The sequence below is a fragment of the Actinokineospora sp. UV203 genome, assembly GCF_056323665.1.
In genome coordinates this window covers 2555026-2612696 of the sequence record NZ_CM150484.1, presented here as the reverse complement: position 1 = coordinate 2612696, position 57671 = coordinate 2555026, and the positions used below count along the sequence as shown (strand labels likewise).

Annotated in this window: 51 protein-coding genes, 3 tRNA genes and 1 pseudogene (2 of these 55 only partly in view); 31 read left to right on the top strand and 24 right to left on the bottom strand. The window is 69.7% G+C overall.

The window, feature by feature from the left end:
* On the top strand, window positions 1-174 hold the 3' portion of the coding sequence (locus ACUZ2Y_RS12165; protein ID WP_476331753.1) for an RNA polymerase sigma factor. It extends 972 nt beyond the left edge of the window; only the last 174 of its 1146 coding nucleotides appear in the window; its start codon lies beyond the left edge, outside the window; the stop codon is at window positions 172-174.
* Window positions 175-225: 51 nt separating this feature from the next.
* Here ACUZ2Y_RS12165 and ACUZ2Y_RS12160 read toward each other — a convergent pair whose 3' ends face one another.
* Window positions 226-675, bottom strand: a complete 450-nt coding sequence (locus tag ACUZ2Y_RS12160; RefSeq protein ID WP_476331750.1) for a poly(ethylene terephthalate) hydrolase family protein — start codon at window positions 673-675, stop codon at window positions 226-228.
* A 76-nt stretch (window positions 676-751) separates the two neighbouring features.
* Here ACUZ2Y_RS12160 and ACUZ2Y_RS12155 point away from each other — a divergent pair, with 76 nt between their 5' ends.
* Window positions 752-1411, top strand: coding sequence for a LysR substrate-binding domain-containing protein (locus tag ACUZ2Y_RS12155; protein WP_476330021.1), 660 nt, complete (start codon window positions 752-754; stop codon window positions 1409-1411).
* A gap of 29 nt (window positions 1412-1440) precedes the next feature.
* Here ACUZ2Y_RS12155 and ACUZ2Y_RS12150 read toward each other — a convergent pair whose 3' ends face one another.
* Together ACUZ2Y_RS12150 and ACUZ2Y_RS12145 are read right to left on the bottom strand one after the other, a co-directional pair.
* A complete protein-coding gene (locus ACUZ2Y_RS12150) occupies window positions 1441-2385 on the bottom strand; it encodes a hypothetical protein (protein WP_476330018.1) in 945 nt (314 codons plus the stop codon).
* A 173-nt stretch (window positions 2386-2558) separates the two neighbouring features.
* Window positions 2559-2726 carry a hypothetical protein gene (locus ACUZ2Y_RS12145; RefSeq protein ID WP_476330015.1) on the bottom strand — a complete coding sequence of 56 codons (168 nt, stop codon included), beginning with the start codon at window positions 2724-2726 and terminating at the stop codon, window positions 2559-2561.
* 189 nt (window positions 2727-2915) lie between these two features.
* Here ACUZ2Y_RS12145 and ACUZ2Y_RS12140 point away from each other — a divergent pair.
* A pseudogene (locus ACUZ2Y_RS12140) lies at window positions 2916-3036 on the top strand (IS5/IS1182 family transposase); the annotation flags it as partial.
* A gap of 1565 nt (window positions 3037-4601) precedes the next feature.
* Here ACUZ2Y_RS12140 and ACUZ2Y_RS12135 read toward each other — a convergent pair.
* Window positions 4602-4677, bottom strand: a tRNA-Arg gene (locus ACUZ2Y_RS12135).
* Between the two features lie 113 nt (window positions 4678-4790).
* Window positions 4791-5846: a LacI family DNA-binding transcriptional regulator gene (locus ACUZ2Y_RS12130; protein ID WP_476330012.1), complete on the bottom strand. Its 1056-nt coding sequence runs from the start codon at window positions 5844-5846 to the stop codon at window positions 4791-4793.
* A 95-nt stretch (window positions 5847-5941) separates the two neighbouring features.
* On the opposite strand from ACUZ2Y_RS12130, the gene ACUZ2Y_RS12125 reads away from it, so the two are divergent.
* The 10 genes from ACUZ2Y_RS12125 to ACUZ2Y_RS12080 all read left to right on the top strand — a co-directional run bounded on the left by ACUZ2Y_RS12125 (window position 5942) and on the right by ACUZ2Y_RS12080 (window position 24448).
* Complete coding sequence (locus ACUZ2Y_RS12125; protein WP_476330009.1) at window positions 5942-7132, top strand: MFS transporter; 1191 nt, start codon at window positions 5942-5944, stop codon at window positions 7130-7132.
* Between the two features lie 73 nt (window positions 7133-7205).
* The gene (locus tag ACUZ2Y_RS12120; RefSeq protein ID WP_476330007.1) at window positions 7206-9215 is read left to right on the top strand and encodes a bifunctional copper resistance protein CopD/cytochrome c oxidase assembly protein; all 2010 of its coding nucleotides are present in this window, start codon (window positions 7206-7208) and stop codon (window positions 9213-9215) included.
* A 209-nt stretch (window positions 9216-9424) separates the two neighbouring features.
* On the top strand, window positions 9425-9682 hold the full coding sequence (locus ACUZ2Y_RS12115; protein ID WP_476330004.1) for an Ish1 domain-containing protein: 258 nt from the start codon (window positions 9425-9427) through the stop codon (window positions 9680-9682).
* A 94-nt stretch (window positions 9683-9776) separates the two neighbouring features.
* Complete coding sequence (ettA, locus tag ACUZ2Y_RS12110; RefSeq protein ID WP_476330001.1) at window positions 9777-11453, top strand: energy-dependent translational throttle protein EttA; 1677 nt, start codon at window positions 9777-9779, stop codon at window positions 11451-11453.
* A gap of 16 nt (window positions 11454-11469) precedes the next feature.
* Window positions 11470-16593: a hypothetical protein gene (locus tag ACUZ2Y_RS12105; protein ID WP_476329999.1), complete on the top strand. Its 5124-nt coding sequence runs from the start codon at window positions 11470-11472 to the stop codon at window positions 16591-16593.
* A 517-nt stretch (window positions 16594-17110) separates the two neighbouring features.
* On the top strand, window positions 17111-22054 hold the full coding sequence (locus ACUZ2Y_RS12100; RefSeq protein WP_476329996.1) for an NAD-glutamate dehydrogenase: 4944 nt from the start codon (window positions 17111-17113) through the stop codon (window positions 22052-22054).
* A gap of 217 nt (window positions 22055-22271) precedes the next feature.
* A complete protein-coding gene (locus ACUZ2Y_RS12095) occupies window positions 22272-22715 on the top strand; it encodes an acyl-CoA thioesterase (protein WP_476329993.1) in 444 nt (147 codons plus the stop codon).
* The gene (locus tag ACUZ2Y_RS12090) at window positions 22708-23340 is read left to right on the top strand and encodes a DUF8010 domain-containing protein (protein ID WP_476329990.1); all 633 of its coding nucleotides are present in this window, start codon (window positions 22708-22710) and stop codon (window positions 23338-23340) included. Before ACUZ2Y_RS12095 ends, ACUZ2Y_RS12090 begins: the two co-directional genes overlap by 8 nt.
* Before the next feature lie 76 nt (window positions 23341-23416).
* A complete protein-coding gene (locus tag ACUZ2Y_RS12085) occupies window positions 23417-24262 on the top strand; it encodes a helix-turn-helix domain-containing protein (RefSeq protein WP_476329988.1) in 846 nt (281 codons plus the stop codon).
* Window positions 24263-24268: 6 nt separating this feature from the next.
* Entirely contained in the window at window positions 24269-24448 is a 180-nt protein-coding gene (locus ACUZ2Y_RS12080; protein ID WP_476329985.1) for a DUF397 domain-containing protein, read from the top strand.
* Here ACUZ2Y_RS12080 and ACUZ2Y_RS12075 read toward each other — a convergent pair.
* The 3 genes from ACUZ2Y_RS12075 to ACUZ2Y_RS12065 form a co-directional block, all read right to left on the bottom strand.
* The gene (locus ACUZ2Y_RS12075; protein WP_476329982.1) at window positions 24445-26043 is read right to left on the bottom strand and encodes a glycoside hydrolase family 13 protein; all 1599 of its coding nucleotides are present in this window, start codon (window positions 26041-26043) and stop codon (window positions 24445-24447) included. The two genes, ACUZ2Y_RS12080 and ACUZ2Y_RS12075, sit on opposite strands and share 4 nt — an antisense overlap.
* A gap of 78 nt (window positions 26044-26121) precedes the next feature.
* The gene (locus ACUZ2Y_RS12070) at window positions 26122-26505 is read right to left on the bottom strand and encodes a globin (protein ID WP_091372732.1); all 384 of its coding nucleotides are present in this window, start codon (window positions 26503-26505) and stop codon (window positions 26122-26124) included.
* A 24-nt stretch (window positions 26506-26529) separates the two neighbouring features.
* The gene (locus tag ACUZ2Y_RS12065) at window positions 26530-27492 is read right to left on the bottom strand and encodes a mechanosensitive ion channel family protein (RefSeq protein WP_476329978.1); all 963 of its coding nucleotides are present in this window, start codon (window positions 27490-27492) and stop codon (window positions 26530-26532) included.
* A gap of 159 nt (window positions 27493-27651) precedes the next feature.
* Between ACUZ2Y_RS12065 and ACUZ2Y_RS12060 the strand changes: the two genes are divergently transcribed.
* Window positions 27652-28290 carry an HNH endonuclease gene (locus ACUZ2Y_RS12060; RefSeq protein WP_476329976.1) on the top strand — a complete coding sequence of 213 codons (639 nt, stop codon included), beginning with the start codon at window positions 27652-27654 and terminating at the stop codon, window positions 28288-28290.
* 16 nt (window positions 28291-28306) lie between these two features.
* On the opposite strand, the gene ACUZ2Y_RS12055 is transcribed toward ACUZ2Y_RS12060, so the two are convergent.
* Window positions 28307-28573, bottom strand: coding sequence for a hypothetical protein (locus ACUZ2Y_RS12055; protein ID WP_476329973.1), 267 nt, complete (start codon window positions 28571-28573; stop codon window positions 28307-28309).
* A gap of 651 nt (window positions 28574-29224) precedes the next feature.
* On the opposite strand from ACUZ2Y_RS12055, the gene ctaJ reads away from it, so the two are divergent.
* Both ctaJ and ACUZ2Y_RS12045 read left to right on the top strand, forming a co-directional pair.
* Window positions 29225-29494, top strand: coding sequence for an aa3-type cytochrome oxidase subunit CtaJ (ctaJ, locus tag ACUZ2Y_RS12050; RefSeq protein ID WP_476329970.1), 270 nt, complete (start codon window positions 29225-29227; stop codon window positions 29492-29494).
* Window positions 29481-29987, top strand: coding sequence for a DUF5130 family protein (locus ACUZ2Y_RS12045; protein ID WP_476329967.1), 507 nt, complete (start codon window positions 29481-29483; stop codon window positions 29985-29987). Before ctaJ ends, ACUZ2Y_RS12045 begins: the two co-directional genes overlap by 14 nt.
* A 49-nt stretch (window positions 29988-30036) precedes the next feature.
* Here the strand turns inward: ACUZ2Y_RS12045 and ACUZ2Y_RS12040 are convergent, their stop codons facing one another.
* From ACUZ2Y_RS12040 to pepN, 3 genes are all read right to left on the bottom strand, one after another.
* A complete protein-coding gene (locus ACUZ2Y_RS12040; RefSeq protein ID WP_476329964.1) occupies window positions 30037-30960 on the bottom strand; it encodes a hypothetical protein in 924 nt (307 codons plus the stop codon).
* Between the two features lie 53 nt (window positions 30961-31013).
* The gene (locus ACUZ2Y_RS12035; RefSeq protein ID WP_476329961.1) at window positions 31014-31802 is read right to left on the bottom strand and encodes a TSUP family transporter; all 789 of its coding nucleotides are present in this window, start codon (window positions 31800-31802) and stop codon (window positions 31014-31016) included.
* Between the two features lie 67 nt (window positions 31803-31869).
* Entirely contained in the window at window positions 31870-34422 is a 2553-nt protein-coding gene (gene pepN, locus ACUZ2Y_RS12030; protein ID WP_476329958.1) for an aminopeptidase N, read from the bottom strand.
* Between the two features lie 187 nt (window positions 34423-34609).
* On the opposite strand from pepN, the gene ACUZ2Y_RS12025 reads away from it, so the two are divergent.
* Genes ACUZ2Y_RS12025 through ACUZ2Y_RS12015 form a run of 3 tightly spaced genes read left to right on the top strand, consistent with a single transcriptional unit; the run spans window position 34610 to window position 37732 of the window.
* Window positions 34610-35215, top strand: coding sequence for a DsbA family oxidoreductase (locus ACUZ2Y_RS12025; RefSeq protein ID WP_476329955.1), 606 nt, complete (start codon window positions 34610-34612; stop codon window positions 35213-35215).
* Window positions 35216-35273: 58 nt separating this feature from the next.
* On the top strand, window positions 35274-36287 hold the full coding sequence (locus ACUZ2Y_RS12020; protein WP_476329952.1) for an ADP-ribosylglycohydrolase family protein: 1014 nt from the start codon (window positions 35274-35276) through the stop codon (window positions 36285-36287).
* 23 nt (window positions 36288-36310) lie between these two features.
* A complete protein-coding gene (locus tag ACUZ2Y_RS12015; protein WP_476329949.1) occupies window positions 36311-37732 on the top strand; it encodes an aldehyde dehydrogenase family protein in 1422 nt (473 codons plus the stop codon).
* On the opposite strand, the gene ACUZ2Y_RS12010 is transcribed toward ACUZ2Y_RS12015, so the two are convergent.
* Both ACUZ2Y_RS12010 and ACUZ2Y_RS12005 read right to left on the bottom strand, forming a co-directional pair.
* The gene (locus tag ACUZ2Y_RS12010; protein ID WP_476329947.1) at window positions 37704-38402 is read right to left on the bottom strand and encodes an MBL fold metallo-hydrolase; all 699 of its coding nucleotides are present in this window, start codon (window positions 38400-38402) and stop codon (window positions 37704-37706) included. The genes ACUZ2Y_RS12015 and ACUZ2Y_RS12010 overlap by 29 nt on opposite strands.
* A complete protein-coding gene (locus ACUZ2Y_RS12005; protein WP_476329945.1) occupies window positions 38399-39109 on the bottom strand; it encodes a 2-phosphosulfolactate phosphatase in 711 nt (236 codons plus the stop codon). Before ACUZ2Y_RS12005 ends, ACUZ2Y_RS12010 begins: the two co-directional genes overlap by 4 nt.
* Window positions 39110-39173: 64 nt before the next feature.
* Here ACUZ2Y_RS12005 and ACUZ2Y_RS12000 point away from each other — a divergent pair, with 64 nt between their 5' ends.
* Both ACUZ2Y_RS12000 and ACUZ2Y_RS11995 read left to right on the top strand, forming a co-directional pair.
* Window positions 39174-39641 (top strand): ribose-5-phosphate isomerase, encoded by a 468-nt coding sequence (locus ACUZ2Y_RS12000; protein WP_476329942.1) that lies wholly within the window; start codon window positions 39174-39176, stop codon window positions 39639-39641.
* Window positions 39641-40450, top strand: a complete 810-nt coding sequence (locus ACUZ2Y_RS11995) for an Fpg/Nei family DNA glycosylase (protein ID WP_476329939.1) — start codon at window positions 39641-39643, stop codon at window positions 40448-40450. The genes ACUZ2Y_RS12000 and ACUZ2Y_RS11995 overlap by 1 nt, the downstream gene beginning before the upstream one ends.
* A gap of 215 nt (window positions 40451-40665) precedes the next feature.
* Here the strand turns inward: ACUZ2Y_RS11995 and ACUZ2Y_RS11990 are convergent, their stop codons facing one another.
* From ACUZ2Y_RS11990 to ACUZ2Y_RS11975, 4 genes are all read right to left on the bottom strand, one after another.
* Complete coding sequence (locus tag ACUZ2Y_RS11990; protein ID WP_476329937.1) at window positions 40666-41439, bottom strand: hypothetical protein; 774 nt, start codon at window positions 41437-41439, stop codon at window positions 40666-40668.
* Between the two features lie 90 nt (window positions 41440-41529).
* Complete coding sequence (locus tag ACUZ2Y_RS11985) at window positions 41530-42753, bottom strand: GNAT family N-acetyltransferase (protein ID WP_476329934.1); 1224 nt, start codon at window positions 42751-42753, stop codon at window positions 41530-41532.
* 52 nt (window positions 42754-42805) lie between these two features.
* Window positions 42806-43240: an NUDIX hydrolase gene (locus tag ACUZ2Y_RS11980; RefSeq protein WP_476329932.1), complete on the bottom strand. Its 435-nt coding sequence runs from the start codon at window positions 43238-43240 to the stop codon at window positions 42806-42808.
* Window positions 43241-43422: 182 nt separating this feature from the next.
* Window positions 43423-43493 (bottom strand) — tRNA-Gly (locus ACUZ2Y_RS11975).
* A gap of 47 nt (window positions 43494-43540) precedes the next feature.
* Here ACUZ2Y_RS11975 and ACUZ2Y_RS11970 point away from each other — a divergent pair.
* Window positions 43541-43614: transfer RNA gene (locus ACUZ2Y_RS11970), tRNA-Pro, on the top strand.
* A 255-nt stretch (window positions 43615-43869) separates the two neighbouring features.
* On the opposite strand, the gene ACUZ2Y_RS11965 is transcribed toward ACUZ2Y_RS11970, so the two are convergent.
* Window positions 43870-44262 (bottom strand): SCO5389 family protein, encoded by a 393-nt coding sequence (locus tag ACUZ2Y_RS11965; protein WP_476329929.1) that lies wholly within the window; start codon window positions 44260-44262, stop codon window positions 43870-43872.
* 148 nt (window positions 44263-44410) lie between these two features.
* Between ACUZ2Y_RS11965 and ACUZ2Y_RS11960 the strand changes: the two genes are divergently transcribed.
* From ACUZ2Y_RS11960 to ACUZ2Y_RS11935, 6 genes are all read left to right on the top strand, one after another.
* Window positions 44411-45433, top strand: coding sequence for an LLM class flavin-dependent oxidoreductase (locus ACUZ2Y_RS11960; RefSeq protein WP_476329926.1), 1023 nt, complete (start codon window positions 44411-44413; stop codon window positions 45431-45433).
* A gap of 73 nt (window positions 45434-45506) precedes the next feature.
* The gene (gene tig, locus ACUZ2Y_RS11955) at window positions 45507-46865 is read left to right on the top strand and encodes a trigger factor (RefSeq protein WP_476329923.1); all 1359 of its coding nucleotides are present in this window, start codon (window positions 45507-45509) and stop codon (window positions 46863-46865) included.
* 126 nt (window positions 46866-46991) lie between these two features.
* A complete protein-coding gene (locus ACUZ2Y_RS11950; protein ID WP_091372671.1) occupies window positions 46992-47600 on the top strand; it encodes an ATP-dependent Clp protease proteolytic subunit in 609 nt (202 codons plus the stop codon).
* 57 nt (window positions 47601-47657) lie between these two features.
* Window positions 47658-48278 (top strand): ATP-dependent Clp protease proteolytic subunit, encoded by a 621-nt coding sequence (locus tag ACUZ2Y_RS11945; RefSeq protein WP_091372667.1) that lies wholly within the window; start codon window positions 47658-47660, stop codon window positions 48276-48278.
* A gap of 278 nt (window positions 48279-48556) precedes the next feature.
* Window positions 48557-49858, top strand: a complete 1302-nt coding sequence (gene clpX, locus ACUZ2Y_RS11940) for an ATP-dependent Clp protease ATP-binding subunit ClpX (protein WP_187222779.1) — start codon at window positions 48557-48559, stop codon at window positions 49856-49858.
* A 1-nt stretch (window position 49859) separates the two neighbouring features.
* Entirely contained in the window at window positions 49860-50468 is a 609-nt protein-coding gene (locus ACUZ2Y_RS11935) for an RBBP9/YdeN family alpha/beta hydrolase (protein ID WP_476329920.1), read from the top strand.
* 249 nt (window positions 50469-50717) lie between these two features.
* Here the strand turns inward: ACUZ2Y_RS11935 and ACUZ2Y_RS11930 are convergent, their stop codons facing one another.
* The 4 genes from ACUZ2Y_RS11930 to ACUZ2Y_RS11915 form a co-directional block, all read right to left on the bottom strand.
* Window positions 50718-51596 carry an alpha/beta hydrolase gene (locus ACUZ2Y_RS11930; protein WP_476329917.1) on the bottom strand — a complete coding sequence of 293 codons (879 nt, stop codon included), beginning with the start codon at window positions 51594-51596 and terminating at the stop codon, window positions 50718-50720.
* 177 nt (window positions 51597-51773) lie between these two features.
* Entirely contained in the window at window positions 51774-52955 is a 1182-nt protein-coding gene (locus ACUZ2Y_RS11925; RefSeq protein WP_476329914.1) for a CaiB/BaiF CoA transferase family protein, read from the bottom strand.
* A complete protein-coding gene (fdhD, locus tag ACUZ2Y_RS11920; protein WP_476329911.1) occupies window positions 52952-53773 on the bottom strand; it encodes a formate dehydrogenase accessory sulfurtransferase FdhD in 822 nt (273 codons plus the stop codon). Before fdhD ends, ACUZ2Y_RS11925 begins: the two co-directional genes overlap by 4 nt.
* A gap of 75 nt (window positions 53774-53848) precedes the next feature.
* Window positions 53849-55156, bottom strand: coding sequence for an alpha-lytic protease prodomain-containing protein (locus ACUZ2Y_RS11915; RefSeq protein WP_476329908.1), 1308 nt, complete (start codon window positions 55154-55156; stop codon window positions 53849-53851).
* 99 nt (window positions 55157-55255) lie between these two features.
* Between ACUZ2Y_RS11915 and ACUZ2Y_RS11910 the strand changes: the two genes are divergently transcribed.
* From ACUZ2Y_RS11910 to ACUZ2Y_RS11900, 3 genes are all read left to right on the top strand, one after another.
* Entirely contained in the window at window positions 55256-56797 is a 1542-nt protein-coding gene (locus ACUZ2Y_RS11910; protein ID WP_476329906.1) for a phytoene desaturase family protein, read from the top strand.
* 114 nt (window positions 56798-56911) lie between these two features.
* Window positions 56912-57190 carry an SCO4225 family membrane protein gene (locus ACUZ2Y_RS11905; protein WP_476329903.1) on the top strand — a complete coding sequence of 93 codons (279 nt, stop codon included), beginning with the start codon at window positions 56912-56914 and terminating at the stop codon, window positions 57188-57190.
* A gap of 130 nt (window positions 57191-57320) precedes the next feature.
* On the top strand, window positions 57321-57569 hold the full coding sequence (locus ACUZ2Y_RS11900; protein WP_476329900.1) for a mycoredoxin: 249 nt from the start codon (window positions 57321-57323) through the stop codon (window positions 57567-57569).
* Here ACUZ2Y_RS11900 and ACUZ2Y_RS11895 read toward each other — a convergent pair.
* A protein-coding gene (locus tag ACUZ2Y_RS11895) for an FdhF/YdeP family oxidoreductase (RefSeq protein WP_476329897.1) crosses the window boundary here: on the bottom strand, window positions 57547-57671 show its end. Its footprint extends 2182 nt past the window's final position; only the last 125 of its 2307 coding nucleotides appear in the window; its start codon lies off the right edge, out of view — the gene reads right to left on this strand; it ends in the stop codon at window positions 57547-57549. The genes ACUZ2Y_RS11900 and ACUZ2Y_RS11895 overlap by 23 nt on opposite strands.

Here is a 57671-nt window from a genome sequence, read left to right as displayed (position 1 = left end):
GACCCCGCCCTGCCCCGCCACACCGCCGTCGCGGCGTACCTGCACGAGCGTGACGGTGACCCGGCCACCGCGGCACGGCTCTACGCCGAAGCCGCCCGGTCGGCGCCCAGCCGCCCCGAACGCGACCACCTCACCCGGCAGGCCGCACGGCTCAACGCGCGGCTGCGCGGTTGAACGGCCACGGGCGTCGGCGGCGCTGATGCCACGAAACGGGGGCGCCCAGCTTCACCGACCCAGGCGAGCACGAACGGTCAGCGGGCCAGTGCGTTCCGCTCGAAGCGCGACCAGATCCGGGAGGCGCAGTATCCGCAGTTCGTGCCGGAGAACGCGGCCCGAGCCCGGTCGTCGCCGAGCAGCTGAGCCCGGAGCCACGCCGTGATGGGTCCGCGGAAACCACCGCCGTCGCGGGCCGCGGTGAAGTTGGCCCGCGCCCGCCAGTTCGCCGTAGACCGCCGGGATGTGGGTGGCCTTCTGGTAGCGCGGGTAGACGAGCAGCCGTGGGGAGACGATCCAGTCGAACTGGCCCGCGAGGAAGAACGTGGGCCCGTGCAACGCCGCGACGTCGCCCTGGGGGCCGGGTTCGATGGGCACCGTGGTGTCCACCCGAGGATCGGCGGCCGCCGCGATGGCCCCGCCACCGCCCTGGGAATGTCCCGTCGCACCGACCCTGGTCAGGTCGATCTTGCCCGCGTAGACGTCGCCGGGGGTGTTGTTCCGCGTCGCTCATGTCAGAACCCGTTTCATGATCCACATGAGACGCGGTCTCAGCCCGTTGTCTGGTGGTGGAATTCGGCGCGAGCGTGCGAGGTGTGAGTCCGGCGATGGGCGGTTGCGCGTCGGCTGCGCCTGGTCGGCCGTGGGCAGGCACACCGTGGAGTTCCAGCGCCGCCGGCCCGCGCTGCGCCCGGACGTCGAACTGCGGTTGGTGCGCACCAACTCGGCCACCGGCGGCCTCGCCGAGGGCGCTTGCGACGTCGCCCTGCTGCGCGGCGAACCCGACGACCGGCCCGTCAACGGGGTCATCGTCGGACTGGAGCGGCGCTACTGCGCCATGGCCAAGGACGATCCATGGGCCCGCCGCCGCTCACTCCGACTCGCCGAGATCAGCGAGCGCGGTCTCGTCATCGACCGCCGGCCCGGCACCACCAGCACCGACCTGTGGCCACCGGAGAGTCGATCCGCCGTCGAACACACCCAGGACGTCGACGACTGGCTCGCCGTGATCGCCACCGGGCGCTGCGTCGGTGTCACCGCCGAGAGCACCGTCGACCAGTACCCACGACCCGGTGTCGTCTTCCGTCCCCTGCGCGACGCCCCGCCCATCGCCGTCCGCCTGATCTGGTGGCGCAACGATCAGCACCCGGCGACGCGAACCGCCGTTTCCCTGCTCACTGAGCTTTGCCAGTCGTAGGCCCGCCGACTTCTTATGCGAACTCATCGTCAGCCGACCACGGCACGGAACGCGTGGACGCACCAGGGGCCGTTGTAGCTGGTCGCCCAGAGATTGGTGGCGTAGCCGTCCAGGCGTTGGCCCTTCGCGGTCCCGGACAGGTAGAGCTGGACGGACTCCTTGCCGCTGCTGACGCCGTCCATCCCCGTATCGATCTTCAGATTCGGCTGGTAGCCGACCAGTTCGTCGACCTTCTGTGGCGTGGCGATGGCATCGGAGCAGAGCAGGCTCTTCGCGGTGGCCGCGTCGCCTGCGTTGACGCTGTCGAGGAACTTCCGCATGGCGGCCAGTGCGTCAGGTGGGACCGGCTTTCCGCCCGCCGTAGGGGAATCCGGGGTGGTCGTCGTCGTCGGTGTCGGGCGGCTGGAGGGCGGTCGGGTGCGCTCGGCGGGCCTGGCGTCGCTCCAGCACCAGGTGCCGTCTTTGTGGGTGATCGTCACCTCGATCTTCGTCCGCCGCACGTCGGTGGTGATCGAGACGATCCCGGTGGCCTTGCGGGCGGTGACCTTCTTGGTGTCCAGCAGGGTGGCTTCACTGATCGCTGAGGCGTTGTCGATGACGCTGTCCACCGCGGGGCGCTTCAGCTCGCACGTCAGGCCCGTCAGGGCGGTGGCGTCACGGGTGTCCAGTGCGCTCGCCAGGGTCTCCAGGAAGTCCTTCGGGTCGGTGTCGCCGGGTTTGGTGGAGGTTGTGGTGACCGTGGTCGGCGGCGGCGCGGTAGGGGTCTGTTCGCTCACCAGGAAGCCGGGCGCGATGAATCCGGTGACCCCGAGACCGAGCACGGTCACACCCGCCGCGACTGCCACGATCAGCGGGCCGGACTTCTTCGGCGGCACCTCGGTGTACCCACCGCCGTATTGGCCGGTCGGCCCGTAGGGCGGTTCGGGCCGGTCATGGGGGTGCTGCCCGCCGGGCGGTTGCTGTGGGTGGGTCACGTCGCCTCCTCGCTCGTCGTCGCCGTTACGACGGAAGGCGCGCGCCACCAGTTCCTTACCGAGGTATTACGGCGAGAGCATGGGGCCGGATGCCACCAGCACGGTCCTTTTCGGACTGATCCAAGCGGCCGGGCGACGAGAACGCGTGCACATCAGCACGGGCCGTCGTTGCGTCAGTCGGTGAAGCGCTCGTGTGTTCGGGGGCCGCTTCGGTGCAGCATCCGGGTGATCCAGGCGGGTGCGGTGCGCTTGACCTCGTGCAGGTGCAGCCTGCTGGTGTGGTCCCGCGTGCCGTTGACCCGGTAGTCGATCTCGGCCTTGAGTGCTTCGGTGGTCCACATTGTCCTGTCTCCTCATCGCTTCGAACTCCGGTGATGAGAACAGTGCCGCTGAGGTCGGGGGTGCGGCATGGGGTGATCACGCAGTCCTGGCAACCCGACCCCTTACCTAGCGCCGCCCAGGGCCTCACCGGCGGTGGGTAAGGGTGCCGAATATGTTGCGTAGTGGCCCATTTCGGTAGGTGGCGTCGCTCCCTGCTCAAGACCACCTTCAAAGCCCTACGCAACGTCAGCCTCTGCCCCTGGCGGAATCGGCGCAATCACCGCCGCCGCCCTCGTCATCCTCCACACCGACCATCACCGAACAACATGATCACCCAACGCGACCGGCCGTTACGTGGAAAGGCTCATTATGGGAACGGCACTCCTCACGGGTACGATCATATTATTAGAGGCACTGGAATTGGTGTCGAGTACTACTTCACGCCGGAGGCATTCCGGAAATTCAGACTCTAAGGTTGCTACAAAATGAGTCAAGAGTACGTTTTCAAGCGAATGCGAAACAAAGTGATTCGATACGCTAAGTCGTCCGTCGCTGTTATTGAGCGAGGGCAATGGGGTGTGCTTTGGAACGCGGAAAGATGCACGGTTCTCTCTGACTACTCACATTTCGCGTGTTTCGGCGCGGCCCGCGCGCTCCATGCCCACATGAAATCGGGTGGCGACCCCGCCGTTGTGTGTATAGAAATGCTTGATGGTGTGGAAGTGGATTTCACGCAGGACGCGATCGAATGTTCGGTTGGGATGGCGACTTGGCGTGCATTGGGGCACGCTCAGGACGGTGCAGTGATCTCGTGGGACGTAGACCGTTGGGTGATCAACTACTCTTGACGGGGACTTAAGTAGCAATTCGTGCAGCCCTCTGACGACGACTTGTGACGGATTGCCTGGCGAGCGGCTGATGGCCGCAGCAGGCCGAGGAGCAATCACGACCGATTCGACTGCCCACTGTGCGAGGTGGTGAGGGTGTGGCCGAGCGGGCGACAGCTTCGGGCGTCGAGAAGGTTCGGGCGGCGGGGTGGAGTGCTCGACGGTTGGCGGATGCGATAGCAAGCCCGACGCACTGGGGAACCTTCTGATGGACCGTGAGCGGCAGCTTTGGATGAAGGCGTTGGTGCAAGCGACGGACCCCCTGCCCGCCGCGCCTCCGGCAGCGTGTCTCGCTTGCGGTGCACGGACGCTCCGGCTGTGTTACACCGGCGACCCGACCACCCGGATTGGTTATCTGCAATTCTGGTGTGACACATGCCTACGGGGCATCAGACTATCTCGGGTAAAGGCCCCCGAGGCGTCGGTGCTCGTGCCGTTCAACCGTCCCGGAGGAACAGAAGTCCCGTTCTTCGAAGAGGTAGCCTGAGAGCCCGCTGACATCGACGTGACAAACTGGCCCGCGACCGGAGTTCGGCGCTCGACGACGGGTGTCGTCCCCATCGGGACGACGAGCGCTTCGTGCCCTCCTGGCTCGCCCGCGGGTCGGCTCGCCGACGCCGGGACGGAGGCCTCCGACCCGGCGCCGCATGACCGGGGTCAGCTCGTTCGACCGATACCTGGCCACACACAACCTGGGCACGCGCAATCCAACCCTTGGGGTGGACCGCCCGGCCGTGGACCCGGACCACACGGCCACCTTCGGGCTGACCCGCGAGGAGGCCCGGGCCTGGGTCGCCCAGGCCGACGCCGACACGGCCCGCGACGGCTGTGCACCTGCGTCGTCGTGCGGCTGCTTGTGCACATGCATTGCGCGTCGATGAGCAGCACCAGCAGGCGTCCGATCGGGCACATGTGGCCGCCCAGGTCAAACGACACCAAAACGGCTGGTGCTCACACCTCATAGATGGCTTCGAGTACCAGCCGCCCTGTTGATGTTGCCCATGTTTGTGGTGCCCCCGGCAGGACTCGAACCTGCGGCCAAGAGCTTAGAAGGCTCCTGCTCTATCCGCTGAGCTACAGGGGCGTAGACGGTGACCCAGCCGGAGCAGGGTAACCGTCTCGATTGATCTGATCGTTCGGAACGGCTCGACCGTTTCCGGATCTCACCAGTCGAGTGACGAAGAAGACGCTGACGGGTCACATGGGCGCTGTCGACGCCCGTTCGACCAGGGTCACCGGCAGGGTCGTCGGCGGTCCGGGTCTCGTGCCGTCGAGCAGGCTAAGTGCCAGCTCAGCGGCCATGCGGCCCTTCTCGGTGAGGTCCTGCCGGACCGTCGTCAGCGGCGGGTCGGCCCAGTGTGCTGCCGGGGTGTCGTCGAAGCCGACGATGGAAACATCTTCCGGCACTCGGAGCCCGAGATCCTGCGCCGCCCGGATCGCGCCGAGCGCGAGTTCGTCGGACAGGCAGAGCAGCGCGGTCGGTCTCGGGTCGAGCCCGAGCAGCCACCGGGCGCCTTCGCGGCCGTGGTCGCGCCTGCAGCCGGGGGCCTCCCAGATGGGCACGTCCTTCTCTTCGAGGCCGGCCAGCGCGCCCCTCACCCGGTCGCGGGTCACCCGGAAGCGCGCGTCGCGCAGTCGTTCGGGTGATGCGGGCCCGTGTGAGCCGTCGGCGCCCAGCGCGAAGCTCAGGATCGCGACCCGGCGGTGTCCCAGTGCCCGCACGTGTTGGGCGGCCAGGGTCGCCCCGGCTTCGTCGGCGGTGTCGACCCGGGCGGAGCCCGCGACCACGGGCTGGTCGATCACCACCAGCGGCAGCCCGCGCGCGGCGACCTGGGCCAGCGCGGGGGAGTCGTCGGGCAGTGAGTAGGCCACGGCGATGTCGGCGTGTGCCCGGGCGACGCTGTCCGGTGTCGGGCCCGCGCCGGTGCCGGGCATCAACAGCAGGCTGCGCTCGCTGTCCAAGGTGGACGCCATGCTGTCGAGCACGATCGACAGCGCCGGGTCCGAGAACGCCGCCGACAGTCCGCCGCCGAGCAGTACGGCCACGGCACCGCCCCTCCGGGTCGCGAGGCTGCGGGCGACCGGGTCCGGGCCGGAGTAGCCGAGCCTGCTCGCGGTCACGATGATGCGCTCGCGCAGGGCGGCGGAAAGCTGGTCAGGTCGGTTGTAGGCGTTCGACACCGTCGCCCTGGACACGCCGACCTCCTGGGCCACGGTGTCCAGGGTCGGTCGCCTGACCCGGTCCTGTTTCACACGACAAGAGTAATCCGCGTCTCTCCTGGCCCAAATTCGATGGCGATCACTGAAGCGCTTCAGTTAGCGTTGCGGTATCCGGGAGGGGAGTGGGCATGCTGGTGGGAGACCGGGCGGACATCAACGCCGTGCTTGTCGTGTTCGCGCTCAATGGGGTGATTTTCGGGTCGTGGGCGTCCAGGGTCCCGGCCCTGGCGGCCCAGGTCGGCGCGGCCGAGGGCACGCTCGGCCTGGCCCTGGTCGGAGCCAGTATCGGCATGATCTTCGCCGCGTCCCTGACCGGTCGCCTCACCGTCCGCTACGGCGCCCGCGTGCTGGTGGCCGTGTCCGGTGTTGCGGCTTGCGTAGTGGTGCCGCTGCTGGGTCTGAGCCCGAACATCGCGCTGCTCGGCCTGACCCTGGTCCTGCTCGGCGCCAGTGTCGGCACGCTCGACGTCGCCATGAACATCGCCGCCGTCACCGTCATCCGGCGAACCGACCGTCCACTGATGCCGATCTTCCACGCCGCGTTCAGCTTCGGCGGCCTCCTCGGCGCGGTGGGCGCCGCACTCGCCGCCTTCGCGGCCTGGTCACCACTGCCGCACCTGGCGGTAGTCGCCGTCATCGTCACCGCGACCCTGCTCGCCGTGGCGCGCGCGGTCCCCGTAGAGCTCATCCCCGAGGTCGCCCCGGCGGCCGCCGCGCGAACCCCGATCCGCCGCCCGCTCCTCTGGCTGCTCGCCACGATCGCCCTGTGCTCCGCGGTCGCCGAGGGAGCCAGCGCCGACTGGTCCGCTCTGTTCGCCGTGGAATACCGAGGGATGCACGAAGCGTCCGCGGCATTCGTCTACGGCACCTTCTCGGTCGCCATGGCCGTCACCCGCCTTCTGGGTGAGCGCGCCGAACGCCGCTTCGGCCCCGAGCGCCTCCTCGTCGGCGGCGCCCTGGTCGCGGGCGGCGGTCTGCTGCTGGCCACGACGGTCCACTCGACGTTCGCGATCTTCGCCGGCTTCGCCCTCGCCGGCGTCGGCCTCGCCTACGCCTTCCCCATCGCACTGAGCCTGGCGGGCGACGCGGGCCGCCGTGCCGACGGGACGGGCGGGGAGCGGGAAATCGGCTTCGTCACCACGATCGCCTACAGCGGCTTCCTCGCCGGCCCGCCGCTGGTCGGCGGGATCGCCCACGTCACGGACCTGTCGGTGGCGCTGTCGGTGGCGGGCGTAGTGGCGGCCCTGATCGCACCCGCGGTCCTCGCGGCGGCAGCGGCAGGCAGGCGGGAACGGCAGCTGGTGTCGGTGCGGGACTGATCGCCGGCCCGCTGGGATCAGTGGTAATTCCGCCGCAACCAGACCCGCCCGGCCGCCTACTAGGCTGTTCCACGTGTCCCAGGCCAGCCCCCCGGAAACCAACGCCCCCCGCCGCGCCGCGGGCATCGCGGCCCTCCTCATCGTCGGCGGCCTCTTGGCCGCTGTCGTGGCGGCCGCGCTCGTCGTCCTAGCCGGGGGCAACCGGTACGTCATCCTCGGCCTCCCCTCGCCGGACGCGTTCACCCAGCACGGCCTGACCGTCGTGCGCGTCCTGTCCGAGATCGGCGCCGTCGTCACCGTCGGCTCGCTGCTCTTCGCGGCTTTCCTGGTCCCGCCCCGCGACACCGGCGTCCTCGACGTCGGCGGGTACGCCGCGCTGCGCATGGCCGGGTGGGGCTCCGCCGCGTGGTTCGTCGGCGCGCTCCTGTCCGCCCCCTTCACCGCCGCCGACGCCGTCGGCAGGCCCATCGGCGACGTCCTGCCCGCCGACATCCTGATCACCCTCGTCGGCACGCTCTCCCAGGCGAAGGCCTGGCTGCTGACCGCCGCCATCGCGCTGCTCGTCCTCGTCGGCACCCGCATCGTCCTGACCTGGGGCTGGACCACGGTCCTGTTCGCCCTCGCGCTCGCGGGCATCGTCCCCGTCGCGGTCACCGGCCACTCGTCGAGCGGCGGCCAGCACGACCTGGCCACCAACAGCCTGCTGCTGCACCTGCTCGCCGCCGCCCTCTGGGTCGGCGGCCTGGTCGCGCTGCTCGCGCACGGCCGCCGCGGCCATGACCATCTCGGCTTGGCCGCCTCCCGGTTCTCCCGGATCGCCCTGGTCTGCTGGATCGTCATGGCCGGGTCCGGTGTGGTCAACGCCCTGGTCAGGCTGCCCCTGAGCGAGCTGTTCAGCACGTCCTACGGGCTGCTCGTCGTGGCCAAGATCGTCGCCCTGCTCGTCCTGGGCGTCTTCGGTTACCTGCAACGCGAACGCGGCGTGAAGGGGATCGTCGAGCGCGGCACGGGTGCCGCACTGCTTCGGCTGGCCGCCACCGAAGTGCTGATCATGCTGATCACCTTCGGCATCGCCGCGGGCCTGGCCCGCACACCGCCGCCGCGGACCGCCTACGTCGAGCCCGGCCGGGTCGAACTGCAACTCGGCTACCCGATCGACGCCGCCCCCACGGCCATGCGCCTGCTCTTCGACGTCCGCTTCGACCTGATCTTCGGCACCCTCGCGATCGTCATGGCGGCGTTCTACCTGCGGGGCGTGTTCCGCCTGCGCCGCCAGGACATCGCGTGGCCGGTCGGCCGGACCATCGCCTGGCTCGCGGGCTGCTTCGTCATCCTCTTCGCGACCTCGTCCGGCTTCGGCAAGTACGCGCCCGCCATGTTCAGCATCCACATGCAGACCCACATGATGCTGAGCATGTTGGCACCGGTACTGCTGGTCCTCGGCGGCCCGATGACGCTGGCTCTACGCGCGATCAAACCCGCGGGCAAAGAGGCGCCTCCCGGTATGCGCGAATGGATTCTGGCGTTCGTGCACTCGCCGGTCTCGCGCGCGCTGACGAATCCCGTGGTCGCGCTCGTCCTGTTCGTCGGGTCGTTCTACGGCCTCTATCTGTCGGGCCTGTTCGACTCCGCCGTGCCCGAGCACTGGGCGCATCTGCTGATGAACGCCCACTTCCTGCTGGTCGGCTACATCTTCTACTGGCCGGTGCTCGGGGTCGACCCGTCGCCGCGCAAACTGCCGTACCTTGCGCGGTTGGGCCTGGTGTTCGCGTCGATGCCCTTCCACGCCTTCTTCGGCGTGATCTTGATGAGCATGCAAACCGTGGTGGGCCAACAGTTCTACCGATCCCTCGCGCTGCCATGGAACACCGACCTGCTCGCCGACCAGCGCCTCGGCGGCGGCATCGCCTGGGCGTCCGGGGAAATCCCGCTGCTGCTCGTGCTGATCGCCCTGCTCGTGCAGTGGGCCCGCGCCGACGACCGGGAGGCCCGGCGCACCGACCGCCGCGTGGACAGCGGTGACAGCGACGACCTCGACGCCTACAACGCCATGCTCAAGCAGATGGCGGACCCGAAGCCCTAGCACACCGGTCCGACATTTCCTGTCGACCACGCACCCGCCGTCCACAGATCCACGAAGCCGTCCACAACTCCCGCCGAGCCTCTGGCCAGGGCCGCCCGAATCCGGAAACGTTGATCGGGACAGCCCCGGCGAAGGGAACGGATTGTGGTCGAGTTTGCCCCCACCGGGCTCCGGGCACTTCTTGGACTGCTCATGGAAGGAGTGCGGACATGCCGAACCCGAGCATCAAGAACGAGAAGCTCTACCGCGAGCTGCGCGACGACGGCGAGTCCAAGGAGAAGGCCGCCCGCATCGCCAACGCCTCCGCCAAGGAAGGCAAGTCCGCGGTCGCGTCCCGCGGCGGGAAGTCGAAGTCTTACGACGATTGGTCTGTCGACGACCTGCGCGAGCGCGCGAGCGAGGTCGGAATCGACGGGCGCTCGTCGATGTCGAAGGATGAGCTGGTCAAGGCCCTGCGGAACCACTGATCGGCGTTCGCGCGTCCTGGTCGAAAGTCCCGACGGGTGGGTAACGGGGCGACCGCGCTCAGGCGCCGGAGGCGACCGCTCTACGATCGCGAGCATGGCCGAGTTCATCTACACCATGAAGAAGGTGCGCAAGGCGCACGGGGACAAGGTCATCCTTGATGACGTCACCCTCAACTTCCTGCCCGGCGCCAAGATTGGCGTCGTCGGTCCGAACGGTGCTGGTAAGTCCACCGTTTTGAAGATCATGGCGGGCCTCGATCAGCCGAACAACGGCGAGGCGTTCCTCTCGCCCGGCTACTCGGTGGGCGTCCTGCAGCAGGAGCCACCGCTGAACGAGGAGAAGACGGTCCTGGGCAACGTCCAGGAGGCCGTGGGCGAGATCAAGGGCAAGCTCGACCGGTTCAACGAGATCGCCGAACTCATGGCGACCGAGTACTCCGACGAGCTGATGGATGAGATGGGCAAGCTCCAGGAGGAGCTCGACCACGCCGACGCGTGGGACCTCGACTCCCAGCTCGAGCAGGCCATGGACGCGCTGCGGTGCCCGCCGCCGGACGCCGACGTCACGGTGCTCTCCGGTGGTGAGCGCCGCCGGGTCGCCCTGTGCAAGCTGCTGCTGTCCAAGCCCGACCTGCTGCTGCTCGACGAACCCACCAACCACCTCGACGCCGAAAGCGTGCTGTGGCTCGAACAGCACCTCGCGCAATACGCGGGCGCCGTCCTGGCCGTCACACACGACCGGTACTTCCTCGACAACCTCGCCGAGTGGATCCTCGAGATCGACCGCGGCCGCACCTACCCGTACGAAGGCAACTACTCCACCTACCTGGAGAAGAAGGCCGAGCGGCTCGCGGTGCAGGGCAAGAAGGACCAGAAGCTGCAGAAGCGGCTCAAGGACGAACTGGCCTGGGTCCGGTCCAACGCCAAGGCCCGCCAGACGAAGTCCCGCTCCCGCCTCGACCGCTACGAGGAGATGGCGGCCGAAGCGGAGAAGACGCGCAAGCTCGACTTCGAGGAGATCCAGATCCCCCCGGGCCCGCGCCTGGGCAGCATCGTGGTCGAGGTGAACGACCTCAAGAAGGGCTTCGACGACCGGGTCCTGATCGACGGCCTGTCGTTCGACCTGCCGCGCAACGGCATCATCGGCGTGATCGGGCCCAACGGCGTCGGCAAGACCACGCTGTTCAAGACCATCGTCGGTCTGGAGAAGGCGGACGCGGGCGAGGTCAAGGTCGGCGAGACCGTGCTGCTGTCCTACGTCGACCAGAACCGGGCGAACATCGACCCGAAGAAGACGGTTTTCGAGACCGTCTCCGGTGGGCTCGACTATCTCAAGGTCGGCCAGGTCGAGATGCCGTCGCGCGCGTATGTCAGCGCGTTCGGCTTCAAGGGGCCGGACCAGCAGAAGCCCGCGGGTGTGCTGTCCGGTGGCGAGCGCAACCGGCTCAACCTGGCGCTGACACTCAAGCAGGGCGGAAACCTGATCCTGCTCGACGAACCGACAAACGACCTTGACGTCGAAACCCTCGGTTCGCTGGAGAACGCGCTCGAACAATTCCCCGGCTGCGCCGTGGTCATCTCCCACGACCGGTGGTTCCTTGACCGGACCTGCACGCACATCCTGGCCTGGGAAGGAACCGACGAAGATCCTTCCAAGTGGTTCTGGTTCGAGGGTAACTTCGAGGGCTACGAGAAGAACAAAATCGAACGGATGGGTGCCGACGCCGCTCGACCGCACCGGGTGACCTACCGCAAACTGACCCGGGACTAGACGGAGGACCGGCGACGTGGCGGCTTGGAACGAGTTACCCGTGGACGGCGGCTCAGCCGAGTGCGACGCACTTGTCGAGGTGGCCGACCGGCTGCGGTGGAACGCGCCAGAGCTGACTGTCCAGTTCGCGATGCGTGCCCTCAAGGCCGACGCGGACCAGGCGGTCAGGACGCGCGCGCACTCGTTGCTCGCTCCGTCGCTCGTCACCCTCGGACGGCACGCCGAGGCCGTGGAACCGGCCTTGGCGGCACTGCGCGCCGCGACGGCGGGCGGCCAGATCGAACGGTCCGCCCGCCTTCGGGTCGCCATCGCGGCTTGTGCGCGCGCCCTTGGCGAGCCGCTGACCGGCTGCGAGATCCTGCGGCCGGTGCTGCAGACCAAGTCGGCCAAGCCCGCCACGCGCGCGGTCGCCTTGGGCCAGTTCGTCACCTGCGCCGCGCACGTCGGCGGCCGAGACGACCTGGAGGACGCGCTCGCCGAGGCGGAGCGGCTGCTCGCCTCCGACGACGGGCTCTCCCAGGACGCCCGTCGCGTCGAGGGCGCCCTGCTCGGGGTGCGCTCGGCGTCCTACCACCGCCGTCACGGCGACACGGAGGCCGCCGCGGGCACCGCCCGCGCCGGTCTGGCCATGCTCGCCAGGCTGCACGACCCGATCTCCGAGGGCGGCCGGGTACGGGCTCGGCTCACCCTCGAGCTGGTGTGCGCGCTGCTCGACGAAGGCCACCTGGACGAGGCCATCCAGGCGGCCGAACCCGTGCTGTCCGAACCGGTCCGCGCCGCCGCCGCGCCCGCCATCGGGCGTCTCCGGCTGGCGCTGGCCACCCGGGTCCACATCCCCGCGGGCCGCACCGACGTCGGCCGGACCTTGCTCTGCGACGTCGTCTACACCGCGGACCGCCACGGTCTCGACTCCCTGCTGGCCGACGCGTGGACGTTCCTCGCGCACGCCGACGAACAGGCCGACCACCCCACCGAGGCCCTGCACGCCCTGCGCTCCGCGCGCGCCGCCGAATACCGGCACATGCGCGCGGTCGACCTGGCCCGACACCGGCTCAGCACGGAGTTCGGGCTCGAACAGCGCCCCGAGCGCATCGTGTCGCAGCTGCGGGCCATCGTCCGGTCCGGCGCGCCCACCCGGCCGCAGCCGGTGAACCTCCCCGAACAGGCCGCTCGCCGCCAGCCCGCGCAGGACAAGCCGTCCCGGACCACCCGCGGCGGCACGTTCGCGTTGACGCTGGTCAGCGTGGCGCCCGTCGGGACGGCCCCCGCCATCGAGCCGCCCGAACCGCCGGTGCCCGTCGGCGGCGACGTCGCCCTCAACGCGCTGGCCTCCCACGTCCGCGATCTGGCGCCGGACAAGGCCGAACTGCTCCGCACCGACCTGGGCGAGTTCGCCGTTCTGCTGCCCCAGACCACCCACGCCGAAGCCGAACACCTCGCCGCGACCATTCGCGACCGGGCCATCGAATCCGCCTGGCTCGTCGACGACCAAGGGCGCGACCTCGCCATCAGAACCGGTGTGGCCACGCAGCCCGCGGCGGGCGACAGCCCCCGTGACGGTGTCGACGCGCTCCTCGACGCGGCCAGGGATGCCCTGTCGCGCCCCTTCGCCCCGCGCACGGCGCCGTCGAACCCGGACGTGGCGGAGATCCACTCGGCGTCCAGCGGAGCCGACTCCGAGCACCCCGATTTCGAGCGCCCGGGATCGCCTCGACTCGCTTCCGCGCGAGCGGATCTCGACCATCCGAACCCGCCGCCCGGCAGGCCGGAGACCGAGTTCCCGGACTTCGGGCTCCCCGATCTCGGCCTGCCCGATTTCGCCTTGGTCGACTTCGCGTTGGGCGAATTCGGCAGCCGATCGTTCGCGGACACTCCTGTGACCAGCCTGGACGCGCCGTCTGATCAGGCCAAGCCCGCCGCGGAACCACAGGCAGCCGACCCGAGCGTGTCCACATCGCCTGCTTCCGAGCCTGCCGCGACCCAGTCCCAGGCCCCCGAGGTCCCCGCTGCGGCGGACGAGCCGCAGGGTGTGAGCGCTCTCCTGGAGGCCGCCCGCTCCGTGATGCGGGAACAGCTCAGCGAGCCCACCGCCCCGGACGCGCCGCTCCCTCGGCGCAGGCGCCGCGCCGCGGACCCGGAGGACACCACCGCACCCGAGCGAGCGGCCACCGACCCGAGCCGGGTCGAGGAAGCCACGGCCAGTCCGTCGGCAGGCTCGTCCGAGACTCCTGATCTGGTGGTCGACGCGGGAGCCAAACCCGATTCCGCGACGGACAGCCCGAGCCCCAGCCGCCGAGACCGCGGCGCGGCGCAGGCGGAAGAAGCAGCCACCGCACCGGTCTCCGACGCCCAGGCGCTGCTGAGCCGGTTCGGCATCGAACCCAGCGGTGGCGGCCGCCGCCGAGCCCCGGACGAAGACCCGTACGCGTCGATGTTCGACGACGACTCGGCGACGACCCCGCCGGTGCCCGAGCCGGACAACGTGCCGGAGCCGCCCGAGGGCCCGAACATCCCGACCCCGCCCGAGCGCCCGCCCCTCCCGGCCGAGCCCACCCCCGCTCCGTCCCCGACACCGACGCCGGACGAGGTGCCCCAGCCGGGGCCCGCCCCCGACGTCGAGCCCCCGCCGTCGACCGCCGACATGCTCGCCCGGCTCAGCGCACTGGTGGAGCCGCCGCGCGTGGACGCCGAGGCGGCTCAGCCGGGTGCGCTGCCGCGCAGACGTGCGGCACCCACCGAGCCCGCTGATTCCGCCGACAGTCCCGTTGTCGAGGACCGTCCCGGCAGACGGAGCCGCGCACGTGCGGCCGAGGAAGCCGAGGCCGCCACCCCGACCAGCCACGATGACTCGGCCGCGCAAAGCGCGCTCGGGGATCGAGAGCCCGCGGTCCGTGTGTCCCGGCGATCGACACAGCAGACTCCCGAGACCGAACCGTCCACAGCCGGCGACGCGGTGATCCCCGGTGTCGGCCGAGCGGCGGAGACCGCGTCGGCCGAACCACGCTTCCCCGACGCGGACACGGGACTCGCGGACGTGGAATCCGACGAGGAACGCGCCACCGCGGTCTCCAGCGAATGGCTCGGCTTCTCCGCGCTCCGCGGTGTCGGACTGGCGGGCGGCACGCAGCCAGGCGAGAGCAGGCCGGGCGGGGCAAACCTGACGCAAGCGGAGTCGGTGGTCGCCCCCTTTCCGCCCGCCGACGCCACCGCGTCGGTTATGGCGACCCCAAGCGGTGACCGTGGCGCCGACGCAGATCCGCACGGTTCCGCCACCGGACCGCGCACCGCGGCCCACACGGAGCGCTCGGCTGCGGGTCACCCAACCGGCCCGGCCGTGGCCGACGCCCCGAAGACCACGCCGCTTACCCGAAACCCTGTTACGTCTCCCGCTGCCCTTCCCGACACCGCCCCTCCCGCCACTGCGCCCCCTGCGCCTGCCGGAGTAGCGACGCCCGCCGCCGAGCCCGTGACACCGACCGGGTCGCCCAGCAGGGCCAGTTCCACCATCGACGGCGCTTCCGAGGACGCCGCCCGATACACCGAGGCATCCCGTTCGAGCGGCGTCTTCGACGCCCACGATTCCGGAGCCGCCCAGTCCACCGCCCCCTCCGGCAGGCCGGAGAGCGCCGCGTCGGCGGTCGTCGCCTCGTCGCGCGCGGCCCGCCGGGCAGCTGCCGACAGCAGCCCGCCCGGGGACGCTTACTCCGCGATCGCGCGAAACGCCGCCGCCGCACCGGATGCCGCTCGTGAACCGGACCCCTCGAAGCGGTCCCGCGCGTCCCGCCGGGCGTCGGCTGAATCCGCCACCCCCGACCCGCACTCGTTCGCCGCCCACGAGGATTCCGGCGCGCTCACTGGCCGACGGGCGGAACCGTCCGTCCGATTGGCGCGCAGGGCGTCAGCGGAGCCGCTGGACCCCACGCCGGATGTGACCAGGCGCCAGGTGTCACGCGACTCCACCGATGCCGCCCATGTCGGTTCGGCGGAGCCCATCGGCCGGAGATCGCGCGAAGGTTCACCAGACCCCACCAGCACTCCGGCCCAGCCGGGGCGCGCGACATCGGAACCGGCAGCCAGGCAGTTGCCGTCCCGAGCATCCCGCCGCGCCGCCGAGCATGCCGACCCAGCCTCGTCGGCACCCGCCACCGAACCCCCGCCGGAGACCCTGGCAGCGAAGCCATCCGCCGCGGCTGCTCAGACGCCCGCCGCCGCCCGAGGGCCTGAACCTGTTGTCGCCCAGGAATCCGCAACCCCCACGCGGGAACCCGCCCCCCGGGCGGAACCGCCCGAAACCGCCACCGTGGAGCGCGAACCGTCCGGCCAGGAACGCGCCGCCGTTGCCCGCGAGCGCGAAACCTTCGGCCAGGAACGCGCCGCAGTCGCCCACGAACGTGAAACCTCCGCCCGCGAGCGCGCCGCCGTTGCCCGCGAGCGCGATGCCTTCGGCCAGAAACGCGCCGCAGTCGCCCACGAACGTGAAATTTCCAGCCAGGAACGCGCCGCCGTCGCTCACGAAGGGGCAACCGCCGGCCGCGAGCGCGCCGCAGTCGCCCATGAACGCGACACCGCCACTCAGGAACGCGGCTCGGTCCCCCATGAACCTGACACCGCCACCCGGGAACCCGCCGCAGTCGCCCACGAACGCGACAGCGCCACCCGGGAACCTGCTGCCGCCCAGGAACCCGCCGCCGCCGTTGCCCCGGAACCCGCGCCTGTCGTCGACGTGATCCCGGGGGCGGCTCGCTCCGCGGCGGCCGCCGCCTGGGCCAGGCGAACCGCGGGCAAGCCCGACGAGGACCGCGCCCGCCGCCTCTCCGCCATCGACGGCGGCAGCCAGGCCTCCGCGGCCCGCCGCACGGCCCGCCGCGAGCGGTCGTCCAGCGGCCTGGCCGAACTCCTCGCCGAGGCGATGGTCGCCTACCAGGAGACCACCCAGCCCCCGCCGACCCCATCAGGAACCTGGGCCGCCGACGCCCGCGCCGTCGACGACATCCCCGCCCCACCCGAGGAGCAACCCTCGGGCGGCCGCCGCCGCGCCCCAGAAGACGCCGCACCCCCCGCGACGGGCAACACCCGCTCCAACTTCCGCGGCAGGCACCGCTCATCGGAGTGGGCCCCGGCCGACATCGACAGCGGCTGACGGACCCGTCCCACCAACGCGCCGGGTCGGCTGACGTGTCCGGCGAACGCCCCGCCCACCCAACGCACCGCCGGCCGATGCACTCGGCGCACCACCGTCTCCACCCACGCACTGGTCGCCCGGTGCCCTCGGCCCCGCGCGCCGCGCCAGTCGGACTGTGGGCCCGCCCGTCGATCTCAATCACCCCACTCGCCGGACCACCCATCTCAACCGAGCAAGCACCCCGCACAGCACCCCGAAGACCTCACCAACCCCATCGCCACACACGCCGCTCCGCGATTCGACAGCCGTCGACCAAGCAGTCACGCTGTACTCACCGGTAAGCCCGTCGGGCCTGCGACCGAACGGCCCACCCGTCCACACCGGACACCCGACCCCGTGAAACCCACTATCGGCAACAACTTCCGACAGCATCCAACGACCGCCCCCGGTGCTGCCCGAACCGCCCCACGGCGGCACTAGTGTGTGGGTTGCATGTGGCACACCGGCGTGCCACCTAGCGTGGAGTCGCCTGAAAATGACCTCGACTGGAATTTCGTCCCGCACCGACGGAGCCGTCAGCGTCGACGGTTCGGCGTCCGACGGACGGCCGGTCAGCCCCGAACAAATCCGAGACGACCTCATCGAGCGGGCCGCGGAGCACGCGCCCGATATCGCTGACCTGATTCGCCTCTACTACCGGTACATCCCGCCGGAAGAGGTGCTGGACGACGACCCCGTGGACCTCGTCGGCGCCGTGCGGTCGCACGCGCAGCTGGCTGAGAAGCGGGTCAAGGGCCGCCCTGCCGTGCGCATGGTGAACCCGAACTCCGGCCAGGACGGCTGGAGCACCCCCGGCTCCGTCGTGCAGCTCGTCACCGACGACATGCCCTACCTCGTGGAGTCCGTCTCCGCTGAGCTCGTGCGCAGCGGCGTGCAGGTTCAGCGGGTGGTGCACCCCATCGTCGTGGTCCGCCGCGATGTCGCCGGGGGGCTGCGGGAAGTCCTGCCCACCTGCGACCCGGACGACCCGCCCGAGGGCACTTTCGCCGAGTCGTGGATGTACATCGAGGTCGACCTCGTCTCCGACGCCGACCGCGCCCGCGACATCGAGAACAGCCTCCTGTCGGTGCTCAACGACGTCCGCGAGGTCGTCGAGGACACCGACCGCATGATCAGCACCGCCCGCGGGCTGGCGGACCAGCTGGAGGCCGACCCGCCGACGCTGGAGGCCGAGCAGGTCGCCGACGGCGCCGCGCTGCTGCGCTGGCTCGCCGACGGCCACTTCACCTTCCTCGGCTACCGGCACTACGAGCTGGTCGAGGCCGAGGGCGACCCCGCCCTGCGCGCCGTGCTGGCGACCGGCCTGGGTGTCCTGCGCCAGGACAGCCTCGCCTCCCGCAGCCTCACCGCGGGCCCCGACGCCGCCGAGAGCGCGCTCGCGCCGAGCCTGCTGGTCCTGACCGAGGCCAGCGCGCCGTCCACGGTCCACCGCTCCACGTACCCGTATTTCGTGGGCGTCAAGACCTTCGACGCCGACGGCAACGCCACCGGCGAGCACCGCTTCCTCGGCGTGTTCACCACGAACGCCCTGCACGAGGACGTCCTCGACATCCCGGTCGTCGAGCGCCGCGTCCGCGAGGTCATCCACCGCGCGGGCTTCCCGATGGAGTCGTACTCCGGTCAGCGGATGCTGGAGCTGATCCAGAACTGGCCGCGCGCGGAGCTGTTCTCCACCACCGCGGACTCCCTGTATTCGACCGCGACCGGTGTCATCGCGCTGGCCGACAGACGCAGGCTGCGCCTGTTCCTGCGCAAGGACCCGTACGGCCGCTTCTTCTCGTGCCTGGTCTTCCTCCCGCGCGACCGTTACACGACCACCACCCGGGTCGCGATGCAGGAAGTGCTCCTCGACGAGCTCAACGGCACCAACCTGGAGTTCAGCACCCGCGTCGGCGAGACCCCCCTCGCGCAGGTCTACTTCATCGTCCACACCGACCCCGGCAGCAACGTCGACCCGGACGTCGCGCGCATCCAGGACCGGCTCACCGAGGCGGTCCGCAGCTGGGACGACCGGATGGTCGAGGCCGTCTTCGGCGAGGGCCGCGACAGCGGCGGCAGCGAGTCGCCCACGGAGCTGGGCCAGCGCTTCGCCAGCGTGTTCCCCGAGGCGTACAAGGAAGACTTCGACGCCACCGACGCCCTGGCTGACCTGCGCAAACTGCAGGGCCTGCGGGACGAGCACGACCTCGACATGTCGTTCTACGTCCCGGAGGACGCCGCGCCGGGGGAGCGCCGCTTCAAGCTCTACCTCGCAGGCGAGGGCGTGACCCTGTCCAAGGTGCTGCCGATGCTGCAGCAGATGGGCGTCGAGGTCATCGACGAGCGCCCGTACGAGCTGCACCGCGAGGACGGCGAGCGCTGGTGGATCTACGACTTCGGCCTGCGCATGGAGCCGCGCGTGCTGGAGAGCCGCACCACCGAGCAGGTAGACGCGCTCAAGGTCGACTTCCAGGAGGCGTTCGCCGCCACCTGGCGCGGTGACGCGGAGTCCGACAACTTCAACGCCCTCGTCCTGCGCGGCGGCCTGACCTGGCGCCAGGCCTCGGTTCTGCGCGCCTACTCGCGCTACCTGCGCCAGGCGGGCACGCCCTACAGCCAGGAGTACATCGAGGACGCCGTCCTGGCCCACACCCAGGTCGCGACCGCGCTGGTGGGTCTGTTCGAGGCCAGCTTCGACCCGGCATCCCCGGAGGCCGAGCGGCGCAGTCAGATCGAGCACCGCATCGACGAGATCACCAAGATGATCGACAGCGTGACCAGCCTGGACGAGGACCGGATCCTCCGCGGCCTGCTCACGCTGATCCGGGCCACCCTGCGCACGAACTACTTCGTCCGCGACGCCCAGGGCAACCTGCGGTCCTACCTGGCGATCAAGCTGGAGCCCCGCGCGGTCCCCGAGCTGCCCGAGCCGCGCCCGCGGTTCGAGATCTTCGTCTGCTCCCCGCGCGTAGAGGGTGTCCACCTGCGCTTCGGTTCGGTCGCGCGCGGCGGTCTGCGCTGGTCCGACCGTCGGGAGGACTTCCGCACCGAGGTCTTGGGTCTGGTCAAGGCGCAGGCGGTCAAGAACGCCGTGATCGTGCCGGTCGGCGCCAAGGGCGGCTTCTTCGTCAAGAAGCCCGCCGCCCCCACCGGCGACCCGGTCGCCGACCGCGAGGCCTTCATGGCCGAGGGCATCGCCTGCTACCGCATGTTCATCTCCGGCCTGCTCGACCTGACCGACAACCTGGAGACCGGCAAGGTCGTCCCGGCAAGGGACGTCGTCCGCTACGACGCCGACGACACCTACCTGGTCGTCGCCGCGGACAAGGGCACCGCGACGTTCTCCGACATCGCCAACGAGGTCGCCAAGAGCTACGGCTTCTGGCTGGGCGACGCGTTCGCCAGCGGCGGCTCGGTGGGCTATGACCACAAGGCCATGGGCATCACCGCCCGCGGCGCGTGGGAGAGCGTGAAGCGGCACTTCCGAGAGCTGGGCCTCGACACCCAGACCCAGCCGTTCACCGTGGTCGGCGTCGGGGACATGTCCGGTGACGTCTTCGGCAACGGCATGCTCCTCTCGGAGCACATCCGCCTGGTCTCCGCGTTCGACCACCGGCACATCTTCATCGACCCGGAGCCCACCACGGCGGCCGCGTTCGCCGAGCGCAAGCGGCTCTTCGAGCTGCCGCGCTCCTCGTGGGACGACTACGACCGCACGCTGATCAGCGAGGGCGGCGGCGTGTGGCCGCGCTCCCTCAAGTCGATCCCGATCAGCCCGCAGGCGGCGCGCGCGCTGAGCCTGCCGGTGGGAGTCGAGAAGCTCTCGCCGCAGGAGCTGATGAACGCGATCCTGCTCGCCGAGGTCGACCTGCTGTGGAACGGCGGCATCGGCACCTACGTCAAGGCGTCCACCGAGTCGCACGCCGATGTGGGCGACAAGGCCAACGACGCCATCCGGGTCGACGGCTCCGCGCTGCGGGTCAAGGTGATCGGCGAGGGCGGCAACCTGGGTCTGACCCAGCGTGGCCGCATCGAGTTCGCCCGGTCCGGCGGCAAGGTCAACACCGACGCCCTGGACAACTCGGCCGGTGTCGACTGCTCCGACCACGAGGTCAACATCAAGATCCTGCTCGACGAGCTGTGCCGCGACAGCGAGCTGGACGGCGCGCAGCGCAACGCCATCCTGGCCGAGATGACCGACGAGGTCGCCGACCTCGTGCTGGCCGACAACTACCGGCAGAACGCGGTGCTCGGCGTCAGCCGCGCGCACGCCGCGCCGATGCTGTCGGTGCACGCGCGCCTGGTCGAGTCGCTGGAGCGCGACAGCGGCCTCGACCGGCGCTTGGAGGCGCTGCCCACGCGTGAGCAGTTCAAGGCGATGGACAAGGCGGGCGACTCGCTGAGCTCGCCCGAGCTGGCCACGCTGCTCGCCCACGTGAAGCTGTCGCTCAAGGAGAAGGTGCTCGCTTCCGAGCTGCCCGATCAGGACGTGTTCGCCCGCAGGCTCCCGGAGTACTTCCCGATCCAGCTGCGCGACCGGTTCGGCAAGGCGATCGGCAGTCACCCGCTGAGCAGGCAGATCACCACGACCCTGCTGGTCAACGAGGTTGTCGACGGCGCGGGCATCTCGTATGCCTACCGTCTCGCCGAGGAGATCAGCGCGAGCCCGACCGACGCGGTCCGGGCGTTCGCTGTCGCCACGCGGGTCTATGACATGCCCGCGGTGTGGGACGAGATCGCGGCGCTCGACAACGTGGTCGCGACCGACATCGCCGACCAGATGGTCCTCGCCACCCGCCGCCTGCTCGACCGCGCGTCGCGCTGGCTGCTGACCAACCGGCCGCAGCCGCTGGCCGTGGGTGCGGAGATCATCCGGTTCCACGACGCTGTCGGCAACCTGAGCCAGCACGTCAGCGGTTTGCTTCGCGGGAGCGCGCGCGAAGAGGCGGAGGCCGACGCCGCGCAGATGATCGCCGGGGGAGCGCCGCAGGACCTCGCCAAGCGGATCTCGTCGATGCTCGACTGGTACTGCCTGCTCGACATCATCGAGGTCGCCGAACTGGCGGAGCGCGACGAGGGCTACGACGAGCGAAGCGCGCTGGAGACAGCGGATCTCTACTTCGCCCTGTCCGACCACCTCAACATCGACGCGATGCTGACCGCCGTCAGCGCGTTGGAGCGTGGCAACCGCTGGCACGCGCTGGCACGGCTCGCCCTGCGGGACGACTTCTACGGTTCGCTGCGCGCGATCACGTTGGACGTCCTGCGCCAGAGCGACCCAGGCGACTCGGCCGACCAGAAGATCGCCGCCTGGGAACACGGGAACGCCTCCCGCCTGTCCCGGGCCCGCGCCTCCCTCGCGGAGATCTACAACTCGGGCACGTTCGACCTGGCCACCCTCTCAGTAGCCGCCCGCCAAATCCGCAGCATGGTCCGCTAAACCCCGCGAGTCGCCCCTTCAGGCAAACGAGTCGCCCCCTCCGGCAAGTGAGTTCGACATTCACGCCGGTGGGGGCGTCGCGACGGCGACGACGAACGTCCGGCGGCTGCCGCGCGAATGTCGAACTCACTTGCCGGAGGGGGCGACTCGTTTGCCTGAAGGGGCGACTCGCGGGTTGGGTAGGGTTTGGGGGGTTGGCTGCTGAGAGGGTGACGCTGTGGGTGTGTTTGTGTCGGAGATACGGCCGCGCTGGTCGGACATGGATGCCTTCGGGCACATCAACCACGCGAGCACCGTGACTCTGCTCGAAGAGGCCCGTGTGGATCTCCTCTTCCACGAAGCGAGCCTGCACGGCGCCAACGACATGGCCACGGGCGTGGTCATCGCGAAGCTGTCGGTCGACTACCACGCGCCTCTGTTCGCGACGGGTGGCTCGGTGCGGATCGAGTTGTCGGTCCGGGAGATCCGCGGCGCTTCCTTCATCCTCGACTACGTGGTTCGTAGCGGTCCGAAGGAAACCGATTCCGTGGCGGTCACCGCCTCCACGACGCTCGCGCCTTATGACTTGGTGAACGGCAAGCCCCGCCGCATCACCGACGCGGAACGCGATTTCCTCGCCGCGTGGCACAACGGCGGCAACGGTGGAGTCCCGCATGTCTGAGCTCTCGTTCGCAGACCCGTCCGAGCGCGCCGACCTGGGTGCTTTCGTGGCCCGCGCGGTGCGGTTGGACCCGCAGGCCGTGGTTCGCTTGAAAGGCCGCGAAGGCGGTCTCATCAATGCGTGGGTCGCCACCCCGTTCGACGTGTTGGCGACTCGCACCGCGCGCGGCTCCATCGAGCCCAACGACATGACGGTGTTCGGCAACGAACTCCTGGCAGGCCTCGCGGTCGTTCGGGGCGACCAGATCGACCCGGGCCCGTCGCAGGATATGCAGTGGCGCTCGGCGCTGCCGCCGACCCAGCACTGGCAGATCGTCGACAAGCTGCCCGCGCGGTTGGTCTCGGACCTCGCTGACAAGGGTCTGGCGGTCGCGCGGGAGAACGTGGGCCCGCAAGGCACCCCACCGGCGTCGCTGCTGGACCAGCCGGTGCTGACCGTGAAGGGCGACGGCCTTGAGGTGAAGGTGCCGCTGCGGTGCCTGTTCGCGCTGTCGGGGATGGGCTTCCTGGCTGAGGGTGATGAGGACAGCATCCGGGTGACGGCGACGGACTCGTGGATGCGTTTGGACGCGCGGTATGGGGCCGTGGTGCGCCGGAGGCATGCTCTGTTGCCGCTGTTGGTCTGACGGGCGTTTCAGGGGCCGGAACGGTACCGCCGATCATGCGGTGGCCGGTGACGGTGTCCGCTGGTGAGATCGCAGGATGACGAAGCACGGCACAGCCCGTAACCGTGGGCTAGCGGCGGAACTCAAGGCACTACGAGCCAAAGCGGAGCTGACCACCCGGCAAGTAGCGAAGCGGGTCGGCATGTCGCTTGCGACGGTGAACAGGATCGAGAACGCCCTGCGGGAGATCACTCCCGAGGATGTGGCGGCACTGTTGGCGGTCTACGGCGTGACCGGACCGGAACGGGCGAGAATCCTTGTCCTGGCGAGGAATGCGAACATCTCCGGCTGGCGCGAGACCGACGGCGAAGGACTGCCCCTTCACCTCCGGGCGCTGACTTGCTTCGAATCCGAAGCCACACGGATCACCGATGTGGCGATGCTTCGGATTCCCGGTTTGCTACAGACACCCGCCTACATCCGTGCTGCCCTGATCGCGGTCAGATTCCCCGAGGACAAGCGGAAAGAGATGGCCACAACCCGTTTGCGCAGGCAGGAAGTCCTGCGCAGGCGCACTCCGCCGAACTATCGGGCGGTCATTGATGAGGCGGCGCTTCGCCGCCCGGCGGGCAGCCGGGCGCTGATGGCCGAGCAATGCGCGCACCTCGCTCAGATGACTGAGCTTCCAAATGTCGATATCCGGGTCATCCCGTTCGACCACGGCTCGCACGCCGGACTCGATGGAAGCTTCATGCAGCTGGAGTTCGAGAAGCACAGCCCGATCATCCATGTCGAGCTGCCGCAATCCTCGATGTTTCTGGATGCGGAACACGAGATCAGGCCGTATCGCGAGACGAGCGATAACCTGTGGAGGGTCGCGCTAAGTTCAGCCGAATCGGTGAAGTTCCTCAGGCGCATCGGATCGGGATACGGCAGGGAGTGAAACAGGATGGATCTTGGTCACGCAGAGTGGCGGAAGTCCAGCCGCAGTGGCGGCACTAACTGCGTGGAGATCGCGCGGGTGCCGGGCCTGGTGGCGGTGCGGGATTCAAAGCACCCCAGCGGCGGCATGCTGATCTTCCCCACGTCCGCCGCCGCCTTCGTCGAGCTACCAGACAAGTCGCGCTAGACCAGCCAGACCGAGGTCTCCGGCGGCAGCTGATTCCCGTCCATCGGCCCGCTGGACAGCAAGATCTCCCCAGGTGGCAACGGCACCGAAGCCGCCGACGTGTTCAGCGCGCAGATCAACCCGCCACCCTTGCGCCGGAACGCGAAGCACCCAGGCGGGGCGCCGTACCACTCCAGTTCGTCGCCGCCGAAGCCCTGTGCCGTCTTGCGGATCTCCAGAGCATGCCGGTACAGCGACAGCATCGACTCCGGGTCCTCAAGCTGCTTCTCCACCGTCAACGTCCCCCACTGCGGCGGCATGGGCAGCCAAGCCGCCCCCGCGCGGGAGAAGCCGTACGACGGGATCTCGCCCTCCCACGGCAGCGGCACCCGGCACCCGTCCCGGCCGCGCTGGGTGTGGCCCGAGCGCTCCCAGGTCGGGTCCTGCAGCGCCCAGTCCGGCAAGTCGACGTTGGGCAGGCCCAACTCCTCACCGTTGTACAGATACGTGACCCCCGGCAGCGCCAGCTCCACCAGAGCCATCGCGCGCGCCCGCCGCGTCCCCAGCTCCCCACCGCCGTAACGCGTCACATGACGGACCACGTCGTGGTTCGACAGCGTCCACGTCGCCGGGGCGCCGGTCGTCTCCACGGCGGCCAGGGAGCGGTCAATGGCCCGACGCACCGAATCCGCGTCGAACTCGGCTTCCACGAGCTTGAAGTTGAAGCCCAGGTGCAGCTCGTCCGGCCGCACATACGCCGCGAAGCGCTCCTCCTGGTCGACCCAGATCTCGCCGACGGCCATGGTGCCCGGGTAGCCGTCGAGGACCTTGCGGATCAGCCGGTGGATGTCGTGCACCTCGTCGTTGTCGAAGCGCATGTCGATGAAGTCCGGCGGCTGCGAGCCCGCCATGACCGCGACCGCGGCCGGGTCCATGTCCGGCAGACCCGCAGGCTTCGCCATGCCGTGCGCGACGTCGATGCGGAATCCGTCCACACCCCGGTCCAGCCAGAACCGCAGCGTTTGTACGAGGTCGGCGCGCACATCGGAGTGTTCCCAGTTCAGGTCCGGCTGCTGCGGCGCGAACAGGTGCAGGTACCACTGACCGTCGCGCACGCGCGTCCACGCGGGACCGCCGAACACGCTGGTCCAGTTGTTCGGCGGTGTCGAACCGTCCGGGCCGAGGCCGTCGCGGAAGTGGTACCGCTCGCGCTCCCGGCTGCCCGGCCCGGCGCGCAGCGCCTCCTGGAACCACGGGTGCTGATCGCTGGTGTGGTTGGGCACCAGGTCGATCGTGATCTTCATCCCGTGGTTGTGGGTGTCGGCGACCAGCCGGTCGAACGCCGCCAGGTCACCGAAGAGCGGGTCGACATCGCGCGGGTCGGCGACGTCGTAGCCGTGGTCGGCCATGGGGGAGCGGAAGAACGGGGTCAGCCAGAGAGCGTCCACGCCGAGCAGTTCGAGGTAGCCGAGTCTGGACCGGATGCCCTCCAGATCGCCGACGCCATCACCGTCGGAATCCGCGAAGGACCGGACGTAGACCTGGTAGAACACCGCGTCCTGCCACCACGGGGACACCGAGGGACCAGCTTCGGGGGAGTCCGCGGTACGTCGCACGATCGTTCATCCTGCCATTCGCCAGTGTCGGGCTCCGCCGTAATCGATCAGTCCGAGCCGTTGTCTTTCCGGGACCGGTCAGACCCAGCTGTTGAGCATGCTGTTCGCGGCCATCTCCAGGTACTGCCAGAGCTGGTCGCGGTGCTCGGGACGCAGCCCCGCCTCGTCCACGGCCACCCGCATGCACCGCAGCCACGCGTCCCGTTCGATCGGGCCGATGGTGAAGGGCTGGTGGCGCATCCGCAGCCGCGGGTGTCCACGCTGTTCGGAGTACGTGTGCGGGCCGCCCCAGTACTGCATGAGGAACAGCACCAGCCGCTCCTCGGCGGGGCCGAGGTCCTTCTCCGGGTACAGCGGGAGCAGAACCTCGTCCTTGGCGACCTCGGCGTAGAACCGGCCGACGATCTTGCGGAAAGTCGCCTCGCCACCGACGGCGTCGAAGAAGTTCTCGGGTGTGGCCACGGCTCCATCCTCGCTTACGGTCGCCTAGGCGGGGGACTGGGGGAACAGTCTGCCCAGCGGCGGCTGGATCCCGGCTTCCTCGACGGCGGCCATCGCGCGCGCGCGAAGCGCCCGCTGCACCGCGTACTGCCTGCCCGGACGCACTTTCACGGTCATCCGGACGGTGATGCTCTCCGGGGTGACCTTCTCCACACCGAGAACTTCCGGTGGCTCGATGACGTCCTTGGAGAACGTCTCGTCGGCCGCCACCTCGGCCGCGACGCGGCTCAGGATGGTCGTGACCTGGTCCACATCGGCGCTGTAGCCGACCGGCAGGTCGAGCACGGCGACCGCGAAGCCCTGGCTGGAGTTCCCGACGCGCAGGATCTCACCGTTGCGCACGTACCAGACAGTGCCGTTGACGTCGCGCAGCGTGGTGACGCGTAGGCCGACCGCCTCGATCGTGCCGATGGCCTCACCGAGGTTGACGTTGTCGCCGACCCCGTACTGGTCCTCCAACATCATGAAGATGCCGGACAGGAAGTCCTTGACCAGGTGCTGGGCGCCGAAGCCGAGCGCGACGCCGACGATGCCCGCCGAGGCGATGATCGGCGCCAGGTTTACCCCGAGCTCGCCGAGGATCAGGATGAACGCCAGGCCATAGATGGCGAACGACAGGATCGAGTTCAACACCGACCCGATCGTCTTGGCCCGCTGCGCCCGCCGTTCGCTGAGCATGGTGAGCGCCTGGGGCGCCCGCTCGCGCAGCGGCCGCAGCAGCCTGGGCATCTTGCCGTTGCCCGAGGTCAGACGCTCGATCAGGCGCCTGGCGATCAGCCGGATGACGAACGCGATGAGCAGGATCATCACGATCTTGGCGGGCTTGGCGATCAGCCAGTTCGCGGACGCGGCGAGCCACTGGTTGTGGGTGAGCTCGAAGACCTGGTGGCACCAAGCGTCAGTGGCGTAGCACTTGGGCGGTTCGAGGGAAAAAGGGATCGGATTCATCGGCGCCGACGATAGCCACGATCGTGTCGTCCGTCGAAGGCGGTCCGGGTAGATCGTTCGTGGACTTTTCGCGTCGTGATGAGCGACACGTCACATAACACACGTGCGTTTCGGGGTCGTTTTGTGGTCGACTTAGGGCGCACCGGTGGAGGTGGTCGAGTGCACGACCGACAACCGACTCCTATCGGCGCGTCACTGCACGCGCCGCGGACAACGCTGTGCCCGTCCAATACGGGCCCCGCGCTGGCTCCCGCGCGCGCCCCAACAGCATCGTTACCGTCATGGGGCCGACGCCGAGTCCTCCTGCTCAACACCACTTTCGAGCCCCTCACCGCGCTCCCGCTGCGGCGCGCGGTGGTCCTCGTGGTGTGTGGCAAGGCGGAGGTCGTCCACGGTGACCCGGCGGGTCTCGTGGTGCACTCGGCGACGTCGAGCGTGATGGTTCCGTCGGTGATTCGGCTGAGCAACTACGTGCGCGTGCCCTACCGGGGCCGCGTTCCGCTCACCCGGGCCGGGCTGATGCACCGCGACCGCTACCGCTGCGCGTACTGCGGGGGTCGAGCGGAGACGATCGACCACGTGATCCCACGAAGCCGCGGCGGCCCCCACACCTGGCAGAACTGCGTGGCCTCCTGCGCGAAGTGCAACCACAAGAAGGCGGACAGGCTGCTCAGCGAGCTTGGCTGGCGCCTGCGGGTGATGCCCAACGCGCCGCGAGGGACGCACTGGCGGCTGTTGGCCGGGGTCACCGACGCCGACCCGCTGTGGCTGCCCTACCTCGGCGAGCCCGCCGCGTAGAACTTGAGAAGACCGATCAGGCGCAGGTGACCCGGGTGCCACCGGTGACGCGAGTCCCGGAGGTGACCCGGGTCCCGCGCGTCACGCGGGTGCCGCGCTCCTGAAGGGTCACGCGGGTGCCCCTGGTGACGCGGGTGCCGCGGTGTTCGGCGGTGACTCGGGTGCCACGGGTGACGCGCGTTCCGCGGGTGACCCCGGTGCCGCGCTCCTGGCTGGTGACTCGGGTTCCGCGGGTGACGCGCGTTCCGCGGTCCTCGGCGGTGACCCGGGTTCCGCGGGTCACGCGAGTGCCGCGCTCCTCGGCGGTCACTCGGGTTCCGCGGGTGACCCGCGTGCCGCGATCCTGAGCGGTGACACGGGTTCCACGAGTGACGCGCGTTCCGCGGTCTTCGGCCGTGACTCGGGTTCCGCGGGTCACGCGGGTGCCCCGATCTTCGGCGGTGACGCGGGTTCCGCGGGTGACTCGGGTGCCCCTGGTGACCCGGGTTCCGGAGGTGACCCTCGTACCCCTCGTCACGCGCGTTCCGCAACTGATCTCGTGCACAGGCTCGTCCATTAGGGTGACCATGGTTGCGTGGACGAACGAAGAATTTGTGTACATGGAGTGTCCTCCCGGAGGCGGTCGCACTACAGAACGATGGTCGATCGACTGCGCAAGAGCCGTATAGGTGAAAGCTATGACCCTGCTGCGTAACCGACAAGACGTCAACCCGCTGGAAGCCGTCACATATCCCCAGTTGGGGCTGTTCGCTCCACTTCAATAGGCTCAACGAGCTAAGTGGTAGGACGTCACTCGGGGGATTGGCGTTACCAGGAGAGCACCAACCGCTCACACGGAGCAACATTCGCTATAGCGGACGCCCCATTGTGGGACGCCTGACCGGGTATGGGAGTGGGCGGCGGGGTCCCCCGGTCGTCGGATACCGTATCGCCCGTGACGCTTGTCGAGACACTTCTCGTCTTCGCGGGGATTCCGCTGGTCATCTACGGCGTGATCGCCCTGATGACGCTGCGCGAAAACTTCGCCAAGACGCCTCGTTACCGCCCCGGCCAGGAGTGGGAGCACCCCCCGGTCTGGTGGACAGCCAACCCGGCGGGCCTGCACGCGGGCCACGCTTCGGCGGCCCACGCCCACGACTCCGCCGACGATGCTGACACCGCGCTTCGGCGCACGGCCAAGGGAGGTGCCCGTGGCAGCTGGTGAGCTTGTCCGGCAGGACAGCACTCAGCAGGACGGCGTTCAGCTCGTCGAGGACGTCGAGCACGGCTACGGCGTCGTGGTCACCGGCAGCGGCCGGTTGTCCGTCGCCCGGGCCAAGGAACCCGTCGCCCCCGGCCTGCCCTTCACCCCGGTCCAGCTGACCCGCCTCGACGAGGCACTCACGCTGTCGGCGCGCGCCACCGGCCTCGGCTTCAGCGTGTACCTCGGTGACCTGGGTGCGGACCCCCGCGCCCGCGCGGAGGACCTGCACACCCGGATCGGCCGCGCGTCGAGCGAGTCGGTCCTGATCGCCGCGTCGCCCGGGCAGCGCAAGGTCGAGATCGTCACCGGCGAGGAAGCCGCCCGGCGGGTTTCCGACCGCGGCTGCAACCTCGCCGTGATGAGCATGGTGGCCTCTTTCAAGGAGGGCGACCTGATCGGCGGCCTCGTCAGCGCCCTGCGCATGCTGAGCGACCAGGCCGGTCGCAAGCACTGAGCCAAGCGAAGAAGGCCCGGACCACGTGTGTGTGTGGTCCGGGCCTTTCTCATCTCGGCGGCAGCTTCGGCCACAGCAGGGCAGCGACCGCTTGCGCCGACGCACAGGCGTCCCCCGGCGACACCACCTCGACTCGCGCCTGCTCATGGCCGTTGGGGAGGACCGCTCGGCCCAGCGACACGTGCTCGGTGAGGACCAAGCACTTGCCGTCTCGGGCTTGTGTCAGTGAGGTCCGACCCGCGATGGTCGGCTGGCTCGGGTCGCCCGGCCGCAGGACAACAGATTTGGCCGCGGTGAACGAGACCGTGAGCCGCGGCCCGTCGGGCCCGTCGACCCGGCAGTCGTGGCGAGCCGTTCCGGAACGCGGTACGCCCGTAGTGGGCACCGCGGCGATCATGTCCGGCGTGATCAACGTGCACGGATCGATCGCGCGCAGCGAACCCTGCTCCTGGTGCGCCCGCGCGACCGGCTTTCCTCCGCTGATCCGCGCGGCGATTGTTCGGGCTGTCGCGACGGCCACCGTGCAGGCCTTGCCGTCACGCGCCCTCGTGAACGACACGCCGACCTGGATGGCTTCACCGCCGACGAACCTCAGCACGACGCCGCATTTCTCCTCGCCGGGCAGATAAGTCGCCACATCGAGTCGCTTGGGCAACTGGATGGGCTTCCAGTCGGCGAGCTGCTCCGGGGTGACCACGGTGAGGTGGCCGATCTCGATCAGACCATCCCTGTCGAGCGTGTACGTGCAGTTGTCCAGGGCGGTCGGCGTGGTCTTGACCGGCGTCCCGAACGGCAGCAGGTCGGCCACCGACACCAGATCGCAGGCGTCGAATGTCGTGAGGTCTCCGAGCGCCTGGGTCGCGGTGATCGGCTCGAACATGGCTGGGTCCGGCACGGGCGAGCCTGCCTCGCGAACCGTGCAGCCCGTCAGGATCAAGGCGGCGGCCAGCGCTCGGACAGCGTTCGTAAGCATTCATCCCCCAGGATGTGGCGGCCGGAGCCGCGTGATGCCGGTCAGTCTCGCATTTACCGCTCGGCGGAGACCGACCTGTGCCGGGCCAGTTTGACCGCCGAGACCAGCAAGATCACCGCGAGCGCCGGGATGAGAACCGCGTCAGACACCACGCCGACCAGCAGCCCGCCGAGTGCCGCGCCGGTGATCGAGCCGAGGACCATCACCGCGACAAAGCGGAGGTTCTCACGCAGCACCACAAAGCTCTGGTCGCGGCTGTAGCGGGCGAAGGCGACCAGCATGGTCGGCAGCGAGACCAGCAGGGACAGACTGCCCGCGGTCTTGATGTCGACGCCGTACAGCAGCACGATCGTCGGGATCAGCAGCTCGCCGCCCGCGACGCCCATGATCGCGGCCACGACGCCGATGCCGAACCCGGCGGCCACGCCCGCGACCATGCGGACACCCGTCGGCAGGGCGGGTGCCGCGAGATCTCCGTGGGTCACCAACAGCGCCGCGGCCATCAACACCAGAAGCACGGCGAGGACCCGGTAAAGGGTGCCCGTGCGCATCCGCACCGCCCACGCCGCGCCCGCCCACGCGCCGATGAGGCTGCCCGCCAACAGGTTCACCGCGACCTGCCAGTGCGCGGCCAACTCGGCCGGCGGCACGGCGGCCAGCCGGGCGGGCAGCGCGGTGAGGACGACCACCAGGCTCATGGCCTTGTTGAGGATCACCGCGGACAGCGCGGCGAAGCCGAACAGCCCGATCAGCAGCGGCAGCCGGAACTCCGCGCCACCCAGCCCGATCATGCCGCCGAGCAGTCCTACCGCCGCTCCGCTCAGGAACACCAGTGGGGCCAAGGCACCTCCCGGACACGCGGACGGCCACCGAGAAAGTCCTCGGTGGCCGCCGCCGCTCTCAACCGAACTACGAGCCGTCGAACTCCCGGGCCGCCAGCGCGCGGATGATGCCCGCGCGGCCCTCCGAGACCAGCCTGCGCAGCGCCGGTGGGTGTTCGTCGGCCAGCCACGCGTCCGAGGCGTCCACTGTGGACTGGGTGACCGCCCACGCCGGGTACAGCCCCAGCGCGACGGACTGCGCTCGCTCGCTCGACCGCCGCGCCCACACGCCCGCCACGTCGGTGAAGAACCGCGACGCGTACGGCGCGAGCAGCTCGCGCTGGGCAGGGTGGGAGAAGCCGCCGATGATGGCCTCGTTCACCGCGTTGGGCAGCTCGTCGTCGTGGACCGCGCGCCGCCAGGCCTCGTCCTTGGCCTCGGTGGTGGGACGCAGCGCCATCGCCCGCTCCGCCTGCCGGTGACCGGTCGCGGTGGAGTCGGTCTTGAGCTCCGCCTCGATCTCCGAGTCGTCCGCCGCGCCGTGGGCGACGAGCGCGTGCAGCAGCCGCCAGCGCAGGTCGGTGTCGACGAGCAGGCCCTCCAGTGGCGCCGACCCGTCGAACCAGCCGCGCAGGATCGTGACCTTGGCGTCGTCGAGGACCGACCCGGCCAGCGAGTTCACGAACGCCAGCTGGTGGTCCGACCCCGCTTCGGCGGACTTGGCCAGCTCCAGGATGCGGTCGGTGAACATCGTCCAGCCCTGCGGCACCCACGCCGTGTCGGCGTAGGACGCGATCGCGGTCTGGGCCTGCAGCAGCAGCCGCTGCACGACGCCGACCTCGCTCTCCGCGGCCAGGCCGTGGCACACCAGGCTGACGAAGTCGCGGGCCTTCAGCTCGGCCTCGCGGGTCATCTCCCAGGCCGCCGACCAGCACAGGGTCCGCGGCAGCGGCTCGGTGATGTCGCCGATCCGGTCGATCAGCGTGGTCAGCGAACCGGTGTCGAGACGCATCGTGCAGTAGGTCAGGTCGTCGTCGTTGACCAGGACGAGCTTGCCCCGCGGCACACCGACCAGCTCGGGCACGACCGTCCGGTCACCCTGGACGTCGATCTCCACCCGGTGCGTGCGCACGAGCTTGCCGTCGACATCGTCGTACACACCGATCGCGACCCGATGGGTGCGCAGCTCGCCCTTGCCGGGCTTCGCACCGCCCTGCAGGACCGCGAACTCGGTGAACTTGCCGTCCGCGTCCACGTCGAAGCGCGGGCGCAGCGAGTTGAGGCCGGTGGTCTCCAGCCACTGCGCGCTCCACCACGACAGGTCGCGCCCGGATGCCTGCTCCAGCGCGCCCAGCAGGTCGGCCAGAGTCGCGTTGCCCCACGCGTGCTTGTCGAAGTACACCCGGAGCCCGGACAGGAAATTTTCCAGCCCGACGTAAGCCACGAGCTGCTTGAGGACGCTCGCGCCCTTGGCGTAGGTGATGCCGTCGAAGTTGACCTCGACCGCCTGCACGTCCGGGATGTCCGCGGCGACCGGGTGCGTCGACGGGAGCTGGTCCTGCCGGTAGGCCCACGACTTCTCGATGTTGGCGAAGCTGGTCCACGCGTACTTGTACTCGGTGGCCTCGGCCTGCGCGAGCACGGACGCCCACGTGGCGAACGACTCGTTGAGCCACAGGTCGTCCCACCAGCGCATCGTGACCAGGTCGCCGAACCACATGTGCGCCATCTCGTGCAGCACGGTCTCGCAGCGGCGCTCGTAGGCGTAGCGGGTGACGCGGCTGCGGAAGACGTAGTCCTCCAGGAACGTCACACAGCCCGCGTTCTCCATGGCGCCCGCGTTGAACTCCGGCACGAAGCACTGGTCGTACTTGCCGAACGGGTAGGCCACACCGAAGTTGCGGTGGAAGAAGTCGAAACCCTGCTTGGTCTCGACGAACAGCTTGTCGGCGTCCATGTGCTCGGCGAGCGAGGCGCGGCAGTAGATGCCGAGCGGGATGGTGCCGGACTCGTCGGTGAACTCGTCGCGCCATTCCGCGTACGGGCCCGCGACCAGCGCGACCAGGTACGTCGACATCCGCTCGGTGGTGGTGAACACGTGCCGGACGGCGCCCGCGGCCTGCTCGGCCGACGCGCTCGCCGCGTTGGAGATGACCTTCCAGTCGGCGGGCGCGGTCACCGCCATCGTGTAGACGGCCTTGAGGTCGGGCTGGTCGAAGCAGGCGAACATGCGTTTCGCGTCGGCCGTCTCGAACTGGGTGTACAGGTAGACACCCTTGTCGACCGGGTCGACGAAGCGGTGCAGGCCCTCACCGGTGTTGGTGTAGGCGCACTTGGCGGCGACGATCAGCTCATTGGACTCGGCGAGGTCGGTGAGCGCGAGGCCCTGCTCCTCATCGAAGCCGGACACGTCCAGCGCGACACCGTTCAGCTCGGCCGACTCGACGGAGCCGACGAGGTCGATGAACGTCGAAGCGCCCGCCTCCCGGCTCGCGAAGCGGACCGTCGAGCGCGAGGTGAAGGTCGTCTCCCCAGGCTGGCCGGTGCCGTCGGTGAGGTCCAGCTCGATGGAGTACGACTCCACCTCCAGCAGCGCGGCGCGCTGTTGGGCTTGGTCTCGGGTCAGGTTGGGCGCGGCCACTAAACACCTCGGTCGACTCGTTGGCGGGAACTGCGGAACTCGGCACTGACAATCGCATCCAATCACGCGGGACCGCGTCAAGGTGGCGAGGAGTGCACGGGAAGCTTTCCGGGTAGTGCCGTGTTGGAGCCGACGGGGGCACCGTCCTCCGCCGAACAGGCGCTGACATCCGATGGGGAGATCCCGCATGAGTTCGACGAAGGTCGACTTCTACTTCGATCCTGCCTGCCCGTTCGCGTGGATCGCCTCGCGGTGGATCCTCGAGGTCGAGCGCCAGCGCGACATCGAGCTGGACTTCCGGGTGATGAGTCTCTCGGTCCTCAACGAGGGACGCGATCTGGAGGACTGGTACCAGGAACTGATGGGCAAGGCGTGGGGTCCCGTGCGCGTGCTCATCGCTGCCGCGCAGGCCCACGGGGCCGGCGTCCTGCGCGACCTCTACACCGCGATGGGCACCCGCATCCACAACGAGGGCGAGTCGGACTACGCCCTCGTCATCGAGGAGGCGCTCGCCGAGGTCGGCCTGCCCGCCGAACTCGCCGCCGCGGCCACGAGCACCGACTACGACGAGGCGCTTCGGGCCAGCCACTACCAAGGCATGGAGCCGGTCGGCGACGACGTCGGAACCCCGACGATCCACATTGACGGAGTCGCGTTCTTCGGCCCGGTCCTCACCTCGATCCCGCGCGGACAGGACGCACTCGACGTGTTCGACGGCGCCCGGCTCCTCGCCGGCTACCCGGACTTCTTCGAGCTCAAGCGCACCCGCACGGGCAAGCTCAACTTCGATTAAGTCGCTGCCGTCGACCGACTCCGGCCACTAGCTTTGCGGTGATGCGAAAGGATCACCTGTGAAGCGAGTGGCCGGATCGTTGTTCGGGTTGGCGTACGGGGACGCGCTCGGCAAGCCGACGGAGTTCATGACCGTCGAGGAGATAGACCGCGAGTACGGCCCCACTGGTCCGCGTGACCTGGTGGGCGACCCCGCGCTTGTCACCGACGACACCCAGATGGCGCTCGCCGTCGCCTGGGCGCTCCACGGTGTGGATCACCTCACGGCCGAGGTGCTCGAGCCGCGGATTCGAGAGCGGTTCGTCGCGTGGTCGATCAGCCCGGACAACAACCGCGCGCCGGGGATGACCTGCCTGCGCGCGGTCGCTGGGCTCGCTGAGGACCGGCCGTGGACCGAGGCGACGATGACGGGGTCCAAGGGGTGCGGCGCGAACATGCGTGTCACCCCGGTCGGCCTGCTGCCCGGCCTCGACCTGGACACCCTGGCCGCGGTCGCGCAGCTGCAGGCCGCGATGACCCACGGCCACCCGACCGCGCTCGCCGCGTCGGAACTCACCGCTTACGCGACCCGGCTTCTTGTCGACGGCGAGCCGCCCGCCGGGCTCGTGGCCCTGCTGCGCGAGCGCTGCGTCAGCCGGCGGTCCAACTACCGCGAGGACTGGCTTGGGCCGCTCTGGCAGCAGCCCGGCGCCACCGACTCCCGCGACTACATCCGGCGTGGCTGGGACGAGTGCGCGGCCGTGCTGGACCGGTTGGTCGACGCGCTCGGCGCACCCGACGACGGCCGGGATGCCTGTCTTGCCACCGGTGAAGGCTGGATCGCCGAGGAAGCGCTGGTCACCGGGCTGTATTGCTTCCTGCGGCATGTGGACGACCCGGTCGGGGCCATCGTCCGAGGTGCGCGCACCTCCGGTGACTCGGATTCCATCGCCGCGCTGGCGGGCGCCTTCGCGGGCGCGGCGCACGGCATGGACGCGTGGCCCGCTCACTGGGCAGGCCAGATCGAGTACAGCGCTCAGTTGTCCGAGTTGTCACAGCACTGGTCCGCCGTGAATGTGGAACAGTTGCGTTAATCGTGCCACCGCTTGGAGGACTCATGTCTGCACCAGTCACGACCCGCACCGGCCATGTCATCGGCGGCAGGCTCGTCGACGGCGCGGGCGAGCGGATCGACGTGGTCAACCCGGCCACCGAGGAGGTCATCGCCTCGGTGCCCGCGGGCACCGCCGCCGATGTCGACGCCGCGGTCGAGGCCGCGACCGCCGCGTTCGCCGCCTGGTCGGCGACCAGCCCGGCCGACCGCGCCGCCGCCATCCGCCGGGTCTCCGAGGGCATCGCCGCCCGCCGCGACGAGCTGGCCGCGACGATCACCGCCGAGATGGGTTCCCCGCTGTCGTTCTCGACCAAGGTCCAGGCGAGCCTGCCCGCGGCCACGTCGGCGGGCATCGCGAGCCTGATCGAGAACGGCTACTCCTTCGCCGAGGAGATCGGCAACTCGCTGGTCCTGCGCGAGCCGGTCGGGGTCGTCGGCGCGATCACGCCGTGGAACTATCCGCTGCACCAGATCGTCGCGAAGGTCGCCCCCGCGCTGGCCGCGGGGAACACTGTGGTGCTCAAGCCCAGCGAGGTCGCCCCGCTCAACGCCAACCTGTTCCTGGAGATCCTCGCCGAGGCGGGCATCCCGGACGGCGTGGTCAACCTTGTGCACGGCACGGGCCCGGTCGTCGGCGAGGCCATCTCCCGGCACCCGGGCATCGACATGGTCTCGTTCACCGGGTCCACGAACGCGGGCAAGCTGGTCACCCAGGCCGCGTCCGAGACGGTCAAGCGGGTCGCGCTGGAGCTGGGCGGCAAGTCCGCCAACGTCGTGCTCGACGACGCCGACCTGGCGCGCGCGGTCAAGATCGGCGTGGCCAACACCTACATCAACGGCGGCCAGACCTGCACCGCGTGGACCCGCATGCTGGTGCCCGCGGCGCTGCACGACCAGGCCGTCGAGCTGGCCGCGGCCGCCGCGGCGAAGTACACCGTCGGCGACCCGCTCGACGCGGCCACCCGGGTCGGCCCGATGTCGTCGGCGGCCCAGCGCGACCGGGTCCTGGAGTACATCAAGGTGGGCCAGGAGGAGGGCGCGACCCTCGCGTACTCGGCCGCTGACCTGCCAGAACGCGGCGCGTACGCCCCGCCGACGGTGTTCGCCGGGGTGCGCCAGGACATGCGGATCGCGCAGGAGGAGATCTTCGGGCCGGTGCTGTCGATCCTCCCGTACGCCGACGAGGACGAGGCCGTGTCCATCGCCAACTCCACGATCTACGGCCTCGCCGGCGCGGTGTTCTCCGGCGACCAGGACCGGGCCATCGCGGTGGCGAAGCGGCTGCGCACCGGCCAGGTCGATGTCAACGGCGGCGCGTTCAACGCGCTGGCGCCCTTCGGCGGCTACAAGCAGTCCGGCAACGGCCGCGAGCTGGGCAAGTACGGCCTGGAGGAGTTCACCGAGGTGAAGTCGATCCAGCGATAGCGGCGCGCTGGGCCACGACGAACCCGGCGTCGACCGGTTCGCCGTGGCCCGGCACGACCACGCGCGGGTTCAGCGCGAGCAGGACGTCGAGCGCGGCAGGCCAGTGCTCGGGGTGGCTGTCCTCGCCGATCGACGGCGGCGTGCCTTCCTCGACCAGGTCGCCGGCGAAGACGACGGCCGCGTCGGGGATGTGGACGATCACGTCGTGGTCGGTGTGGCCGAGGCCGGGGTGGATCAGCTCGATGCTCCGCCCGCCCAGGTCGAACACGGTGCGGTCGCCGGTGTCGTGATCTGGCAGGACCAGGCGCGCGCTCTCCAGCCGTTCCGCGAGTTCCGGCTTCCCCTGCGCGCGGTACTTGACCGCCCACGACTCGACCTGCGCGCCCGTGGAGACGGCCATCTCGGCGCGGCAGCGGGCGTGTGCCCAGATCGGCGCGGGCAGGAACGGGCTGGTGCCGAGGAAGTGGTCCCAGTGCGCGTGGGTGATCACGATCGTCCACGGCAGCGGGGTGATCTCCCGGATCGCGGCGGACCACTCAAGCCCGTGGGGCTCGTCCGGGCCGGTGTCGATCACCAGGCAGCGCTGCCTGCCCACGACCAGGCCGAGGGTCTGATCGAGTTCGGGGTAGCGCCGGGCGAAGACTCCGTCAGCTGTCTCGATCCACCTCATGACTCGAATACTCCCTCGACGAGTCGCGGGACGCTGGTGCTCACACCGTGTCGCGCGGCCAGCTCCACGTCGCCCGCGTGCCCGCCCGCGATCAGTTCACGGCCCGACGAGCACTCCCGCAGGATCGCGGGAAGGTCGTCGGCGAAGGCCAGGAACGCCGCTTCGGCCAGCCGGGCCTCCGGCGAGAGCGTCCCGCCCAGTGCGCGCGCGATGGCTCCGGCCCCCAACTGGTCCTCCACACACGGCCGCAGGGCTCCGACATGCCCCCAGCGTTCAGCGGCCGCGATGATCCCGACCGGGCCGCCCTTGGCAGCCTTCGCGACAGCGGGGGCGTTGCGCAGGCAGCCCGCCAGCACGGGCACGCCGGTCTCGGCGGCCGCCGCGCTCAGCGTCGCGCCGTTGGGGGAGGGGAGCGCGAGGAACGTGCCGTCGGGCAGGTCGACCAGCGACGAGGGTCGCAGCGTCCACGGGCCGTCGCCGGGCAGCGCCGCGCCCGCCGCCCGCGCCTCGGCCTCGCCGCGTTCGTCCCGGAACCGGACGGGCAGGACGCGGCCGCCGCGCGAGACGGCGATGTCCACGGAGGTGGAGAAGGACAGGACGTCGACGATCACCAGGACCGCGCACGTGCGGGCCAGCACGGTGACGCCGTCGAGCCCCCACTCCACGCGCACGTCGAAGCCTGCCTGGTCGAATGAGGGATCCGTCACCCGGTCAGCTTTCCAGGCCGCCTCGAGAGGGCCGAACGGGTGACGGGATGGCACACTTCGCCGCGTGCGTGTCTACCTGGGTTCAGACCATGCGGGCTTCGAGCTGAAGGCCCACCTCATCGACCACCTCACCGCCGCGGGGCACGACGTCACCGACGTCGGCCCGCACACCTACGACGCGCAGGACGACTATCCGCCGTTCTGCATTGAGACCGCCCGGCGCGTTGTCGCCGACGAGGGCAGCCTCGGCGTGGTGATCGGCGGGTCCGGCAACGGCGAGCAGATCGCGGCGAACAAGGTCAAGGGCTGTCGCGCCGCCCTGGCCTGGAGCGTCGACATCGCCAAGCTGTGCCGCGAGCACAACAACGCCCAGGTCATCGGCCTCGGCGCGCGCCAGCACAGCACCGAGGAGGCCACGGCGATTGTCGAGGCGTTCCTCGCGACGCCGTTCTCCACCGACGAGCGCCACGCCCGCCGCATCGCCCTGCTCGACGACTACGAGCGGACCGGCGAGCCGCCCGTCCTGCCGTAGTGCCAGAGGGCCACACGCTGCACCGCCTCGCCCGCGCGCACCAGAAGCAGTTCGCCGGTGCGCCGGTCGAGGTGTCGAGCCCACAGGGACGCTTCGCCGCCGGAGCGTCCCTTGTGGACGGTCACGTGCTCGTCCGCGCGGAAGCGCACGGCAAGCACCTGTTCCACGTCTTCGGACCCGAGACGATCGTGCATGTCCACTTGGGGCTTTATGGCACGTTCGACGGTGCCCTGATCCCGGCGCCCCCGCCGGTGGGTCAGGTGCGCGTACGCCTCGTCGGCCCCACCCACTGGGCGGACTTGCGCGGCCCCAACACGTGCGAGGTCCTGACCCGCGCGGAGGTCAAGGCCCTACGCGACCGCCTCGGCCCGGACCCTCTGCGCCGCGACGCCGACCCGGACAAGGCCTGGGACCGGATCTCCCGCTCACGCACACCGGTCGCGGTGGCGCTGATGGACCAGTCGGTGATCGCCGGAATCGGCAACGTCTACCGGGCGGAACTCCTGTTCCGCCACGGCCTCCACCCGATGACCCCCGGCCGATCCCTGGACCGTGCACTGTGGACAGACATGTGGTCGGACCTGGTCACCCTGATGCGCCAAGGCGTCCGCCGCAACCGCATCGACACCGTCCGCGACGAGGATCTTCCGAAGGCGACCGGCCGCGCCCCACGCAAGGACCGCCACGGCGGCGAGGTCTACGTCTACCGCCGCGCAGGCCAGCCCTGCCTGGTGTGCGGAACCGAGGTGGCGACCAAGGTCCTAGCCACCCGCAACCTCTTCTGGTGCCCCACCTGCCAACCCACCTAACCCCGCGAGTCGCCCGTTCCCGACAACGAGTTCACCGTTCAGGACAATGAGTTCACCGTTCCCGACGGTGAGTTCGCAATTCGCGACGTCCGGCTATCCCGAGTCCGGTGCGAACGCGGGCACGTGGCTGTCGCGAAATGAGAACTCACTGTCGGGAACGGTGCATTCATTGTCCTGAACGGTGAACTCGTTGTCGGGAACGGGCGACTCGCGGGTCAGAAGTCGAAGCCGCCGCCCATGTCGCCGAAGCCGCCCATGTCCCCGCCGCCGAAATCTCCGCCCGTGTCGCCGCCTGCGTCGCCGCCTGTGTCGCCCTCGCCGCCGCCCATGGCGTCTTCCTGGCCTGCGTCGTAGCCGGACTCCCAGGCTTGGGCCCCAGCGATTCCCGCCATGCCGGCGAACATCGCACTGAACAGCAGGACCGAGCCCATGCCCCAAGCGCCCGCCACGAGCGCCGGCTTCCACCACGGCTCGCTGTACCAGCCCTGCGGCACCGGCCGACCGGCCACACGCCCGCCCGGGTAGTAGTGCGGCGTGTTGCGCCCGGGTGCCGGGGACGCCTCGTAGTCGTGTCCCTCAACGCTCACCCGCCGGTCCTCGGTGACCTGCCCGGCACGCCGCGCCTCCGCGTCCACCGGCAGCTCCGGCCCCGGATCGAGCCCCATCGCCCCGCGGGCCGCTCGGACGTAGTACAGGCCTTCCAAGGCCGTCTTCGTGACCAGCCTGCACTGCTCGACCGTCTTCGCCTGCTCCATTTGCGACCCGCCCGCGGTGTATCGCTCGGACGCGTCCGCCATCGCCTGCTTGGACGGCTCATTGGTGCCGGTCAGGTTCATCACCTGACCACCCAGCCGCTCCACCCAGCGCCGGGCGTCGGCCTGCGCGTCCTCCAGTTGGTTGCGCCGCGCGCCCGCGCGGCCGCGCATGGAGAAGAACGCGACGGCGATGACCACGACGATGAGCACCAGCAGCACGGTCGATTCGGTCATCGCGACCTCCAGGTGGCCTTGAACGCTTCTCACAAGGCTCAACGCCGGACGGTACCGGCATGGTTCCCACGACAGATCCCGCGATGCCGCTCAGAACACCTCGACGCACGCAGGCTCGCGCTCCGCCAGGAACGCCGCCGACAGCGCGGCCATCGCGCCGGGCGTGTGCTCCCGAACCCGGCCCGCCGCCGCGAGCGTGGCTATCCGCGTGCCGCCGAGGAAGGCCGCCGCGAGGTCCGTCGTGCTCGTGGACACGTCCGGCTCGTCGGTGCTGCGCGTGACCTCAGCGGCGCCGTCGGCGTCCGCCGTGAACCGCCAGCGGCCCGCGTTCCACGGGCAGAACTCGTCGGCCACCTCCAGCACGACATCCACCGCGTTCGCGTAACCCCGTGCGCACAACGCGCGGTCTATGTCCACGAGCCGCACGAACAGCCCGTCGAACCGGTGGCGCAGCGCGGCCCGGGGTGTCTGCAGGAGCAGCGGCAGCGGCTCGTCGAGGCCACCGTTGATCTCCACCTGTCCGGCAAGGTCGATGTCCAGCAGGTGCCGGATGATCGAGGCGTACGCCTGCGGCGTGGTCGCCACGAAGTCGCGCACGACCACGCGGCCGTCGGGCCCGCGGTCCGACCACCCACCTCGCACCCGGTAGGCGACATAACCGTCCGGGTGCACCGCGAACCGCAGCGTCGACATGCCCCGACGCGAGTACGGCAGGTCGAGGTAGTGGTAGTCCCAGTTCCCGTCCCCGCGACCCATCGCCCCGACCCGGCCCGCCGCGTACCGGTCGTAAATCGGCCGGATCAGCGGCATCGCCTCGTCCCGCGACACCTCGCGAACCCGGTCGCCGCCGAGATCCACGCCCGGCCGGAACGGGGTCTTCGCCGTGATCTCGTGGCGGATGTAGTCGGTGGCCAGGCCGTAGCCGAACCGCCCGTAGATCGCCGCCTCGCTGGCCCACAGCGCCGCGATCGGCTCCGCGCCCGACTCGTGCATGCCGTGCAGCTGCTCGCGCATGAGCCTGGTCAACACACCGCGCCTGCGGTGATCCACCGCGACGCCGACGGAGGTGACCGCGCCGACCGGTGTCTGCCCCCGACCCGGCACACACACCGACCGAGTCAGGATCTGCCCGACACCCGCGAGCCGCCCGTCGGCGACCACCCCGGTCGCCCGCTCCGGCTCGAACACCGCCCGCTCGGCTTCCAGCGCGCTGTCGAAGTCGTCGTCGGAGAGGAATGCCTTGACGAGCACCCGGGAGAACTCCGGGAGATCGTCTTCGGTCAGCTTTCGAACGGAATAGTCGTCGTTGGCCACGCCTCGGTGTCTACGCGGAACACGCCGACCGCGCCACAGGATTTCCCCGCCGTCAGGCGAAGAACGGCTCACTCACGTCGAGCCCGTGCTCGACCCGCCGCCGCACGGACACGGCGACATCCAACTCGTCGAGCCGCTCCGGCTCGACCCACACCGCGTCCGCGCCGAGCTGTCCGCCCACCGGCCGACCTCGGAAACAAAGCGCGAGCTGCTCGGCCGACGACGGATCGTCGTAGATCCCGACCAGCCCGGTGATCTCGATATCGACCCCGGTCGCCTCCGCGACGACCCGGCTCGCGGCGAACGCGACCGACTCGCCCGAGAACGCCGGACCCTGAGGGAGGTGATGTCTGACGGAGCCGAAGGAATCCCGGCGACGAAGCATCAACAGCAACCCCGCGTCGTCGAACACCACGGTGCTCGTCGCGACGACAGTGCGTTGAGCCGATCGCACGTCCTGAATGAAGTGGTAGCCGGATTGCGACATAGCTACTGGATACCGAGTCGATCATGGGAACACCATGACCCGGTACCGAAAGGGGTCTTATATCACCCGACTGGCTGTGGTGTATGACACTCGCGAAAAATTTTGCCACGAAGTACCGGGAAACGGTGCCCCATAAGGAAGTGGCGGCAAGATCCAGAAGGACCTCACCGCCACCGAAACCGAGCGGGCGACGGGAATCGAACCCGCGTAGCTAGTTTGGAAGACTAGGGCTCTACCATTGAGCTACGCCCGCAACGATGACCAGCCTAGCGGTACCGCTACGCTGATCGCGCACGACCCCGGGGTGTGGCGCAGCTTGGTAGCGCATTCGCTTTGGGAGCGAAGGGTCGCAGGTTCAAATCCTGTCACCCCGACGGGCTATGGGCGACGTGTGCCTGCGGAGAGCGCAGGCCACGTCGCCCGTTCTATTACCCGGGGGGCCGAGCCCCCGGACACGGTGCGATCAGCACGCCTGACCCAGCCCTTCCGGATGTCGGCATCGCTGCGCTTGCCTGTGGGTGGCTGGTGAGGTGATCGCCTCGCTCGTCTGTGAAGCGGTGGTCATCCCCGATCCACCGCTTCCCAGAACCCCTCGCCCCGCTTGGACGAGGGAGCGTCATCAGGGAGTCCTAGCAGTCCCGGAGTTCGGGGGACTGGTTCAGCAGCTGGCCCCGGGGCGAGATGAACGCCCGGTAGCGCTCGCTGTCCACCGCTGACGGCGCGAAGCCGCCGACGCGGTGGCAGTTCTGGAACGCCAGCTTCATCCCGAAGTGGCGCTCCAACCCACCCCGGATCGAGTCCGACGCCAGAGCGCGCAGCAGCTGCCCGCGCTCGGCCTCACTGGGCGGCGGGACCTCGTGGTCGGCGAACCCGTCCACGCTCTTGGACAAACCATCCGCTACCGAGGAGATCACCTCCCAGGCGTACGGCAGTGAGGTGCGCACGCACTCCACGAACTCGGTGTCGGCGACAGGGCCACGTTCGGCGGCGGCCAGCAGGTCGGCGGGCACATCGAGAGACATCGAACCTCCAAGTAGTGCGGTCTCTCCCTCCCTACCGGCCTCTTGAACGCTGAACAAGAGAACCTGATCAACATCACCGATTCGGGTCAAATCGGGTCACCCGGACGCCGGTATCCACCGGCAAACCCAGCGGGTACAGCCATGGGGAGTGATCTTCGGACTGTTCGTTCTCGCCCCCCGCTTCCCCCACCAGAGCGACCACGAATCACTCGACCGCGCCCATCGCGCGATCCTGGCCGCCGAACGCGCCGGGTTCGACAGCGCCTGGATCGCGGAGCACCACTTCATGCCCTACGGCGTCTGCCCGGACGCGCTGACCTTCGCCGCGCACGCCCTCGGCGCCACGACCCGCATCACCGTGGGCACCGCGGTCAGCGTCCTCAGCACTGCCCACCCCGTCGCGCTGGGGGAGCGGGCACTGCTGCTCGACGCCCTCTCCGCCGGACGCTTCCGCCTCGGTGTCGGCCGCGGCAGCCCCCTGATCGACCTGGAGGTCTTCCAAAGAGGCCTGCCCGGATACGAAGAGGGATTCGCCGACGGCCTCGATCTGCTGCTCCGGACAATGACCGGCCCCACGGTCTCCGGCGACCGCTGGTTCCCGTTCCGCGAAGTCCCGGTCGTCCCGGCCCCGACCACCAAGCCGCACCCGCCGCTCACCGTCGCCGCCACCTCACCCGCGACCGTCGACCTCGCCGCCGCCCGCGGCCTGCCGATGCTCCTCGGGATGCACATCGGCGACGACGACAAACGGGCCATGGTCGAGCGCTACCGGGAGTCCGGCGGCCCCGAGGACGCCCCGCACGTGTCCGCCGTCGTCGCCCACATCGCCGAGAGCCGCGAGCAGGCCGTGGCCGAGGTCATGGCCACCATGCCCGACTGGCTCCGCGACGGCCTCGCCGCGCACGTGCCGGTCGACGACAGGCCCCGACCGAGCCGTGATCCCGAGGCCTACGCGCGGCTGCTTTGTGACCTGCATCCCGTGGGAGACCCGGACTACTGCGCGGAGGTTTTAGACCGGAGCGCGCACCGAACCGGGATCGGGCACGTCATCGCGATGGTGGAGGCGACCGGTGATCCGGACCGCACCCTGGAGACCGTCGAACGCCTCGGCGCCCAGGTGCTGCCCACACTGCGCACCCCGGCCGGCTCCGACCTGGGCAAGCTCGCCTAGACTCGGGGATCGACCCCGGCCGCCGTTTCGTGCCCGGGACGCATCAGCTGTCACAGTCGTCAAGGAGATCACGTTGAAGAGCACCGTCGAGCACCTGAGCCCGACGCGGGTACGGATCAACGTCGAGGTGCCGTTCGACGAGCTCAAGCCGAACTTCGACCGCGCATACCGCAAGCTCGCCAGCCAGGTCCGCATCCCGGGCTTCCGTCCGGGCAAGGCTCCCGCCAGGGTTATCGAGTCGCGCATCGGGCGCGCGCCGATCCTCGACGAGGTCGTCAACGAGGCCATCCCGGCCAAGTACATGGAGGCCCTCACCGCCGGTGAGGTGAAGGCGCTCGGTCAGCCGGACATCGAGGTCACCAAGCTCGAGGACGGCGACCACCTCGCCTTCACCGCCGAGGTCGACGTCCGCCCCGACCTCACCATCCCCGCCTTCGGCGAGTTCGCGGTCACCGTGGACGACCTGGAGCTCGCGGACTCCGAGGTCGACGAGCAGCTCGACGAGCTGCGCGCCCGCTTCGGCACGCTGACCGGCGCCGACCGTCCCGTCGAGACCGGCGACTTCGTCTCCATCGACCTCTCGGCCACCGTCGACGGCCAGGACGTCGAGGAGGCCAAGACGAGCGGCCTGTCCTACGAGGTCGGCTCCGGCGAGCTGATCGAGGGCATCGACGAGGCCCTGCTCGGTGCGGCCGTCGGCGAGACCAAGCACTTCACCACCACCCTGGTCGCGGGCGAGTACGCGGGCAAGGAAGCCGACGTCGCGGTCACCGTGCAGTCGGTCAAGGTGCGCGAGCTGCCCGAGGCCGACGACGACTTCGCCCAGCTGGCCAGCGAGTTCGACACCATCGACGAGCTGCGTGCCGACCTGCGCGAGCGCCTCACCCGGGTCAAGAAGATGCAGCAGGGCGTGCAGGCCCGCGACAAGGTCCTCGAGGCTCTGCTCGAGACCGTCGACGTGCCGCTGCCGGAGAAGGTCGTCGAGGCCGAGGTCGACTCCCGCCAGCACGACGCGGTGCACTCGTTCGACCACGACCAGGACAAGCTCAACGAGTTCCTGGCCACCCAGGACCAGACCCGCGAGGACTTCGACACCGAGGTCCGCGCCGACGCCGAGAAGGCGGTCCGGACCCAGCTGATCCTGGACTCGATCGCCGAGACCGAGCAGGTCCAGGTCAACGACGGCGAGCTGACCGAGCGGATCATCTACCAGGCGCAGCGCTTCGGCGTGAGCCCGGACGAGTACGTCCAGCGCGCGCAGCAGTCCGGCCAGCTCGGCGCCATCTTCGCCGACGTGCGCCGCGGCAAGGCGCTGGCCTCGGTCGTGCGTCAGGCCACGGTGACCGACGCCTCGGGCAACAAGGTCGATCTGGAAGAGCTCTTCGGCAAGGTCGAGGACGCGCCCGCCCCCGAGGCGGCCGCGGCCGAGTAGCCGAGGGAAATAGCTTTGACGCTCTGAGCGAAAGTGGGCGGTGTCGGGAAGTCGGCGCCGCCCGCCTTCGTTAGTGTCGGTTACGAGATCACTGATTCGTATGAATTTGGGAGAAGGCAGGCAGACGTGACGCAGCACCTCTCGCCCCACATGCGGTCCGCCACCGCGGGGCTCAACCTGAACGACTCGGTGTACGAGCGGCTGCTCCGTGAGCGCATCGTCTTCCTCGGCTCCGAGGTCGATGACGACATCGCCAACCGGATCACCGCGCAGCTCCTGCTGCTCGCGGCCGAGGACCCCGAGAAGGACATCACCTTCTACATCAACTCGCCGGGCGGATCGGTCACCGCGGGTATGGCGATCTACGACACGATGGAACTCATCGAGCCCGACGTGGCGACCTGGGGTATGGGCTTGGCGGCGTCCATGGGCCAGTTCCTGCTCGCCTCGGGCACCCCTGGCAAGCGCTACGCCCTGAAGCACGCGCGGATCATGATGCACCAGCCGTCCGCGGGTGTCGGCGGCACGGCGTCCGACATCGCCATCCGTGCGCAGGTCTACGCCAAGTGGAAGCACGAAATGGCGCTCATCACCGCCGAGCAGACCGGTCAGACCGTCGAGAAGATCACCGCCGACGCCGACCGCGACCGCTGGTTCACCGCCGAGGAGGCCAAGGAGTACGGCTTCATCGACCACGTGGTCGCCCGTGCGACGCAGGCCCCCAACACCAACTGACGGCCTCGCCGCGTTGCCACGGCTGATGAGCCAAGACAGGAGCTACTTGTGAGTGGAATGCAGCTTCCCCAGTCCCGCTACGTGCTGCCGTCGTTCGTCGAGCGCACGAGCTACGGGGTCAAGGAGTCCAACCCGTACAACAAGCTGTTCGAAGAGCGGGTCATCTTCCTCGGCGTGCAGATCGACGACGCGTCGGCCAACGACGTCATGGCGCAGCTGATCTACCTGGAGTCGGCTGACCCCGACCGGGACATCACGATGTACATCAACTCCCCGGGTGGCTCGTTCACCTCGCTGATGGCCATCTACGACACCATGCAGTACGTCCGCCCCGACATCCAGACGTTCTGCCTGGGCCAGGCGGCCTCGGCGGCAGCGGTGCTGCTGGCGGCGGGCACCCCGGGCAAGCGGTTCGCCCTGCCCAACGCCCGGGTGATGATCCACCAGCCCTCGACCGAGGGCGTCTACGGTCAGGTCTCCGACCTGGAGATCCAGGCCGCCGAGATCCAGCGCGTGCGCCAGCTGCTGGAGATCACCCTGGCCCGCCACACCGGCAAGGACGAGGCCCAGGTCCGCTCCGACATCGAGCGCGACAAGATCCTCACCGCGGCCGAGGCGAAGGACTACGGCATCATCGATGAGGTCCTGCCGTACCGCAAGCTGTCGGCCAAGGGCTAGACCTTTTCCCCCGGCGCGGACGAATTCAGCACGAAAGTGACCGACACGCGGGGCCTTCTGGGCTTACCGTAGGTAGCTAGGACTTTCGACGGAATCGGCCGCGCCGGGTGCGGGATCTCCCGCTCCGCGGGGGTTGGCAGGTACCGTCGAGGGCAACGGACGGGCATGGGCCCGCATATCGGGTGAACGAACCCGAGGTGCGGGGGGTTCCCAGGCGCGGACGCCACACAGCAGGCGCACTCACCTGAGTGGGCCGGAGGGGACATAGGTCAGCGGTCATGGCACGTATCGGTGACGGCGGAGACCTGCTCAAGTGCTCTTTCTGCGGAAAGAGCCAGAAGCAGGTGAAGAAGCTCATCGCCGGCCCCGGCGTCTACATCTGTGACGAGTGCATAGACCTGTGCAACGAGATCATCGAAGAGGAGCTGGCCGAGGCCGGCGACGTCAAACTCGATGAACTCCCCAAACCTGCCGAGATCCATGACTTCCTCGACAGCTACGTCATCGGCCAGGACGATGCCAAGCGCTCGCTCGCCGTGGCGGTCTACAACCACTACAAGCGCATCCAGGCGGGCGACCGTGCCCGTCCCGAGGGCCGTGAGGGCCGGGAGTCGCGCGAGGACACCGTCGAGCTGGCGAAGTCCAACATCCTCATGCTCGGCCCCACCGGCTGCGGCAAGACCTACCTGGCCCAGACGCTGGCGAAGCTGCTGAACGTGCCGTTCGCCATCGCCGACGCCACCGCGCTGACCGAGGCGGGCTATGTGGGCGAGGATGTCGAGAACATCCTGCTCAAGCTGATCCAGGCCGCCGACTACGACGTCAAGCGCGCCGAGACCGGCATCATCTACATCGATGAGGTCGACAAGATCGCCCGAAAGAGCGAGAACCCGTCGATCACCCGCGACGTGTCCGGTGAGGGCGTGCAGCAGGCGCTGCTGAAGATCCTTGAGGGCACCACCGCGAGCGTCCCGCCGCAGGGCGGCCGCAAGCACCCGCACCAGGAGTTCATCCAGATCGACACGACGAACGTGCTGTTCATCGTGGCGGGTGCCTTCGCCGGTCTGGAGCGCATCATCCAGGACCGAGTGGGCAAGCGCGGTCTGGGCTTCGGCGCGGAGATTCGCTCGAAGGCCGACATCGACAACGCGGACTTCTTCTCCGACACGATGCCGGAAGACTTGATCAAGTTCGGCCTGATCCCCGAGTTCATCGGGCGACTGCCGGTCCTGGCCAGCGTCACCAACCTCGACAAGGAGTCCCTGGTCCAGATCTTGACCGCGCCGCGAAACGCGCTGGTCAAGCAGTACCAGAAGCTTTTCGAGATGGACGGCGTCGAGCTGGAGTTCACCCCCACCGCACTCGAGGCGGTCGCCGACCAGGCGATCCTGCGCGGCACGGGTGCCCGAGGCCTGCGCGCGATCATGGAAGAGGTCCTGCAGTCGGTGATGTACGACATCCCGAGCCGCACGGACGTCGCCAAGGTCGTCATCACCGAGCAGACGGTCCGCGAGAACGTCAACCCGACCATCGTCTCCCGCCAACCTTCCCGACGGGAGCGCCGCGAGAAGTCCGCCTGACATGGGCGGCGACTGGCCGTATGTCTTGCTGCTGCACGGCCTCACCGGCTCGGGCCGCGGCCACTGGCAGGGCTGGCTCGCACACGAACTGGCCGACGCGGGCGCGTCGGTCGAGGTCCCGGTGTTCAGCGAACCCGACCACCCGTGTCTCGACACGTGGCTGGGCGACCTGAAACACCACCTCGAAGCCGCGCCCGCCAACACCAAACGCGTCGTCATAGCGCAGGGCGTAGGTGCGGCTCTCTGGCTCCACCACGCCGCCAGGACTCCACTGGACGACCACTCGCTGAGGGTGGACAACGTCCTGCTGGTAGCCCCACCTGGCGACTCCTGGCACGCCCCGGACGTCCGGGGCTTCACCCCGGTTCCACTAGACCCCGCAGGCATCCGCCGCGCGGCTAGCTGGACCCAGCTGGCAACGGGCGAGGACGACGAGTGCCTGCCGGTGGACGAGGCCGTGAAGATGGCGGCGGAGCTGAAGATCGACCTGGACGTGATCCCAGCCGGCGGCGCCTTGGACACAAGGACCGGCTATGGCCCGTGGCCGTCGGTGTTGGAGTGGATCCGCAACCGCCACACTCGCCTCACCGCCGTAGAACCCGCCTCCTGACCTGACGGGAGCAGCAGGGCCACCAAGCCGGGCATGAAACGGCTGACCCTCCGCACGAATCGCAACGGCCCGAATAAGCGACCCGACCTCGCACGAATCGTAATCGCGAGGGTCGAACAAGCGCCCGGAGCCCCCACGATTCGCGACGGGCCAGCACCCAAACAGGCACCCGAGACTCAAGTCGCGACCACCATGGCACGAAACCGGCGAACCACCCAAACAGGCACCCGCCACGCGAAAGAGGCCAGGTCAGACCTTGCGACTCACAGCAGGCACATGCCGCCCCAAGAACCCCAAAACATCCGGCACAATCCGCCGATAAAACCCATCCCCATGCCCACCAGGCCCCGTATACCCGACCTCAGGAGAAGCGAGCCGAATAAATTTCCGAGTCCCCTCAATAAAGTGATCCTCAGTCCCACACCACACGCCAACAGGAACGCGACCCAACTTCTCCACATTCCGAAGCGGGTCCAGCGATGCCCATTCCTGAGTGCTCTTGAACGCCCGCCGAGTGCTCATCTCGCGCCATGACATCAGCAGCCCAGGCGAGATCGCCGCGACCGCCGACAACGGCGAACGCATCTCCTCACGCCGGCGGGCATAAAGCAAAGCCCCAAACCCGCCCATGGACACCCCCGCGCACGCGAACGGCGTCCCGGTGGCGTCCCCAAGACCACGCGCCCGCAACCACCGCGGAACCTCCTCAAGCAACATCGCCATCGCGTTGTCGCCGACCCGGTTCTCGTGCCAGTAGTTGTTGCCGCCGTCCACGGCGATGAACCCGAACGGCGGAAGCGTCCCCGCCGCCACGCCACGAGCTAGAGCGGCGGGCAGTCCGGTGGGGGCGGAGTGGCGGGCGCGGCCGTGGAGGCCGTGCAGGAGCACGCACATCGGCAGGTTCTTGGTCGGCAGCTGCGCGGGCAGGATGGTGACGACGTCGACGTCCTGGCCGCGGGCGGCCGAGTACACCCGGTCGGTCCGCACCACCGGGTCCGGCGCGGCCCCGCTGGTCACGAGGTCCAGCCACGGCAGCGAACCGGAGACCACGCCGGTCGTCGCGAGACCGGCGGCCCCCGCGATCAGCAGTGAGCGCCTGCTGAGCCCCGGTCTTCCCCCGTCCCCCATGTGCGCCCCCCTCCGACGGACAGCCTCTCCCCTTAGACGTACCAAGTCAGGCATTTGGTGGCCTGTCAGACGCCTTCGATCACCCCATCGTGAGGGTGAACTCGAACGTTTCTCGATTCACTGCTCCGAGAGTGCCCCAAGATCGCTACCGGGCGCACCCGAACCGGAACAAGATCGTTAACTGATCACCGACCGCGACCGCAACGCGTCGACCTTCGATGCCGGGTAGTCGAGCCAGTCGAGGACCGCGTCGGTGTGTTCGCCCAGCGTCGGGACGGGTGCCGGGTCCCAGGTCCAGGCGTCGGCGTCGACCGGTGGGCGCAGCATGGGGACCGAGCCGCCCGGAACCGGGACGGTCGACCAGCGGTCGCGGGCGACCAGCTGCGGGTGTGATGTCAGTTCGGTCACACCTCGTGTCCGGGCGGCGGGGACGTCGGCGGCGTCGAGCGCGGTCAGCAGGGTGTCGGCGTCGACGGCGTCGAAGGACGGCTGCAGTTCGGCGTGCAGGTCGGCCCGATGGGTGACCCGGTCGGCCACGGTCCGGTAGCGCGGGTGGTCGGCCAACTCGGGCCGCCCGATGACGGAGGCGCACAGCCGCCGCCACTGTCCGTCGTTCTGCACGGCCAGGTGGACCGCGCCGCCGTCCCCGCAGGCGAACGGCCCGTACGGGGCGATGGTCGGGTGGTGCGCGCCGTGCCTGCCGGGCGACGAGCCGGTGCCGTGCGCGTACAGCGCGGGCTGGTGCATCCACTCGGCGAGTGCCTCCATCAGCGTCAGCCGCAGCGTCGCCCCCTCACCGGTCCGCCCCCGCCGCACCAGCGCGGCCAGCACCGCGGCGTGCAACTGGACACCCGCGGCGATGTCGGCCACGGAAATTCCCGCCCGCGCCATCGACGGCCCATCGCCGGTCGTCGCGACCAGCCCGGTCTCGGACTGGATGAGCGCGTCGAACGCCTTGCGCTCCCCGTACGGCCCTCCCTCGCCGTAGGACGACAACTCGGCGGCGACCAACCGCGGGTGCCGGGAACGCACCGCGTCGGCGTCGAGCCCGAGCCGACGGGCCGCGCCGGGGGAGAGGTTGCACATCACCACGTCGGCGCGCGAGATCAGTTCCTCGACGATCGCCAGCCCGTCGGCCTGCTTGAGGTCGACCGCCACCGACTCCTTGCCGACGTTGGTCCACGCGAAGTAGCTCGACACGTCGCCGCAGGAACTGTCGTAGTCGCGGGCGAAGTCACCGGACCCGGGCCGCTCGATCTTGATCACCCGGGCGCCCAGGTCGGCCAGCAGCCGGGTCGCGTAGGGCACGGCCACCGCCTGCTCCAGGCTGACCACGACCATCCCGTCGAGCGGCTTCACTTGATCCGCCCGACGCCCGCGTACACGTTCATCGCCGAGTCGCGCAGGAACCCGATCAACGTCATGCCCTGCTCCTCGGCCAGGTCCGCCGCCAGCGACGACGGCGCCGACACGGCCGCGAGCACCGGCACCCCGGCCATCGCCGCCTTCTGCACCAGCTCGAACGACGCCCGCCCGGACACCATCAGCACCATCCCGCGCAGCGGCACGCGGTCGGCCAGCAGGGCCCACCCGAGCACCTTGTCGACGGCGTTGTGCCTGCCCACGTCCTCGCGGACCACCAGCGTCTCCCCGGACGCCGTGAACAGCCCCGCCGCGTGCAGCCCACCGGTGCTCTCGAAGACTTTCTGCTGCTCCCGCAGCCGCCCCGGCAGCGAGTGCAGGACGTCGGCGGCGACCGTCACGTCGTCCTCGGCGGGCGAGAACCGCGTCCGCAGCCGCACCGCGTCGAGGGCCGCCTTCCCGCAGACCCCGCAGGACGACGTCGTGTAGAAGTTTCGTTCCACCCCGACTTCGGGCGCGGGCACCCCGTCGGCCAAGGCGACGTCGAGGACGTTGTAGGTGTTGCGTCCGTCCTCGTCGGCTCCGTCGCAGTACCGCGCGATGGAGACGTCTTCCCGGCCGCCGATCACGCCCTCGGTGAGTAGGAAGCCGTGCGCCAGCTCCACATCGTGCCCCGGCGTGCGCATCGTGACCGCCAGCGCCCGCCCGCTGACCCGAAGCTCCAGCGGCTCCTCAGCGGCCAGCGCGTCCGGCCGCGTGCGCCGCCCGTCGGCGCTCAGCCGCACCACAGACCGGCGCACCGTGACTCGTCCCATGCCACCAGCCTAAGGAAGGCCATCCCCGACGCCTGCGCCCGTCGGGGATGGCCTTCTGTGAGGGGACCGCTCAGGTCACAGCCGCTGCCAGAGCGCCGGGACGTTGGGCGGTTCCCAGCCGGGCTGGGACGTGTGTCCCTGCCAGCACTTGTAGCTCGCCCCGCCGTAGGTGACCTGCGCGCCTGCCGCGTACGCGACGTAGGGCGCCCACGTGCCGCCCGGGGGGACGGTCGTCGTGGTCGGCGAGGTCGTGCTGGTCGGCGGGGTGGTGGTGCTGGTCGGTGGGGTGCCGGACACGGTCAGCCGCAGGCCGTAGGCGCTGAGGATCTCGTTGACCGGCTGGAAGTAGATCGTCCCGCCGGAGGTGCAGTTGCCCGAGCCGCCGGAGGTGACGCCCTGGGCTTGGTCGCCGGTGAGCCAGGAGCCGCCGGAGTCGCCGGGTTCGGCGCAGGCGTTGGTCCTGGTCAGGCCGGTGATCGTGCCTTCGGGGTAGGTGACGGAGGCGTTCTTCTGCTGGATGGTGCCGCAGCGCCAGCCGGTGGTGGAACCCGAGCGGCACACCGATGCGCCGACCGGGGCCTCCGTGGAGCCCGCGACCGGGACCGTGCCGGGGTAGCGGTTGACCAGCGGTCGCGGCGTGTTGCCCGCAGCCGCCCGCACCCAGGCGTAGTCGTTGCCGGGGAAGCTCGACCCGACGACCGTCCCGGACGGGTTCGAGGTGGCGGTGCCCGCGCGCCCGCAGTGGCCCGCGGTGACGAACCCGCCTTCGACGGCGAAGCCGATCGAGCAGCGCCCGCTGCCGAAGGTGTAGGCGTTGCCGCCGATGATGTCGATCATCGGCTTGGGCGACTCCGTGGACGCCTCGACCCGGACCGCGTCGACGCCGTTCGCGCCCGCCCACGCCTTCGCCGCGTCCTGGCTGCCGTGCTTGGCCAGGACCACGACGGAGTTGGTGGTGACGTCGACGTACCAGCCGGGCACGCCGGCGGGCGCGGACGTCGCCGCTGTGTCGAGCCGGTCCTTGAGGGCGCCGAGCTGGACTTCGCTGCGGGCGACGGTCTGCGGGACCGCACCGAGGGCGCGGACCTGCGCCGCCTTGGTCTGGTCGGTCACCGCGACGGTGAAGCGGGTCGCGTCGCCGTTGAGCCACGCGCCGCCGAAGGTCGCGCCGAGCCGGGCCCGCAGGGCGGCCTCGGTTTGGGCGGCGACCTTCTCCCGGCCGAGCCGTTGCCGGGCTTGCTCCGGGGTGATGTGCAGGTCTCGGGCGAGCGCGGCCTCCATGGACGTGTCCGCCGCGGCGGACGGTGTGCTGAGCGCGACGGCGGTGGTGAAGCCGGCCACGCTGAGTGCCGCCAACGCGGCGGCGGTGATCTTTCGGTTCATCCGCTCTCCAAGGCAGGGTGAGGTGGGACCCCCCGAGCTAAGCCCCCCGACCCCCGAATTGGTACATACCAATCTGGTCATACCGTTAAAGTCCGAAGGGTGAACAGGGACAGCTACGACGTCGTCGTTGTCGGCGGTGGGCACAACGCGCTGGTCGCGGCGGCCTACCTGGCCAAAGCCGGGCGCTCGGTGGTGGTGCTGGAACGCTTGGGCCACACCGGGGGCGCCGCGGTGAGCGCGAGCCCGTTCCCGGGTGTGCGGCTTTCGCGCTACTCGTACCTGGTGAGCTTGCTGCCGGACCGGATCGTCGAGGACTTGGGCCTGCGGCTCGATTTGCGGTCCCGTGCGGTGTCCTCGTACACGCCGACCGTCCGCGCGGGCCGCGCCACTGGCCTGCTGGTCGAGCGCGATCCCGGCCCGGTGACGGCGGAGTCGTTCCGCGCGCTGACCGGCTCGGACGCCGAATTCGGGCGCTGGCAGGAGTTCTACGGCGATCTCGCCCGGGTGGCCCGCGCGCTGGCGCCGACGCTGCTCGACCCGCTCCCGTCCACCGCGGCGGCCCGCGACCTGGTCGTCGGCGCGGCGGGCGAGAAGGTCTGGCGGCAGATCTTCGAGCGTCCACTGGGCGAGGCGATCGAGGAGACCTTCACCGACGACCTGGTGCGCGGCGTCGTCGCGACGGACGCGCTCATCGGCACCCACACCTCGCTCAGGTCGCCGGACCTGTTGGCCAACAGGTGTTTCCTCTACCACCTCATCGGCAACGCGACGGGGGAGTGGCGGGTCCCGGTCGGCGGCATGGGCGCGGTCACGGCGGAGCTGCTGCGGGTCGCCCGCTCGGCGGGTGCGGAGATCGTGACCGGGGCTGAGGTGACACGGGTCGACGCGGACGGCAAGTCGGCGGAGGTCAGTGTGACGGACAGCGTGGGGGACAGGGTGATCGGCGCGGGCCACGTGCTGTCGGGCGTGGCGCCCGCGGTGCTCGACCGGCTGCGGGGACGCTCGGCGGCCGCGCCGGTGGGTGCTCAGCTGAAGATCAACGTGCTGCTGGATCGGCTGCCTCGGCTTCGGTCAGGGGTCGACCCCAGGCAGGCGTTCGCCGGCACGTTCCACCTCGATGAGTCCTATGTGGAGTTGGAGAACGCTTATCAAGCAAGCGTTTCCGGCAAGGTTCCCGAGTTCCCACCGGGCGAGATGTACTGCCACACGCTCACCGACTCGTCCATCCTCGCGCCCGAGCTCGCGGCTCGTGGTGCGCACACGTTGACGCTCTTTGGGCTGCATCTGCCCGCGGCTCTGTTCGCCGAAGACAACCGTGGGTTGTGCGGGGATCTCGTCGACCGGTTCATGGCCGGGCTTGATCGGCACCTCGTCGATCCGATCGCTGAGTGCGTGGCTCGCGATGCCGACGGAAATCCCTGCGTCGAGGCACGCACACCGCTGGATCTGGAGGAGGAACTACGGATGCCGGGCGGAAACATCTTCCACGGCGACCTGTCGTGGCCGTTCGCCGATGAGGGTGGCTGGGGTGTGGAGACGGACGTGTCGAACCTGTTCGTGTGCGGCAGCGGCGCTCGGCGTGGTGGGGGAGTGAGCGGAATCGGCGGCCACAACGCGGCGATGGCGGTGCTCGGCCGATGAGCGGGTGATGCTTGGGCCAGGCGCCGGGGTGCCTGCTCGGTCCGTTGCGTTTCGGTGGAAAGCAGGCCCTCGGTGCGTTGGCGGCCCTGGCACGACGATGGCAGTGTTTGTCCGATGAGCAAAGCGACGGTTGCGGCACTGGCCTACCTGGCCCTGGTCGCGCTGGTGTGCGTGGTCACGGTCGTGGTCGCCGCGGCGGGCGACTCCGAGTCGATGGTCGGCGTGTGGTGCGTCTTCGTGACGATGCCGGTGTCCCTGCTGGTGGTCCAGGCCGCCGGCGCGATCGGGTACTGGCCGGTGGTGATCATCTCCGCGTTCGTCCAGGCGGCCGTGATCTGGTACGTCGTGCGCGCACTCACAAAGCGGTCCGCGCTGGTCGACGGTTCGCCCTGATCGCGATCCCGGTCGCCGGACGCTCTCCTGGGTTGCGGTGTGACCGGCGGCGCACTGGGAGCGGGCATTTTCGGGGCTGTGCCGTGGTTGACTCCAACGTCCCACGGACCACGGGGAGAGGAACCCAACGATGTCGGCACCCAGCACGCTCACCATGTACTCGACGACCTGGTGCGGGTACTGCCGCAGGCTCAAGACGCTGCTTACCGCCGACGGCATCTCCTACGTCGAGGTCGACATCGAGGAGACCCCCGGCGCGGCCGACTTCGTGATGCAGGTCAACGGCGGCAACCAGACCGTCCCCACCCTGCACTTCCCGAACGGCGCCGCCCTGACCAACCCGAGCCTGGCCGAGGTCAAGGCGCAGCTGGCGGCGTAGCTGCCGCCAACCGGATGACAATGGACTTCGACGTCGGCGTGTTGGACGTGTCGGCGGTGGAGTCCAGCGGCACCAGCGAGTTCGCCTCCGGGAAATACGCCG

Bases quoted from the DNA above. Each gene is read 5' to 3' on its own strand.
- ACUZ2Y_RS12155 (WP_476330021.1), top strand. From the start codon at position 752: ATGAGACGCGGTCTCAGCCCGTTGTCTGGTGGTGGAATTCGGCGCGAG.
- ACUZ2Y_RS12145 (WP_476330015.1), bottom strand. From the start codon at position 2,726: ATGTGGACCACCGAAGCACTCAAGGCCGAGATCGACTACCGGGTCAAC.
- ACUZ2Y_RS12125 (WP_476330009.1), top strand. From the start codon at position 5,942: ATGCTGGTGGGAGACCGGGCGGACATCAACGCCGTGCTTGTCGTGTTC.
- ACUZ2Y_RS12115 (WP_476330004.1), top strand. From the start codon at position 9,425: ATGCCGAACCCGAGCATCAAGAACGAGAAGCTCTACCGCGAGCTGCGC.
- ettA (WP_476330001.1), top strand. From the start codon at position 9,777: ATGGCCGAGTTCATCTACACCATGAAGAAGGTGCGCAAGGCGCACGGG.
- ACUZ2Y_RS12100 (WP_476329996.1), top strand. From the start codon at position 17,111: ATGACCTCGACTGGAATTTCGTCCCGCACCGACGGAGCCGTCAGCGTC.
- ACUZ2Y_RS12090 (WP_476329990.1), top strand. From the start codon at position 22,708: ATGTCTGAGCTCTCGTTCGCAGACCCGTCCGAGCGCGCCGACCTGGGT.
- ACUZ2Y_RS12085 (WP_476329988.1), top strand. From the start codon at position 23,417: ATGACGAAGCACGGCACAGCCCGTAACCGTGGGCTAGCGGCGGAACTC.
- ACUZ2Y_RS12080 (WP_476329985.1), top strand. From the start codon at position 24,269: ATGGATCTTGGTCACGCAGAGTGGCGGAAGTCCAGCCGCAGTGGCGGC.
- ACUZ2Y_RS12065 (WP_476329978.1), bottom strand. From the start codon at position 27,492: ATGAATCCGATCCCTTTTTCCCTCGAACCGCCCAAGTGCTACGCCACT.
- ACUZ2Y_RS12040 (WP_476329964.1), bottom strand. From the start codon at position 30,960: ATGCTTACGAACGCTGTCCGAGCGCTGGCCGCCGCCTTGATCCTGACG.
- ACUZ2Y_RS12025 (WP_476329955.1), top strand. From the start codon at position 34,610: ATGAGTTCGACGAAGGTCGACTTCTACTTCGATCCTGCCTGCCCGTTC.
- ACUZ2Y_RS12015 (WP_476329949.1), top strand. From the start codon at position 36,311: ATGTCTGCACCAGTCACGACCCGCACCGGCCATGTCATCGGCGGCAGG.
- ACUZ2Y_RS12010 (WP_476329947.1), bottom strand. From the start codon at position 38,402: ATGAGGTGGATCGAGACAGCTGACGGAGTCTTCGCCCGGCGCTACCCC.
- ACUZ2Y_RS11990 (WP_476329937.1), bottom strand. From the start codon at position 41,439: ATGACCGAATCGACCGTGCTGCTGGTGCTCATCGTCGTGGTCATCGCC.
- ACUZ2Y_RS11980 (WP_476329932.1), bottom strand. From the start codon at position 43,240: ATGTCGCAATCCGGCTACCACTTCATTCAGGACGTGCGATCGGCTCAA.
- ACUZ2Y_RS11965 (WP_476329929.1), bottom strand. From the start codon at position 44,262: ATGTCTCTCGATGTGCCCGCCGACCTGCTGGCCGCCGCCGAACGTGGC.
- ACUZ2Y_RS11945 (WP_091372667.1), top strand. From the start codon at position 47,658: ATGCAGCTTCCCCAGTCCCGCTACGTGCTGCCGTCGTTCGTCGAGCGC.
- clpX (WP_187222779.1), top strand. From the start codon at position 48,557: ATGGCACGTATCGGTGACGGCGGAGACCTGCTCAAGTGCTCTTTCTGC.
- ACUZ2Y_RS11935 (WP_476329920.1), top strand. From the start codon at position 49,860: ATGGGCGGCGACTGGCCGTATGTCTTGCTGCTGCACGGCCTCACCGGC.
- ACUZ2Y_RS11930 (WP_476329917.1), bottom strand. From the start codon at position 51,596: ATGGGGGACGGGGGAAGACCGGGGCTCAGCAGGCGCTCACTGCTGATC.
- fdhD (WP_476329911.1), bottom strand. From the start codon at position 53,773: ATGGGACGAGTCACGGTGCGCCGGTCTGTGGTGCGGCTGAGCGCCGAC.
- ACUZ2Y_RS11915 (WP_476329908.1), bottom strand. From the start codon at position 55,156: ATGAACCGAAAGATCACCGCCGCCGCGTTGGCGGCACTCAGCGTGGCC.
- ACUZ2Y_RS11905 (WP_476329903.1), top strand. From the start codon at position 56,912: ATGAGCAAAGCGACGGTTGCGGCACTGGCCTACCTGGCCCTGGTCGCG.
- ACUZ2Y_RS11900 (WP_476329900.1), top strand. From the start codon at position 57,321: ATGTCGGCACCCAGCACGCTCACCATGTACTCGACGACCTGGTGCGGG.